Source organism: Opacimonas viscosa (assembly GCF_024199005.1).
Taxonomy (GTDB): domain Bacteria; phylum Pseudomonadota; class Gammaproteobacteria; order Enterobacterales; family Alteromonadaceae; genus Opacimonas; species Opacimonas viscosa.
The window spans coordinates 1-57,671 of sequence record NZ_JANATA010000011.1; the positions used below are offsets into that span (position 1 = coordinate 1).

Genomic DNA, 57,671 nt, shown 5'->3' on the forward strand with positions numbered 1-57,671 from the left:
GAAACTATACGACGATATATCCAAGAACAAGGATAGCGATTCATCCCCGCGACATCGCTGTCACTCTGATCACGGGGTTTTCTCGCAAATTTTTGATAAAAAAGGGGCTTATACAATGCCCCTTTTTGTAGAATCTGGCTTGTCTTAAATAACGTTGATAAATTTGGTAGCTAAATCATGTCAAAAGACCTTTTGCAAGGTCCTGTTTAAAGACTAGCGTGTTTAGTCTTTTTTGGTAGGAGTAAACTGTCCCACAATGTCTTCACCTGCAGCTTGTTTATCAGCATGGTAACTGGAACGAACCATAGGGCCACATGCGGCATGTGAGAAGCCAATTTCTTTAGCATATTCACCTAACTCATCAAACTCTGCTGGTGTAACATAACGTTTAACAGGGTAGTGATGACGCGAAGGCTGTAGATACTGTCCAAGGGTTAACATATCCACGTCATGAGCTCGCAAATCGTCTAAGACAGTTTGGATTTCAGCGTTTTCTTCACCCATTCCCATCATTAATCCGGATTTAGTAGGAATATGTGGATGTTGTGCTTTGAATTTTTTCAATAAGTCTAATGACCATTGGTAATTGGCACCTGGACGACATTCTCTATAGAGTCTAGGAATAGTCTCTAAGTTATGATTAAACACATCAGGTAAACCATGCTGAAGAATATCTAAAGCACGATCCATTCTACCTCTGAAATCAGGTACTAATATCTCTATTTTAGTATTCGGCGAATGTTCACGAATAGCATTGATACAATCAACAAAGTGTTGGGCGCCACCATCGCGCAAATCATCACGGTCGACAGAAGTAATAACAACGTATTTCAAATCCATTTGGGCAATCGTTTTTGCCAGTTTTAATGGCTCTTCCGCGCTAGGAGGAAGTGGCTTACCATGCCCAACATCACAGAATGGACAACGACGTGTACAAATGTCGCCAAGGATCATAAATGTAGCCGTGCCGTGATTAAAACATTCAGCGAGATTCGGGCAACTGGCTTCTTCACAAACCGAATGAAGGTTATTTTCTCTGAGTACCTTTTTAATATTATCAATTCGCTCAGTTGTGCTAGGTAACCTAATTTTTATCCATTCAGGTTTGCGTAACATGTCCTCTTTTTCGGTTGGTATAATCGTTACGGGGATATGTTTTACTTTTTCATCATCACGCAGTTTAACACCTGCTGCAGAGCGAGAATTACTCATCAAAACCTTCTTTATATTCTAGTTCATTAATGCCTGTCAGTTGACAGAAAATAGACACAATCGATGGGCCAGTTTCAGCTATTGTAGCACAGCCACCCAAGCGGGCACTATCGGTCATTTGTAGTCCGGCGTAGCCACAAGGGTTAATATTTAAAAATGGCTGTAAATCCATTTTGACATTTAGGGCCAAGCCATGAAAGGAGCAGCCTTTGCGGATCCGCAAACCGACAGAACAGATTTTTTGTTCATCGACATACACGCCAGGCGCATCAGCTTTTGGGTAGGCTTTAATATGGCTTTTGGCTAAGTGATTAACAATACAGGTTTCTAACGCAGTGACTAAATCTCTCACGCCTAATTTGTGGCGTTTAATATTCAGCAAAACGTACATCATTTGCTGACCTGGACCATGGTAGGTGACTTGGCCTCCACGGTCGACTTGGACCACAGGGATGTCAGATGGGTTTAGAATATGCTCCGCTTTACCCGCTTGCCCTTGAGTATATACAGGGTCGTGTTCAACCAACCATATTTCATCCGGTGTTTCTGGTCCACGTTCATCAGTAAACGTTTTCATCTTTTCCCATATCGGGAGGTAAGGTTGACGACCTAACTGCCGTACTAAGGTTTTCATTAGATGACTACACGAACCAGTTCGAGCGCTGAAATTTCAGTATAAATCGTTTCCATATGTTCTTTTGAAGTGACTTTTACACTGATTGAGAGTGAATGATAGTTACCTTTTGTGCTGGGTTTTACTTTGGGTGAATAGTCACCAGGGGCTAATGTTTGTAAACGACTGACAACATCAGTTGGTAATTTGGGATCAGCTAAGCCTAGGACTTTAAAAGTCTGTAAACAAGGAAACTCTAACAATTCATCAAATTTAGTATCCACAACTTCTCTCTTAAGCAGGTCAAAAAAAACGGCCTAAGTATACACTTAGGCCGTTCGTATTGCATCTATGTACTGACAAATAGATTAAACTTCTATTTGGAAGTTGTGTCTTCACCACTGAATTGAAGTTTTATATAGTCCATTGCTTTATCAAAGATACCACCTTCAGCAACATCTTGTAAGGCTACAAGGGGATAATCAGCGATGGTTTCGTCTTCAAGTTGGATAAATAACGTACCCACAACTTCTCCTTTGCTTAAAGGAGCTTCAAGCTGTTTATCTAAAACAAAGTTTGCTTTTAGGTTTTTTACTTGACCACGTGGTATCGTAATTGCGACATCCTGAGTGATCCCTAAATCTACAGTGTCACGGTCTCCCATGTAGATACGTTGGGCAGCAAAACTGTCACCAGCAGAGTATGGAGTGACACTTTCAAAAAAGCGAAAACCATAGCGCAATAATTTTTTGTTTTCTGTTTTACGAGCTCGCTCAGAAGCAGTACCCATCACTACAGAAACCAAACGCATGTCACCTTGGGTAGCCGATGTAATTAAACTATATCCCGCATCGGAGGTATGCCCGGTTTTAATGCCATCGACATTGAGTGCTTTGTCCCACAATAAACTGTTGCGATTAAACTGTTTTATATTGTTATAAGTAAACTCTTTTTTGCTATATAACTGATATTCTTCTGGGTTATCAGTGATTAAAGCTCGCGATAATAAAGCCATATCTCGAGGAGTGGTATAATGGTCAGCATCGTGTAAACCATGCGCGTTCACAAAGTTTGTGCTATTCATCCCTAGTTTTGCTGCATAGGCATTCATCATACTAGCAAAGGCATCATGGCTCCCAGCTATATGCTCAGCCATAGCCACACAAGCATCATTACCTGATTGAATCACAATACCATGCATTAAGTCTGATACTGAAACTCGAGTACCAACTTCGATAAACATTTTTGACGAATCAGGGAAGTTTTTTGCCCAAGCATTTTCAGAGATGAGTACTTCGTCATTCACGCTGATATTGCCCGCTTGTAATTCTTGTCCAATGACATACATCGTCATGATTTTAGTCAGACTTGCTGGGGCTAATTGCATGTCAGCATTCTTTTCGGCAATCACATGCCCAGTATTTGCATCTAGCAAAATAAAACCTTCAGCTGCGACGGTTGGAGCAGGTGGAATGACAACCACTGCGTGTGCCTTGAAGGCCAAAGATAGTGCAATAATCAAACCCGTTGCGATAATCTGTTTAAACATAAAAATTCCTGACATCCTTTAATTTTTATTAGTGATGAAGACTGACTAATTGATTGTAGCAATAATAGCTCGAGATTAAGACCCGTACTTTAAAAAAAAGTTGCATAAAGCGATTGCTTGACCCACTTATCGGTGCAATAAAAAAGCATTTGGATAGCCATTTTCGCGTAAATCAGCGAGGGCGAGTGCCGCCATCGAATCCAAGTGAAAAGGCCCCAACAAGATCTTGTGTAGCTCTTCAGTTGATGCAATTGTTGTTTGCTGTTGATACAGGGCACCCAGGCCATCCGCTTTTTGCTCAGCCGACGCCTTATTGCTTAATGCAATGACCTGAATATAAGTTTGTTTTTGTTGAGTGTTTGTAACAGAAGCTGGTTGATGAGGGGGATTTTTTTGCTTTTCATCAAGTAACTGTTTATCTGATTCATTTACAGCCAGCAAATGTTGATTCACCATCAAGGGTGATGCCGGTAAAAACTCGCTTAAAGGGACGGGTTTATGGCTGCCAACACTCACCCAATTATCTTCACTGACATGGATCACTTCCACCCTTACAGGCGCAGTTCCGGTTTTTAGATAGTCGAGTTCTTTGGCTGCAGCAAAGGATAAATCAATAATTCTATTTGGGTGAAACGGCCCTCGATCGTTTATTTTGACGATTAATGACTTACCATTTTGCGTATTGGTGACTTTTGCATAAGAGGGTAGCGGGAGCGTTTTATGTGCTGCGGTGAATTCATACATATCGAAAATCTCACCATTGGAGGTCAAATGCCCATGAAATTTTTGCCCATACCATGAGGCATTGCCCGTCTCGCTATAACCTTTGCCAGTGACAATAGGCTGATAATCTATACCATTGATAGTGTAAGGGCGCATATTGGCTAACCGATACGGTTCATATTTCGGAATGACAGGGGTCGGTTCATGGTCAGGAATTAGTGTGATGGGAGCTGAGTCGACCTTCATGCTGTAGCGACTAGGCGTACTAGTACAAGCAGTCAACAAAAAACAACACAATAAAAAAGTCAGAAAACTCCGTAATGTCATCGTGATACCATTTTCTTTTGGGTCGCTATCGCCATTAAAATACCAAAACCAGCCATCAAGGTCACCATGGATGTCCCTCCATAACTGATGAGTGGGAGAGGGACACCCACCACTGGTAAAATACCAGATACCATGCCCATATTGACAAAAACGTAAACAAAAAAGGTCAGCGTAATACTCCCGCCTAATAATTTGTTAAAAATAAACTGTGAGCGCATAGAAATCAGCAAACCACGGATGATAATAAATCCATACAAACTCAATAATCCTAATACGCCTAGTAAACCAAATTCTTCACTGAAGACTGAAAATATAAAATCGGTGTGGCGTTCAGGTAAAAATTCGAGTTGTGATTGGCTACCTTGTAACCATCCTTTGCCGGTTAAACCGCCTGAGCCGATAGCAATTTTCGATTGAATAATATGATAACCTGCGCCAAGTGGGTCACTTTCTGGGTTTAAAAAAGTAATGACGCGTTGCTTCTGGTAAGCCTTCATTAAATAAAACCACATGATAGGCATAAAACTACCTGCTGAAATCAATCCAATAAAGATTAAACGCCAACTCATACCCGCTAGGAATAAGACAAATAATCCAGAGCTAGCAATTAGCAATGATGTGCCTAAGTCTGGTTGTTTTGCTATTAGCAGAGTAGGGAGTAACACTAAAATAAACCCGACCATGATGTGTGGGGTTTTTGCTGGAAGGTTATAACGGCTGATATACCAGGCGATGGTCATAGGGACAAATAGTTTCAGTATTTCTGATGGCTGAAATCTCACCACACCTAAATCTAACCAACGTTGTGCCCCCTTGCCCATCACGCCAAATAGCAATACAGCGAGCAGTAACAATATCCCTAAGGTATACACAAAAGGAGCAATATTTTGATATAAACGCAATGGTACTTGAGCGAGAACAAGCATTGTGGCTAAACCTAGACCTAAACGCACGAGTTGACGCTTGATCAATTCTGGATCCTCGCCCCCTGCAGAATAAATAGTAAAGAGTCCTACACTCATTAACAACAAAAGTCCTAGTAACAACCAGCCATCAATATGTAATGTGGTGAGTAATGTTTTGGCATTGTCTTTTGGCGCTGGCGCTCTGAGCATTATTGACCACCTGCACTGAGTGTTACATTTGAGGGTGACAAGACATAGTCCATCACTTGACGTGCAATTGGGGCTGCGTTACTGCCGCCACCACCAGCGTTTTCTAATGCAACCATCACTGATATTTGTGGGTTGTCGCTAGGTGCATAGCCAAAATACATCGCATTATCCTTGAGATAATCGGCAATGATCAAGTCGTCGTATTCTTCGTCTTGAGCAACCGTAAACAACTGAGCTGTCCCTGTTTTTCCTGCGGATTCATAAGCCGTGTTTTGATAAGCTTTGTAGGCGGTACCATGTGGCTTGTTTACGGTATTGTACAATGATTCTTTAATAATACGCCAATTATCATTGTCCAAGACCTCTATCGGTCGCATCATGGATGGCGGTTCGATGACGGCTTGGCTGGCAACATTCACACCCAAATAAATACGGGGTTGGATCCGCTGACCTTCGTTGATGATAGTATTGAGAGAGTCGAGTAACTGGACGGGGGTGGCCGTCCAATAACCTTGCCCAATACCCACGGAAATGGTATCGCCAATATACCAAGGCTGATTATAACGTGCTTTTTTCCAGCCTCGGCTAGGCATGTTCCCATCAGACTCCTCAAGCAAATCAATACCAGTATATTCACCAAAACCAAATTTATGCATATAGTCATGAATAGAATCTATCCCAAGGCGATAAGCCAAATCATAAAAAAACGTATCGCAAGATACCTCTACTGAACGTTTCACATCTACATTGCCGTGCCCGCGACGTAACCAATCTCGCCAAACATGATCGACATTATCTAATTGATAAAACCCTTCATCTTTAATCGTCGTATTTTCATCAATTTTGCCGTATTCCAGCCCCAACAAAGCAAGGTGAGGTTTCACTAAAGACGCAGGTGGATATTGTCCCTGCACTGCACGATTAAGTAAGGGGCGGTCTCTGTTTTCAATCAGTTTGCTATATTCTCTTTGAGAAATACCATTAACAAAGAGATTCGGGTCATAGCTAGGGTTGGAGTACATAGCGAGTACTTGACCGTTGTTCGGATCCGTTACCACAACCGAACCTTTTTTATCTTTTAGAATATCTTGTATGTAAAGTTGGAGATCGATATCAATACTCAGAATGATATCTTCTCCTGGGATGGGTAATTCTTCCTCCAAAGTACGCAAAGCTCGTCCTTTGCTATCAACTTCGATGTGTTCATAGCCAACTTTACCGTGCAATCTTTCTTCGTAAAAACGCTCAATACCTTGTTTGCCGATATGCCGAGTGGCGGCATAGTTTGATTGGGCTCCCCAAGACGCCACTAAATTTAAATCCTGAGAGTTAATTTTTGCCACATAACCCAGGACATGCGTCAACGCCTTCCCGTATGGATAATAACGCGATAGGCGAGCCTGTACCGATACGCCAGGAAACTCATGTTGTCGAGCCGAAAATTTTGCCACGCGTTCTTTACTGATATCAAACAGAACTTCAACAGGTTGAAAACGACGACGTTTCGCTAAGTTATCTGTAAACCGAGTGAGTTCATTCTCGGTTAACTGTAACAGTTCAGCAAGTTGTTGGATGGTCTGTTCGCGATCTTCAATCTCCGCCACATTCAGTTCAAGATTAAAAATAGGACGGTTTTCCGCAATAATGCGCATGTTTCTGTCGTAAATTAAACCACGGTTAGGAGCAACTGGATTAACTTTAATGCGATTACCATCAGCTCTTATTTGGTATTCGTTAAACTGAGTGACTTGTAAGGAATATAGGTTACTCAAGACAAAAGAAATAAGTACCATAGTGAAAATGACAGCGATAACACAGCGCCTGGCAAACAAATTTCCTTCTGCGCTGTGATCACGCATTGCAATCCGTTTTTTTGCCATATCATTCTCTGTGATAAGGATGGTTTTGGGTAACAGACCAAGCGCGATATAAGCTCTCAGCGACAATTATGCGGACCAAAGGGTGGGGCAGTGTCAAGGCAGATAAAGACCACTTTTGTTCTGAACGAGCCAAACAACTTGGCGCTAAACCTTCTGGCCCACCAATTAAAAGGCTAATATCACGCCCATCCATTTTCCATTGGTCAAGGTTTTTTGCTAGCTTAGGTGTGTCCCACGCTTGCCCGAGTACTTCTAATGTCACGACCTTATCATTTTTGCCAATAGCTTGCAGGGTGGCTTCGCCTTCTTTTTCTAAGATCCGTTTTACGTCCGCGTTTTTACCTCGTTTGCCTGCAGGTATTTCAATAAACTTGACCGGTAAATCAGGTGGAAAACGGCGCAAAAATTCTTGGCAACCGTGTTCTACCCATTGTGGCATTTTCGTTCCGACAGCAATGATATTAATGCGCACGAAAAGTCCTTAAAAAAATTAAGCCCAGAGTTTTTCTAGTTGATAAAAGTCTCGGGTTTCATCTTGCATGACATGCACGACGATATCTCCAAGATCAACTAATACCCATTCTCCGGTATCAGCGCCTTCAATACTCAGTGGAGGCATGCCTGCTTGCTTCATTTCTACCACTAGATTTTCCGCGATGGAACGAACATGGCGTTTTGAATTACCCGAACAGATGAGCATTGTATCAGTAATGGTCGAACGACCTGTGACGTCGATATCAACTAAATCACGGCCCTTCATGTCATCTAATTTATCAATGACGAATTGTTTAATGTTACTTTGGTCCAAAGTTACCTCAGAGAGTTATGCATATAAATGATGTTTATGGATATAGTTTAACACGCTTGGGTCAATATACTTAATCTGCGTATTGCCTTTTTTTATGTCAGCTCTGATTTGCGATGATGAAATCGGCAGCAACGGGGTTTCTACAATATAGATTTTACCCACTGCATACGCATTATTGATATCAAAATCATAGGCTAAACGGTGCTTCAAATCTTCTGGAAGTAAAGGGAAAGTTGTATGATGTTGGTCTGGCCTTGGTAGCACAACCAGACTACAGTTGTTTAAAATTTGACCTGATTCTTTCCATTTATTGAAACTCAATAAACTATCCATCCCCATAATAAAAAATAACTCTTCAGTATGCTCCTTAAGTGCAAGAATAGTTTCATAGGTATAAGAAATTCCAGTCGCTTTGATTTCATGAGTGTTAATACTCAATCCCTGTGTGTTATGTATTGCAATCTCTAGCATGGCTAGACGGTGTTCATCGGCGATAGACTTTTGGTCGATTTTGAATGGAGAAACCGCATTGGGTAATAGCTCTATGTTCGGGATTTGGTATCTTTGTTGTAACGCAAGTAATGGTTCGATATGACCTAGGTGAACCGGATTAAAACTACCACCAAAGATAAATGTGGCCATTTTAGAATGGCTCCAACTCTGGCACTGACTGACCAGTTAACAACAGACAAAGATGTGCCAATAACACATAAGGTTTGGCAATGGTTTGATTCTTGAAAATAAAATCAGCATGCGCCAAGTGTTTTTGAGCTTCGAGTAACTGAGCTTCACTGATCCGTCTTGCAGCACTTTCATATTGTCCTTGTTGGTTACCCCATACTCCTAAAGCACGCCAATTTACATTATGAGGTGCTAATTTTACCTGGTATAAGGTTTGCCATTCTTTGATCAACTGCCAAATAATTGCATTGGGTTCTACCCCTTCGCTTTCCAAGCGATAGAGCATTTTGACTGCCGCTTGTCCTTGCCCTTGGATAACAAGGTCAGTCAGTTGAAACATGGTAAATCTAGACTGTTCGACTACCGCATCTTTACATATATCCAAGGTGATTTGCGTTTGTGGGTATAGTAACTGGAGTTTTTGAACTTCTTGATAACCAGCAAGCATATTCCCTTCACAAGCATTGGCAATAAAGGGGGGGACGTCAGGGGTGAAATGTAAGCCCTGTTCTTGCATAATTTGACTCACCCATTGGACTAATTGTTGACCAGAATAGGCATAAAAGGGAATGAAAATGCCAGCTTGGCTGAGTGTTTTAAACCATTTGGTATTTTGAATATCACGCCCAGCTTTGGGGCCAGTTAGTACGAGTAAAATATCTGCCGATGCGTTCTCAATCACAGTCAGCAAAGTTTGACCGCCCACTTTTCCAGGTTTTCCAGTAGGTAAATGTAACTCAATGAGCTGTTTATCGCTAAACAACGACATAGTTTGCGTTGCTTCAATTAACGTTTCCCAAGCAAACTCACTATCAGCAGTAAAGGTTTGTCTTTCTGCAAAACCGGCTTGTAGTGCTATTTTTCTAATCGTATCAATCGCTTGTACATTTTGAAATGGCTCATCACCAAATAGTAAAATACAAGGCGGAAAACCTTTTTGAAGCTGTTGTTTTAACTGCTGTGGTTTAATTTGCATGGTCACATTCCGTCCGCGATTGCTTAATTATTTTGCTGTTGTTTTATTCGTGCACCAAGGTTTTTAAGTCATTGTAGTGTCGGGGTAGCCTTTGCCAGATAGTCGCAGCGGCTTCTTCTCTGAGTTCGTTTAAGATTAAATTTAACTCACGTGATTTTGCTAATACTTGCTTGGGATCGTCTTGATATTCTCGTGTGAGGTTCAAGGTATAGCTCTGAGGAGGTATATCGTTAATCCGCAGTGTATACCGTACCACAAAATTTAATTCGTACTCAGCGACTTGGCCAGTCGAAAATACCGAAAGCAAACGTCTTTCGATTTTTTCTGGCGCCAATACCAAAAGTGCTCTAGGGCTAGAGATATCATCCGGTTCTGAGGCAAAGGAGAGCTTAGTCACTGGCGTAGCACGATTGTCAAAACGCACATTTCGTTGGGCAAAATACTTTGCTGTGACATTTTGTAGCTCACTCACACTTTCCAAACTGGACACTTGGATCCCTTGCAGCGCAAGTGGTAACGGTGTGCTCTGACGCAGGGCAAAACCGCAACTCATAAGAGTACTTAGCAGACATGTGTAAACTAGTACTCTTAATCTTTGTTGGGCTGTGCTAGTTAAACGCAATGACATTAATTAGCAACAATATTTAAAAGTTTACCCGGCACATAAATGACTTTGCGAATCGTCTTGTCAGCTATAAAATTCTGAACGTTTTCATCAGCCATACCTAATGCCTCAACAGTATCTTGTGCAGCATCCGCAGCCACTGTTATTTTGCCGCGTAATTTGCCATTTACTTGGACAATAATGAGTTTCTCTGCTTCAACAAGTGCGGCTGGCTCGGCAACCGGCCATGCTGCTGTATGAATATCCGTTTCACCCAGAGCTTCCCATAGAACATGGCAAATATGTGGTGTAATTGGGTTTAACATTAGAATAATGGCGCGAATACCTTCATCTAATACCGCTCTGTCTTGGGCTTCAGCCGTAGACGCTTTTTGCAACGCATTACACAGTTCCATAATAGCCGCTATCGCGGTATTAAATGTTTGTCTGCGCTCAATATCATCACTGATTTTGGCAATTGCTTTATGGATCACTCTACGTAAATCCGTTTGCTTTTTATTAAGAGAGTTCGGTTCAAGCGGGACCGTCGCTCCTAACGCTATGTGCTCATGCACTAATTTGTGCACGCGCTTCAAGAAGCGATTAGCACCTTCGACACCTGAATCAACCCATTCTAGAGTTTGCTCTGGTGGCGCAGCGAACATCGTGAATAAACGAACGGTATCAGCACCATACTGCTCAATGACTGATTGTGGGTCAATACCATTGTTTTTGGATTTTGACATTTTAGTCATGCCACCGTGAATCACTGTTTCACCATCAGAATTTAAAACAGCAGAGACAATCCTGCCTTTTTCATCTTTTTGAGTCGTGACTTCAGCTGGAGAGAACCAGGTCTTTTTGCCAGCATTATCTTCGCGGTAAAAAGAATCAGCCAGTACCATACCTTGGCAAAGTAGACGTTTATATGGTTCATCAGAATCTACTAATCCCTCGTCACGCAAGAGTTTGTGGAAAAAACGTGAATATAAAAGGTGTAAAATAGCATGTTCAATACCACCGACATATTGGTCTACTGGCAGCCAGTAATTGGCCTCGGCAGGATCCAACATGGCATCTGCATGAGTGGAAGTGTAACGGGCATAATACCAAGAAGATTCCATAAACGTATCAAAGGTATCGGTTTCTCGTGTCGCAGGTTGCCCTGCATAGGTCGTTTTAGCCCAATTTGGATCCGCTTTAATAGGAGATGTTACACCATCCATCACCACATCTTCTGGCAGTACTACTGGTAAGTCTTCAGCTGGTACCGGAACTGATTCACCGTTGTCAAGATTTAGCATAGGAATAGGGGAGCCCCAATATCTTTGCCGTGAAACACCCCAGTCGCGGAGACGATAATTAATGGTTTTCTGACCTTTGCCCAATGCAGTCAGTTTATCAATGATACCAGCAAAAGCGTCTGCAAAATTCAGTCCCGTGAAACCCTGTGAGTTAATCAAGTGGCCTTTTTCGGTATAAGCGGCGACAGTTAAGTCATACTCTTCGCCTTCTGCTGGGGCGATGACAGGAATGACTGGCAGGTTGTAGGCGTTGGCAAATTCCCAATCCCTTTGGTCGTGCGCTGGAACGGCCATTACGGCACCTGAACCATACTCCATAAGCACAAAATTTGCGATCCAGATAGGTACTGCTTCACCCGTTAATGGATGAATGGCTGTAAAGCCCGTATCAACCCCTTTTTTCTCCATAGTGGCCATGTCTGCTTCGGCAACTTTAGTGTTTTTACATTCATCAATAAAAGCTTGCAAAGCTGGATTTTGTTCTGCTGCAGCAAGTGCAATAGGATGTTGTGCTGCCACCGAAACATAAGTCACTCCGTACAGCGTGTCTGGACGTGTGGTATACACTTCTAGCGTATCTAATCCCGCAATGCTTTGCGCGAGGTCAAATGTCACGTCAGCGCCTTCGGAACGACCAATCCAGTTTTTTTGCATGGCTTTAACTTGTTCCGGCCATTGGTCTAATTTTTCTAGGTCGTCAAGTAAATCTTGGGCGTACGCAGTGATTTTAATGAACCACTGTGGGATCTCTTTGCGTTCAACCAACGCGCCAGAGCGCCAACCACGACCATCAACCACTTGCTCATTGGCTAAAACGGTTTGATCAATGGGGTCCCAATTAACCGTTGATAATTTTTTATAGACTAAGCCTTTTTCAAACAGACGTGTGAAAAACCATTGTTCCCAACGATAATACTCAGGCTGGCAAGTCGCAAACTCACGGTCCCAGTCATACCCAAAACCTAGAGAGTTTAACTGGGTTTTCATGTACTCAATGTTTTCGTAAGTCCATTTCGCTGGCGCTGTTTTGTGGTTTATTGCCGCATTTTCTGCAGGTAGACCGAATGCATCCCAGCCCATAGGCTGTAAAACATTTTTACCCAACATGCGTTGATGTCTGCTTATAACATCACCAATTGTATAGTTACGAACATGCCCCATATGCAACTTTCCACTTGGATAAGGGAACATAGACAAACAGTAAAATTTTTCTTTATCACTATCAGGTTGAGCTGCAAAACATTGATTATCCTGCCAATATTTTTGAACCTGCTGTTCTATTTCAGTTGGAGAGTATACAGATTGAGACATAAAAGTAGTTCTATTTAACGCAAATTAATATGGGCTATAGAATACATCAGAGCAGCATTTAAGGCTATGATTAGCGATGATTTTTTATTTTTTCTACTGTACCATTGTGAAAAAACTATATTGAAGTATTAGCGATGGATTTAAGCTCTGCCAAGCCAAACTGTAATTCCCAACCGAAAAGCGTGCAAAACACAATTGCTAAAACTGCATTAAGCGCCGCTGATTGTGCCTGTATCATTGATCTCAATGAATTATCAGATACCTTAAACAAACTTGATAATACATCGACCAATCCGGCCGATGAGGTGCGTGTGTTTATCGGTCAGGAAAGAGCTAAGTCGGCACTTGAATTTGGTTTGGGAATGCCTGCCAAAGGGTATAATTTATATGTAATGGGCGAGCAAGCTACTGGACGAGCTACCTTGGTCAAAAGTTACATTCAAAAAAACATAGCCGAATATCCAGCGCCTTTAGATTGGTTGTATCTACACAATGTGAAGGATGAGAGAAACCCTTGGTCATTAGCGTTGGTAGGTGGTGCCAGTGAGCAGTTATTACAAGATATGCAACAACTTATCAATGCATTACTTGACTCATTTCCTGCTGCGTTCGATAACCCTGGTTACCAACGTAAAAAGGGGCTGGTGCAAAAACAATACAAAGGCAAATATGAGGCTGCATTAGAGAAAGTGGAATGTGCCGCAGTAGCATTTGATATTGCACTGTTTGAAGAAGATGGCACGGTTTCTTTTTTACCTGTAGTCGATAATAAACCAATGGAAGAAGAGGCATTTGTTCAATTACCCAATGCAGTACAAGAGACGTTTATTGCTCATATTGCTGAACTTGAAGAATTACTTGAAGAAGAATTACTGGAATTACCTTTATGGAAAAGGCAACAAGCTAAAGCGTTACGAGAACTGAAAACTGAAACTGCAGAACAAAGCATCGAACCACTGCTGGCGGACCTTCGTAAAAAATACGCGCAGCAGCCACAGCTAGACAGTTATTTTGTGTCGATTAAACCGCATATTGTTGATTCTGTATTGTGGCTGGATGAACTTGAAGAAAAAGAAGAAAAGTTTGATATTGCTCAGGCTCGAGAGTATCTCGAAAGTCAGTATTTACCCAATGTATTGGTACAACATACTGCTAACGCCGCCGCGCCGGTTGTGTATGAATCTAATCCTACGTACCAAAATCTTTTTGGGCGTATAGAATACTCGACTGCGCAGGGGAGTGTGATGACCGATTATCGCATGATTAGCCCAGGGGCATTACACGAAGCAAACGGTGGTTTTTTGTTGTTGGATGCCGATAAAATGGTCGAACAACCGCATGTGTGGGAATCCTTGAAACGCGCCTTAAAGCAAGCACAATTACGTATCGACCTGCCACAACAAGACGCTGGTATGGTTAACTCAGTTACGCTTGCACCTGAACCGATTTCTCTCAATGTCAAAATCATCCTAATTGGTTCTCGAGAGTTATTCTATTTATTACAAGAGCATGATGAAGAATTTTCGCATTTATTTAGAGTGTTGGTGGATTTTGCTTATGAGCTACCCGCTACCGAACACAATGTATTAGATTTTGTTACTCAGGCTTCTGCGCATGCGCGTAAGCTGGCCTTTACCCATGTTGAACCTTTGGCAATGCAAACACTATTGATGGAAAGTATGCGCAATGCGGAGCATCAACAAAAGATATCTGCACAATTTGCCGATATTTTGGAACTCATGAACGAAGCTGCTTTTTATGCCAAATCTGACTTACCATGTCCGTTGTTGAATACCTATTTAGAAGAAGCGAAAACAGCACGCGAGTTCCGTAGCGGTAGAGTTGCAGAAACCTTACTTGATGATATCAAAGAAGGGCAAATTTTGATTCGCACTACTGGTGCAGCCGTTGGCACGATCAATGGTTTGACCGTCATGGATATCGGCTCTAGTACTTTCGGGACGCCAGCCCGGATATCAGCGACAGTACATGCAGGTTCTAATGGTGTCGTTGATATCGAGAGGGAAGTTGAACTAGGACAATCTATTCACTCTAAAGGTGTTATGCTTTTAACTGGGTATTTAGGGCATAAATATGCACAAGATTTCCCGCTTACCTTATCTGCGAATATCGCCTTGGAGCAGTCTTATGGGTATATTGATGGTGACAGTGCATCACTTGGTGAGCTGATTGCTTTGTTGTCCGCACTGACCCATGAACCCTGTAAACAAAGTATTGCCATTACGGGCTCAATTAATCAATACGGTGAAGTACAGTCTGTTGGCGGGATCAACGAAAAAATTGAAGGCTTTTTTGCCATTTGTGAACATCGAGGATTAACCGGGGAGCAGGGCGTCATCATTCCTTTTGCCAATACCGTACATTTGATGTTAAATGCGGCGGTTCGCGAGGCAGTGTCTGCGGGCACCTTTCATATTTATGCGGTGAAGACCGTCGATGAAGCGTTGACGATCTTGATGGAAAAAGACGCAGGGGAACAAAATAGTAAAGGAAGGTATCCAAAACATACTATTAACTTCAAGGCTTTGCAGCAACTTGCAAAAATAGCCACGATAGTTAACGGTGGCGATGAGGAATAGTAAGTATACCAGGGTCCTATCTTGGACCCATGCGTAAAGCGCCATCGAGGCGAATGGTTTCCCCATTTAAATACTGGTTTTCACAGATATGTTGAGCTAATTTGGCAAACTCGGCGGGGCTACCTAACCTTTTAGGGTAAACGACTGTGTCGGCAAGGCTCTCTTGGACGGATTCGGGCATGTTTAGTAACAAAGGCGTGCCCATAATTCCAGGGGCGATAGTGTTGACTCTAATTCTATTTTGGGCTAAATCTCTAGCCATCGCTAAGCCAAGAGCAACGATGCCACCTTTAGATGCTGCATATGCCGTTTGTCCCATTTGCCCTTCGAATGCCGCAATAGAAGCTGTGTTTATGATTACGCCATTATCTTCACTGGTTTCTTTTGGCACATTTTTATCATTCTTGAGCATATATTGTGCAGCTATACGAGACACGTTAAAGGTCCCAATAAGATTAATTTGAATGACGTGGTTAAAATGCGCTAAGGGTTGGGCCGAACCAGATTTATCCAATACCTTGAGAGCGGGAGCAATACCTGCACAATTTAAGCAAACGTCAACTGTTTGAAAATTGTTGTGAATTTGTGCAAATGCATTTTCCACTGCATCTGCCGACGTCACATCTGTTTGATAAAAAATTGCATTAGGACTGGCGATTTCAGTCAATACAGTCCTCGCTTCAGCTTCATTTATATCAAGCAGTGCAACTTTGGCATTTAGGCTGATGAAGTGTTTCGCCGCAGCTAATCCTAAGCCTGAGCACGCCCCAGTAATGACGACGGTTTTATCGGTCCATTGTTGAGTAGAATATGACATAACACAAATATCCTTTTATTCATATTTATCTTGCCTTGACTGCGATGTATGTAGCCCAACGAACTAGGTCACAAGCAACGTTACCCCAAAAGCTTCAGTAATATGGTTCAGTACTTGGTTTTAGGGGGAACATTAAGAATGAGCAAAATATTATTTACGCGGGATTTCTATTTTTTTCTCTTCGGATTGTTTGAACATGATCAGAGTGTGTCCTATTACCTGTAATTTTACTGCACCCGTTTCGCGAATGATGGCATCCATGATCAATGTTTTTTCTTCACGGTCATCGGTAGGCACTTTAATCTTAATCAACTCGTGATGCCCTAGTGCATTTTCAATTTCTGCTAGAACGCCTTCGGTCAGACCGTTGCCACCTAATTGCAGAATTGGCTTGATAGAATGGGCTAGGCCTTTGAGGTATTGTTTCTGTTTGTTTGATAAATTCATATAATTTATTCTTTAATCTGTCGCTTGCTACTTGAAAAACGTTATTCTACCTCTATCTATACTATAAGACCAATATTGTTGTAACGATTCACATTTGAAACGTTACAGGTTGGACTCGAGAACACATTTAATATTACTCACTGAGAACTTTCACAATGAATAATGAACACAATGTAAGCTCTTTCCGTATGAATATAGGTAACTCATTAAAATTGGTTTTAGTACCTTCATGTTGTGTATGTAGTGGCATCTAGATACATTTTATTGTAGTCTAGAATTTTACTCTCACAAACTGATATAACAAGAGGTTGACAGCGTTGAGTGATATGGCAAAAAATTTAATCTTATGGTTAGTCATAGCCGTTGTGCTAATGGCCGTTTTCGAAAGCTTTTCGCCTGGCGAAAATACTCGAGCACAAACGGATTACACAACATTTCTTAAAGAAGCTAATCAAGGAATGATCCGTGAAGTACGCATCGATAGCAGCAAAAATGAAATCCGCGGCGTAAAACGTTCTGGCGACAATTTTGTTACTTATATTCCTTATTTTGATGACCAATTAGTTTCTGACTTGGTTAAGCAAGATGTTCGTGTAATAGGCGAACCGCCTGCCGAACAATCTTTCTTAGCTTCAATTTTCATCTCCTGGTTTCCTATGTTACTGCTTATCGGTGTGTGGATATTTTTCATGCGTCAAATGCAAGGCGGTGGTGGTAAGGGCGCAATGTCTTTTGGCAAGTCAAAAGCAAAATTATTGGGCGAAGACCAAATTAAAACAACATTTGCTGATGTTGCAGGCTGTGATGAGGCTAAAGAAGATGTTTCTGAATTGGTCGATTTCTTACGCGATCCTTCTAAATTCCAAAAGCTTGGTGGTAAAATCCCCAAAGGTGTATTGATGGTGGGTCCACCTGGGACAGGTAAAACTTTACTAGCAAAAGCGATAGCGGGTGAAGCAAAAGTCCCTTTCTTTGCTATATCTGGTTCGGATTTTGTTGAAATGTTTGTGGGTGTAGGTGCATCCCGTGTTCGTGATATGTTCGAACAAGCCAAGAAAAGCGCTCCTTGTATTATCTTTATTGATGAAATCGATGCAGTGGGTCGTCAACGTGGTGCTGGTCTAGGTGGTGGTCACGACGAACGTGAGCAAACTTTGAACCAAATGTTAGTTGAGATGGATGGTTTCGAAGGTCATGAAGGTATCATTGTCATCGCGGCAACTAACCGTCCAGACGTTCTCGATCCTGCGTTATTGCGTCCAGGCCGTTTTGACCGTCAGGTTGTGGTAGGTCTGCCTGATATCCGCGGTCGTGAGCAAATATTAAAAGTTCACATGCGTAAAGTCCCCATTGCTGACAATGTAGAGCCGGCGGTTATTGCTCGAGGAACACCTGGTTTTTCTGGTGCAGACTTGGCTAACCTAGTAAACGAAGCTGCTTTATTCGCTGCGCGTTCAAACCAGCGTCTAGTCTCTATGGATGAATTTGAAAAAGCCAAAGACAAGATCATGATGGGCTCTGAACGTAAATCGATGGTGATGTCCGAAGAAGAAAAAGCCATGACTGCTTATCATGAAGCTGGCCATGCGATTGTTGGGCGTTTAGTACCCGAGCATGATCCAGTGTATAAAGTATCAATCATACCGCGTGGTCGAGCGTTAGGTGTGACGATGTATTTACCGGAACAAGACAGAGTCAGTCATTCTAAGCAGCACCTAGAAAGTATGATTTCTAGTTTGTATGGTGGTCGTTTAGCTGAAGACATCATTTATGGTTCTGATAAAGTTACCACTGGTGCTTCCAACGACATTGAGCGAGCAACGGAAATAGCGCGAAAAATGGTCACCCAATGGGGACTATCTGAAAAAATGGGACCTCAACTTTACGCTGAAGAAGAGGGAGAAGTGTTCTTGGGTCGTACTAGTGCTAAATCTAGTAGTATGTCTGACGAAACTGCACGTGCCATTGATGCAGAAATAAAAGAGTTACTAGATCGCAATTACAAGCGCGCAGAAAACATTCTCAAGGAAAACCTAGATGTACTTCACTCCATGAAAGATGCGCTGATGAAGTATGAAACAATCGATGCAAAACAGATCGATGACCTCATGGCTCGTACGGATGTCAGACCGCCAGCCGACTGGGAAAAGCGTGATAAAAAGAAAGATGATAACGCAACCGGTGGTTCTACATCGACAGGTGATGATAAAGGCGCACCTAATGTAGGTGAGCCAGGTGACTTGCCACATTAAGTCTATTTAAACGTTTAAAACGCTGGATTATCCGGCGTTTTTTTTTGATGATTATTATTGGAGTACCTGATGCAATTTAAGGATAAATCACTGAGTTTTAATCAACCTCAGGTAATGGGAATTCTAAACGTTACCCCTAATTCTTTTTCGGATGGTGGACTGTTTGCAGATACTGAAGCGGCTCTTGCTCAAGCACAAAAAATGCTTGCAGCAGGTGCCACAATTATCGATGTGGGTGGAGAATCAACCAAGCCTGGAGCTGAACCGGTCGATGAGGCCACAGAGATCGCACGTGTGGTTCCTGTAATAGAGGCGATTGTTGCCCAGCATGACTGTATTGTTTCTATTGATACGAGCAAACCGATGGTAATGAAAGAGGCGGTCAATGCTGGTGCACGAATGATCAACGATGTCTGCGCACTCTCTGCCGAGGGTGCTTTAGCAACAGCTGCTAGTTTGGACGTTCCAGTATGTCTTATGCACATGCAAGGGACCCCTCGTAGTATGCAAGAAGCACCCGCTTATGAATCTGTAGTGGGTGAAGTTTACGATTTTCTCGCCCAACGTATTCAAGAGTGTATAGCTGCAGGCATACCTTCAGATCAAATTATTGTCGATCCTGGTTTTGGCTTTGGTAAAACCCTTGAGCATAATTATCAGTTGTTGAAACACTTCAATAAATTTCAATATTTGAATGTACCAGTACTTGCTGGGATGTCGCGAAAATCGATGATTGGTCAATTATTGGAGAAACCGGTAGCAGAAAGACTACCGGGCTCCCTGGCATGTGGATTATTAGCTTTGACAAAGGGAGCGAGTATATTGCGCGTCCATGATGTTGCAGAAACAGTAGATATTGTACGTGTTTTTAACCAAATGAATGCGGTACAATAAAAGAATAAGCAGTAACGTACGTAAGGAATGTACAAATGAGTGAAAGAAAGTATTTTGGAACAGATGGTATCCGTGGACGTGTTGGCGCATCAGCGATCAATCCTGAATTTGTCACTAAACTTGGTTGGGCAGCCGGTAAAGTACTTGCTGGTAAGGGCACCAATAAAGTATTAATTGGGAAAGACACCCGCATTTCAGGCTACATGCTCGAATCTGCATTGGAAGCAGGTCTTTCAGCCGCAGGTATCAATGTTGGCTTACTCGGGCCAATGCCAACGCCTGCCATCGCGTACTTAACCAAAACCTTTCGCTCTGAAGCTGGGATAGTTATTAGTGCATCACACAATCCTTATTACGATAATGGTATTAAATTCTTTTCTGCACAAGGCACAAAACTAGATGACGAAGTCGAACTAGCGATTGAGAGTCTGCTAGAAGCGCCAATGGATTGTGTGGAATCGGATAAATTAGGTAAAGCTATGCGCATTGACGATGCTGCTGGCCGCTATATTGAGTTTTGTAAAGGCACATTCCCTTCTGGTTTATCGCTTTCAGGTTTGAAAATCGTGGTTGATTGTGCGCATGGTGCGACTTACCACATTGCTCCGAATGTTCTTCAAGAATTAGGGGCAGAGGTCATTCCTATTGGGACGAAACCAGACGGATTAAATATTAATTACAAGGTCGGTGCGACATCTATGCAAGCATGTCGAGCTGCTGTCTTAGAGCATTCTGCGGATCTGGGTTTTGCACTTGATGGTGATGGCGATCGAATCATCATGGTCGATCACAAGGGAAATATTATCGACGGTGACCAAATTCTATTTATCATTGCCAGAGATGCATTAAAATCAAGCCGTTTGCATGGTGGGGTTGTAGGGACCCAAATGAGTAATTTAGGTCTTGAATTAGCATTACAAAACTTAGGTATTCCATTTAAGCGCAGTAAAGTTGGCGATCGTTACGTCATGGAATTACTGAAAGAAAATGATTGGCGAATTGGTGGGGAAGGTTCCGGACATATCTTGAATTTGACTGCGACTTCAACAGGTGATGGTATTATCGCGGGCTTACAAGTAATCACTGCTATGTTACAAAGTGACTTGTCGTTACACGATCTGGCTCAAGGAATGAAAAAATATCCGCAAGTTCTCATCAATGTGAAGTATGAGCCGAGTGATGAAGATTACTTACAACACGAACAAGTCCTTGCTGCAGTAGCTGCGGCTGAATTAGAAATGGGTAAATCAGGTCGCGTATTGTTGCGTAAAAGTGGCACAGAGCCTTTAATTCGAGTAATGGTGGAAGCTGAAGATGCAGAATTGGCGCAAAAATCAGCAGATGCTATTGCAGATACCGTTAAATCAATTACAACACAGTAATAATTAGATAAAACCCTTGTATATTAAAGCTTGGTTGGGTAATATCCTCGGCCATTATTAGGAATGGAAGTTGTCAAAATGGATAGAAAGATGATCGTCGCTGGAAATTGGAAGCTAAATGGTGACCGTTTTTTAGTTCAGGATTTTCTTACTGGTTTTGCAGACACCTCATTCACTAAGGTTAGTCCTATTTTATGCTTACCTAGTGTTTATTTAGCAACAGTACAAGATGCTAACTTTGCGTTAGGTGCACAAAATGTTTCAGAGCACACATCTGGAGCGTTTACTGGAGAGTCTTCAGTAGCCATGCTCAAAGATGTGAATGCTGAATATGTGATTATAGGGCACTCTGAAAGAAGAGAGTTGTATAAAGAGTCTAACCAAGTCATTGCTAAAAAGTTGTCAGCGGCTATTGATGCTGGTCTAACACCCATTTTTTGTGTTGGGGAAAGCCTTGAAACTCGTGAATCTGGTGCAATGTTTGACTTTTTGACAGACCAATTGTTATCAGCTATTACTGAGATCGGGATTGCTGGCATTGATAAATGCATCATAGCTTATGAGCCGATTTGGGCTATAGGTACGGGTTTGACTGCTACACCGGCACAAGCCCAAGAAGTACATTCGTTTATTCGTGAGTTTTTAGCAGAGTATGATACTGACATAGCAACGAACACTACTATCCTATATGGTGGCAGTGTGAATGCAGCATCGGCCCCTGAGTTGTTTGCTCAACAAGATATTGATGGTGGGCTTGTTGGCGGTGCTAGCTTGAAGTTGAAAGAATTTTTAGAAATCTGCCAAGCGGCAGAGCAAAGAGGTTAATATGTTACAAGAAGTTTTAATTGTTGCTTATTTGGTGGTAGCTTTATTGTTGATCGGTTTAGTACTAATCCAACAAGGTAAAGGGGCTGACATGGGGGCTTCTTTAGGTGGTGGTGGCTCCAACACGGTATTTGGTTCTTCTGGTTCAGGTAACTTTTTAACTCGCTCTACAGCTATTCTTGCGACCTTATTTTTTGTTATTTCTTTACTACTGGGTAACCTAACTGCATCCAACGAAAAAGCCGTTGATGAGTGGGAAAATCTTGAAATCCCAGTAACTGCACCTGTAGAATTACCGGCTGCCGATGTGCCAGTAAACACAGCGCCAGTGCAAAACTCTGTACCTGCTTCTGATGTTCCTGCAACATCAGATACTACTGAGAAAGAAGAAGGTAAGCCAGGTACGAACTAAAACCAAATTTGCGGATGTGGTGGAATTGGTAGACACGCCATCTTGAGGGGGTGGTGAGCTAACGCTCGTGGGGGTTCAAGTCCCCCCATCCGCACCATTTTAAAAAAACCGGAATCTTTATTGATTTCGGTTTTTTGTTTTGAGGGATATTATTCAGCGTCAGTGTCATTGGGTTGTTGTTTGTTTTTACGCTGTAGAAACTTTTCGATATTGAGTTTTTTTCTACCAGATAAATATGTCTTATCGTAGAAATAAATGCCGTAAAGCACAATGATCACTAAGATGCTGATAGTCAGAAAACTCATCATTTTATCCCCGCCTCAATTTTGTCTTTGTAACAATCACAACTGTTCCTATACACATGTGCTAATAATTTTATTGGTATTTGCAAAAGTAATGGTGGGATTATTCAGACAGTACCCGTCATTACTTTACTATTTCGAAGACACTCAATCGTCGGTAACTGGTGTAACTATGCAACGCTACCCATGTCATTTTGTTGATCACTTCCATTATTGCGGTTTGCAATCGCATCTTTTAAGTCAAAGCTATCCAGCAGTAATAACAAATCAGCTATTGCTCCACGCAAAGCAACACATTGCTTTTCTGAGTATTTTTGTTTTTTTAACGTACAACGCGTTTCAAACCGATAAATTCTTTCAAGCAATAAACATAAGCGTTTTTCGGAAATATCACTTAATGCTGGTAATTTCATTTCTTCTTCAAGTTCACTGTGGAGTGTTCTTACTAATTGTTCAGCTTTTTTATATCTAGACATACATCCTCACAAAAAAATCTAGTGCTACATGAATAACCAAACAGGTCAGAGTCATTCGTTTTAGCCATGGTGATTGCAAATATTCGTCATCACCATAACTTACGCCTGTCTATTTAATAAAAGCAAAGATTAGTCCAACCTCGCAAGGTCAATGAAAATAAAGGTTCCACTGAAATGAGTTGATTAAATAATGAGATTTGTAAAAAAATTGGACAGATACCACTTGAGGGGTAATCATAAAACTTAGCTAAGTATGTGAACTTAGTGAACTTTATTCTCTAATTCCTAGCATTATTTATCTTATACACCTATAATATGCGCGCGATTAATAGCAAACAAAAATATATTTTAAAGGATAAATAGTGACTCCTATTACTAAAACATTTCAGTATGGTCAGCATACTGTCACATTGGAAACGGGCGTAATTGCTCGTCAAGCAACTGCTGCTGTATTAGCAAGCATGGATGATACTTCAGTTCTAGTAACTGTTGTTGGCAAAAAAGAAGCAAAACCAGACCAAAGCTTCTTCCCATTAACGGTAAATTACCAAGAAAAAGCCTATGCAGCTGGTAAAATTCCAGGTGGTTTCTTCAAACGTGAAGGCCGTCCATCAGAAAGTGAAACGTTAATTGCCCGTCTTATTGACCGTCCAATTCGTCCATTATTCCCAGAAGGTTTCAAAAACGAAGTACAAGTAGTTATTACAGTCGTATCTGCTAACCCAGAAATCCCAACTGATATCATTGCAATGATTGGTACTTCTGCTGCGCTATCTATTTCAGGTATCCCATTTAATGGTCCAATCGGTGCTGCACGTGTCGGTTATAAAAATGGCGAATATATCTTAAATACGTCTACGTCTGAGTTAGAAAACAGCGATTTAGACTTAGTGGTTGCTGGTACAGATTCAGCCGTTCTAATGGTTGAGTCAGAAGCTAAAGTATTATCTGAAGAAGTGATGCTTGGTGCTGTTGTTTATGGTCACACCGAGTCACAAGCGGTAGTCAATGCCATTTCTGAATTCGCTGCTGAAGTTAACACGCCTAAATGGGAATGGTCAGCACCCGCTGAAAACACAGAATTAAAAGATAAGTTAGCGGCTTTAGCCACAGAAGGCATGACTGCGGCTTACCAAATTTCGGACAAATTAGAGCGTAAAGTAGCTGTTGAAGCGGTTACAGCAAAAGCACTTGAAGCGGTGCTTGCAGACAATGCAGAACAAGATGCCAAAGAAGTATTGGATATCTTACATGACTTAGAATCTGATATTGTGCGTTCACGCATCTTAGCCGGCGAGCCGCGTATTGACGGTCGTGATCCTGCGATGATTCGTGCGCTTGATGTGGCGACGGGTTTATTACCAAGAACTCACGGTTCAGCGGTATTTACGCGTGGTGAAACCCAAGCATTAGTTGCTGCTACACTAGGTACGGAGCGTGATGCACAGATGATTGATGAGTTAGGTGGCATGACGAGCTCTCGCTTCATGTTGCACTATAACTTCCCTCCATACAGTGTTGGTGAAACAGGGATGATTGGTTCACCTAAGCGTCGTGAGATTGGTCACGGTCGCCTTGCTAAACGTGGGATGCAAGCAGTAATGCCTTCCATGGAAGAATTCCCATATGTGGTTCGCGTTGTTTCAGAAATTACGGAATCAAATGGTTCTTCATCAATGGCTTCTGTGTGTGGTACTTCTTTAGCATTGATGGATGCTGGTGTACCGATTAAAGCATCGGTTGCAGGTATTGCGATGGGTCTAGTTAAATCTGACGATAACTTTGTTGTTCTATCTGACATCTTAGGTGATGAAGATCACTTAGGTGATATGGACTTTAAAGTAGCAGGTACGACGAATGGTATTACTGCATTACAGATGGATATCAAAATTGAAGGTATCACTCAAGAAATCATGCAGATTGCACTTAAACAAGCCAAAGATGCTCGTATCCACATTCTTGGTGTCATGGACCAAGCAATCAATGGCCACCGTGAAGAGTTATCAGAATTTGCTCCGCGTATTTATACGCTTAAAGTGGAGTCTGACAAGATCCGTGACGTTATTGGTAAAGGTGGTGCGACGATTCGTGCGATCACTGAAGCTTCTGATACCAATATCGAAATCGAAGATGATGGTACTATCAAAATTTTTGCAACAGAAAAAGCGAAAGCGGATATTGCTATCGAGCGTATTAAGCAAGTAACTGCAGAGATTGAAGTAGGTAAGGTTTACAAAGGTAAAGTTTCGCGCATTGCTGACTTTGGTGCATTCGTTGAAGTCCTTCCTGGTAAAGACGGCCTAGTGCACATCTCACAAATCGCCCATGAGCGTGTTGCGAAGGTAACAGACTACTTGACTGAAGGCCAAGAGGTTGATGTAAAAGTCATGGAAATTGACCGTCAGAATCGTGTTCGTTTGAGTATGAAAGAGTTGATTGAAAAGCCGGCTGCACCCGTTGCAGATGACGCTGAATAAGCTTTTCTAAACACAATTTAAGTGTCATAAAATGCCACGTTTAACGTGGCATTTTTGTATCTGATTTATGTTACTATATTGTTTGACGGTAATGTTGTTGTTTGGTAAAACCTTTTATATTCATGGTGACTAACGTTTATGAGATTATTTTTAATAACGGTTTTGTGTGGTTTAACCTTTGCGTGTGCCCAAACGACAGAGATGCAAAATACCCCCAACATTACACCAACACCAGATAATAATGCGATTGCTAATTTAGTGATTGCAGAGCCGTTAGTAAATTCTTTTCAGTCACAAAGAGCCATAGCTCAACTAAACCAAATTGTATTGAATACCAAATTAAGCGAAGAGGAACGCGCACAAATGTTCTTTCGCAGGGGGTTACTCTACGATAGTGTCGGTTTACATGCCTTGGCTTTTTATGATTTCACCCAAGCTATCCGACTACAACCTGACATCCCAGGAGTGTATAATTCTCTTGGGATCCAGCACACATTACGCGGAGATTTTATAGAAGCATATGAAGCGTTTGACTCTACTTTAGAGATTGATCCGAGCTATCACTTTGCTTATCTGAATCGAGCACTTGCTTCTTATTATGATAAACGCTACGAATTATCATTGAGTGATATTAATGCATTTTACGCGACGGATACGAGTGATACTTATCGTATATTATGGCGTTATTTGATCCATTACCGAATAGATCCCAAAGCCGCGCTTCATTCTCTAGAAAACGCCAAATCTGGCGTTAGTACCGGCGCTTGGACCATCAGACTGATTGATTTTTATTTGGGGGAAATAACGCAAAGTGATTTGTTAGGTGATTTACTTTTGGGCTTGGAAAATCAAAAGCAGCTTAGCGAGCGTTTATGTGAGGTCTATTTTTATTTGGGTAAATATTATGCGGATAGAGACCAGCCGGCAGTGGCTAAAAACTTCTTCAAATTAGCATTAGCCACTAATGTTTTTGAGTTTGTTGAACACCGCTATGCGAGATTAGAACTCGAGCTGTTGCATCAACGTAATCCCTCAGATACGAAAATAGCTGAAAATGAGTAAGCAATGCACGTTTTTATGAGGGGTTTTAGCTTGCTCTTATCCTACAAAGTACTTTTTGTTTTCATTTTTATCTTTTTTGTGCATTCTGCACACGCCAGTGTGAAACGCCTAATCCATCCATCATTTCAGCAGGTTGCACAGGATTGCCAAATTACTCCGCAGGTACACGTAAACTCTCTATCAGGTTATATCAGGGCTTTGGAGCTTTCGAATTGGTATCGTCATGACAACAACATGTCTTTTTTACCGTTGTGTATTGATTTACCGATAAAAATTTCTTCATATGAATGTGCTATACCCGTTCAAGCAGTACCAGAAAACGAAAGATTTACGGTACATAAAACTCATAAAGCGAGTCAACGCAGAGCGCACTGTCACAATTTGACACTGAGTCCTGGGTCTCAAAATATTATTATGACGGAACAAACGAAGGCCTATGTGAGGGGAGCACTAATGTTTTTATCTGAAAATGTTGCCTATAGTACGTTTATTCATGAATTGGCGCATTTTGCTTTTTTCGCCGAAGAGTATCCAATGCGCGATGAGCTGAAAACCAGTCAATGTCGTTTTCCCCAGGACCGTTTTTCTGCGCCGAATATGTGGGCATCACCCAAGGGGCAGGTGCCAACCCAATATGCATCAAAACATCCGTTTACAGATTTATACAAAAGGTGGTTAAAAGACGAGCCTCAACTAGCCAAATATGTACACCAAGCATGTAGCTCGACCACGCATAATTGGTATACGTTGGTGCCAGATAAGTTTACTTTTCTGCGCTACAACGATATTACCTACATACCTAGCGTGTATAAATATATGTGGCAAGCCCAAATTAGAGGCGGTCGAGTTGCCACATATCATTGATTAGCTTTGTTTTAATGCTTCTGCTTTGTGTTCATTTACCCACATGGCGGTCGCACCACAAATAGCAACTGGCATAACAAGAAAGTTCACAATCGGAATTAACGCGCAAATATTTACCATAATACCAAAACTAAACGTGAGAGATTTATCAGTTAAAAGCTGTGTTTTCATTTTATTAAATGGGACTTTGTGGTTATCAAAAGGATAATCTGCGTACTGTACTGACATCATCCAAGCACTAAATAAAAACCACAAAACTTGACCTATAATTGGCAATAAAAAAAACAAAATTAAAAAACCAATGGCTCGAGGTAAATAATACGCTAATTTGGTAAATTCTCGGCCTATAGTACGTGGGACATCTTTAATGATATCCATTACAGAAAAGTCACTGATGACTTGTCCTGTAAGGTGTGCTTCTACTTTCTCAGCTAATAAGCCATTAAACGGTGCGGCTATCCAATTTGCTAAAGTGCCAAAGATAAGCGCGAATATTAATAAAACACTGATGACGGCAATGGGCCATAATAGGTAAACCAAAGCTTCTTTGAGCCAACCCAACCAGTCAGGAATAAGTGCGATAGTGTAGGTTATATAATATGCAATTTCGCCAAACAAAAAATAGAAAGCACCAACAAATAAGAGAATATTAATAGTGAGAGGCACCAGGACAAAACTACGTAACCCTTTGGTGTTTATGAGGCGGAAACCTTGCAAAAAATAATCAATACCAGATGCTTGAGACATACTTACTCCTTTGTGAACTTAGTATTATAATTATATCGCGATAAAACGCAGTGTTAATTTGTTACTGAGTTTGTCAAATATGGTCTTCTAACAAAGCATAATCCGCTTCCACTGTTATTTTTGTCCAAGGATATTGCACAATATGCGCTCGACGTTTGGGCGCGAAAGATAGTACAATAAAAATGATTGGGTTGTACGCAGCACTTATTTTTCTCTTGGTGTTTTGGCAGTTACGTTACCAGTATAATAAAAAAGGTTAATTTCCATGGATTTGCAGTCAATACTCATTATCGCCGGAATCATCACTATTTTGGGTGTATGTATTCACGGTATCTACGTTAGTCGTAAATCATCTAAACCACAAAAACACTGGAGTAAAGATGATGATCTTTCTGCTCCAACCATTAATTTAGACGCAGCAGACATTGCTACAGAAAAATCCGTTGATGACGACAACGATTTTGATGAATTTGGTTTGAGCAAAGCAAGAACGGTGACGACAACAAACGAAGCGAGTATGCATCCACTAACAGCCGAGGAAAATACGCCATCGGCAAACGTTGCTGCAAACTCAGGTGATAGTGATTTAGACAATAACGAATTACCAGCAGCGCTTAACCCAGACATTCCCTCAGTAAGTGACATAACTGATGTCGTGTCATCATCTGCTCAGAATGAACAAGAAAGCCCTGATGATTCAGCACCCTTGTATGCTTCAGTTGTCTCTAATCCAAAACCCCAAGCCAAACCCCTATTTAGTTCAGATACAATTACTTCAGATACGCTGGAAAGTGGTGCGGTAAATTCTAATGAAGAACAAGCTAAACCAAGAACGGCAAACCAAGTAAAAGCAGAAGAGGAATTGGGCTATACCATTCCAGAGTTACCAGCTGAATTTAAGGCAAGTCCACCCACTGAAAAATTAACAGAGAGTGGTTCTGTGACTGACTCAGATGCAGTACAACAAGTGACTGAAAGTGTCGATGCCACGCAGCCGTCTGCACTCGATGTACCTCAGTATTTGACGCCTGAACAAGTTGCCGCAGAAGCTGCAAGACAAACTGCTGCAGAAGAAACACAGAAAACATCAATTGCTCAGGCGGCAATGAACTTAGTTACGGGGCGTAAAAAACGTACCGTGCGAAAAAGAGAGCCCGTGGTAGATGCTAACCAAATTGGGATAGATTTTGATTCGATTGATCCCGTAATCAATGAAGCCAAAGCGATGGCTGATACACAAAAACAGCGGACTGAACCACAACTCAAACGTGATATTGAGCCAGAATTTTTAGCCATTAGCTTGAAAGTGCCAAAAGATAACCCTATCTCAGGGGCACAGTTATTACCGGCTTTAATCACACTGGGTATGAAATATGGTGAGAATAATATTTTTCATCGACATGTGAATAACAATGGGAAAGGTCCAATCGTATTTAGTTTAGCAAACCTATTTAAGCCGGGTATTTTCGATGTGGATAATATGGAAAAAGAATCCATTCGGGGATTATCTTTGTTTATGACATTACCCACAGAAAGTGATGCACATCAGGTCTTTAATATGATGCACAATGCGGCGCGTAAATTAGCAGAAGAGTTTAACGCAGAAATTCTCGATGATAGTCGCAGTACACTCACCAAACAAGGTCTACAACAATACGTAGAACGTATCCGAGATTTTGAACGCCGACGTTTATTAGGATAGAACACACATGTCAGATTTACTTGATTTAGCTAGAATCGAGGAACTGAGGGAACAGTTAAACGAATACAATTATCAGTACTATGTTCAGGACGAACCCACAATTCCTGATGTTGAGTACGACCGTTTACTCAGGGAGCTACAAGCATTAGAAACGCAATACCCGGAAAGCTTCTCTGCATTATCTCCTACACAAAAGGTCGGTGGTGCAGCTTTATCTGCCTTTAGCCAAGTCACTCATGAAGTGCCTATGTTATCACTAGACAACGCATTTTCTGCTGAAGAAATGACGGCGTTTAATAAGCGGATTTGTGAGCGTTTAACTCATGCCTCAGATATAGACTATTGTTGTGAACCAAAACTAGATGGTTTAGCCGTTTCTATAGTTTATGAAAACGGTCAGCTAGTGCGAGCAGCAACACGAGGAGACGGCAAGGTAGGAGAAGATATTACGCAAAATGTACGGACGATTGCGAATGTTCCTTTGGCTTTGCGCGGTAGTGATTTTCCACAATGGCTTGAAGTACGTGGTGAGGTTTTTATGCCAAAATCTGGCTTTAACCTCTTGAATGAGCAGCAAGCCGAGAAAAAACTCAAGACATTTGCCAACCCTAGAAATGCCGCCGCCGGTAGTTTACGCCAATTAGATTCAAAGATTACCGCTAGTCGCCCTCTGGCATTTTATGCATACTCTATGGGGCTCGTTAAAGCGCCCGTGGAACCTTTACCTAACTCACATTATGCACGTTTACAGACACTTGCTGAATGGGGCTTGCCAATTTGTCGGGATACTCAAAAAGTTACTAACATTGATGCCTGTTTAGGTTATTTTACTGATTTGGGGGCACGTCGGGATGCGCTTAGCTATGATATTGATGGGATCGTCTTTAAAGTTGATGATATCGAATTACAACAAAAGCTAGGGTTTGTAGCCAAGGCTCCACGTTGGGCTATTGCGCATAAGTTTCCTGCCCAAGAAGAACTGACCCAATTATTAGATGTTGAGTTCCAAGTAGGTCGAACTGGTGCAATTACCCCAGTAGCACGCTTACAGCCTGTCTTTGTCGGCGGAGTAACCGTAGCTAATGCAACACTACACAACGCAGATGAAATACAGCGATTAGGTGTAAAAATACATGACACTGTCATTATTCGTCGTGCTGGAGATGTCATTCCGCAGATTGTTTCCGTCGTATTAGCGCAGCGTCCTGAACATGCCGAGCCCATTGTGTTTCCTACGCACTGCCCAGTGTGTTCTAGTCGTGTTGAAAAAGTGGCAGGAGAGGCCGTAGCGAAGTGTACGGGTGGGTTAATTTGTGCTGCGCAACGCAAACAATCATTAATTCATTTTGCATCACGTAAAGCATTTGACATCGATGGTTTAGGCGATAAGTTAGTCGAGTTGCTAGTCGATGCCAAGTTAGTACAAACCCCCGTCGACTTGTTTAACTTGTCATTAGTTGAATTGATCAGCTTAGAGCGCGTCGGTGAAAAATCAGCACTGAATCTTCTATCTTCCTTAGAGAAGGCAAAAACCACCACATTGGCAAAGTTTCTTTATGCTTTGGGTATTAAAGAGGTCGGTGAAACGACGGCTGCAAATCTCGCTTTGCATTTTCGCACAATCGAAGCGCTGAAAATAGCTTCTGTTGCTGAGTTAATGGAAGTAGATGATGTGGGTGAAGTCGTTGCTCAGCATGTACACGACTTTATGCAAACGCCAGAAAATTTAGCGATCATTGATGGGTTAAGAGACGTTGGTGTCAACTGGCCCAATATTGAAATCCGAAATCCGGATTCGTTGCCACTTAATGGTCAAACCATAGTGTTGACAGGTTCGCTATCAAGTATGGGGCGCAACGATGCCAAAGCCATTTTTATGGAACTTGGTGCCAAGGTGGCTGGCTCGGTCTCCGCAAAAACGGATTTCTTAGTAGCAGGAGAGAAAGCGGGGTCTAAACTGACAAAAGCGACCAGCTTAGGAGTGGCCGTGTGGGATGAAGATAAAATGCTAGCGTACTTTGCGGAGCAGGGGCGTTAACGCCTCTGTGTTTTTCTCTTCTGCTTGATTAATTTTTGTTTTATCAAAACTTAGTGAGAAAACCTCTTGCTCGGAACGGCAGTAATGTCGCGCGTTAGTTCATTTTTTCTTGAGTTTGGCGCGTCTCGCTCGCCAAGCTCTAAACACAGATACCCGCCATAAAATATTCATACTGACATAGCCTAGTGTGCCAAAAAATACTGAACATATGGCACAGCCTAAAAGAAATGCAGGGCCGATCGTGCTTAAACTCTCCACCAGCCATGTCCAAGAAAGCTCAAAAGTAAAATCCTGCATATTCGTCCCAAGTATCCAAGAACCGATTTTATAAGCCAAAAAGAAGATAGGAGGCATCGTCAGTGGATTAGTTATCCAGACCGTAGCGACTGATAACGGTAGATTAACACGCATGGGAATGGCTGCCATTGCGGCTAACCACATTTGAAATGGTACTGGCCAAAAGGCGAAAAATAGACCTACACCAAAAGCGCCAGAGGCCGAATGTCTATTGAGATGCCATAAATTTGGGTCGTGTAACAAACTTCCGAACAGTTTCAGGAATTTTTGCTCTTTGATAGTGTTGTGGTCTGGCAAATACTTTCTAATAGTCTTTTTAGGCATGTTTAAACAACTTATATCCACCAAACAAAGGAAAAGGTATCAATTAATTCAAGGTGGATGCGGGTTTATCTTGGTTTTACTTAGTTTTACGATATGGCGAGAGTTTCCGTCCACAACACACCTTGCTATTATATGTGTGATACTTGGGTTAATCTACTGGAAATTACGTCAGACTTTATACTTAGGTGCTATTTTAGGCTTTGTCTACCTTTTTTATCTGGCTTCTCCTTGGTTATTGTTACAAGAATATGTGGAAACCAACAGAGTACAGCAACTGTCGGTAGATATATTATCTGTGGTTATTCAAGCAACGGGAACACGTCGCCACACGACAACAACCTTGCCAGTAGTATCGCCAATCCGACATGAAAAAGTGGCTTTTACGGCAAAAGTAAATGATCCATCATCTGCTTTGTATCATCAAACCGTTAAACTGTCATGGTACTACAAACAGGATGACCATAAGACACCATCGTTACAAGTTGGTGACACCTGGTCACTTAATGTCAAATTGAAACCTTTGCATAGTTTTCGCAATGCTGGCGGGTTCGATTATGTAAGGTACTTGCTGGGACATAAAATGGTTGCAACCGGTTACGTGCGCCAAGGGGATAATCATCTCGTACGGCGTTCAGTAGCATTACGAGCTGACGTTATCGCTTTTGTCGAACAACATTATGGCCACTACCCTTGGGTCAATGCATTGCTGTTTGGACAAAAAGTCACATATGACGAAAATATACGAAAACAAATACTCATTGCAACAGGTACTGCCCATTTATTTGTCATATCAGGTTTGCATGTTGCGATTGTTTTTGGGAGTTTTCTGGCCGTATGGAAATGTTGTCTATTGACCTTATCTCGATTTACGTCCTCGCCAAACAAGGTTAGGTGGCACAATCACTTTTGTTTAATCACCAGTTTTTTAGGCGTCTTAGGTTATGCCTACATGGCAGGCGGAACCGTCCCCGTTTTCAGAGCGACTTCGGTTTGTGCACTGTGGGTCATTGTGCAAATACTTCATATCCGCATAGTGAGTTCTCAGTTCCTAGTGTTAACCATATTGATTATATTGATGGTATCTCCTTGGGCATCATACCAAGTTGGTTTCTGGCTCAGTTTTGGCTCAGTGGGTTGTATTATGTTAATTGCTTGGTTTTTGCCTTCTACCCCTAAAGGCTTCATAAAAAAAGCAATTTACACGCTCAAATTACAATGTTTATTGAGTGTTCTGTTGATCCCTATGACGTGGTGGTTTTTTGGGCAGGTAAGCATGGTGAGTATGGTTGCAAATTTACTCATGATACCTATTTTTGCAGTATTTGTAGTTCCTTTACACCTGGTGACTTTGGGAGTTATTTTAGTCGATTTCACTCTCATGACGGTTTTTTCCTCATCGTTAATGGATGCCTTTGCCCTCAATTTAATAGCAGGCTGTAATGCTGTGCTAAATTGGAATTTTTATTTGTTGGAGTGGCTTTACTTACCCCAGCTAGTTTTTACAGAAGTGAGACCTGTCTTGGTGGCTTGGTTAATTGGAGGCTTTTTTGTAGTGGCACTTATGTATATTCGATATTGGCGGCTAGCAGGTGGGGGAGTGTGTATCCTTGGACTGGTGTCATGGCACGGGGTGTACCAGCAAAATATTACTACATTTACTGTGTTAGATGTTGGTCAGGGCAGTGCCGCTATTTTACATCAAAACAACGCGGCTGTTATTTTTGATGTAGGTGATGCGTTTTCATCTCGTTTCAATACCTGGAACAATGTCCTTTATCCCTACATAAAAAGCCATCAAATAACTGAAATTATAGCCGTTTATATTAGTCATGCAGATCGTGATCATGTGGGTAGCCTAGCTTATTTGAGAGAGGCGTTCCCGAATACGCCCATCTATCGTCCTTTGCCCAAAGCAGCAGAAATTCACGATGATAAAATCTACGATTGTAGTACAGCACAACCCTCATCCACGTTATTTACAAATAGCCAACGTGCCGGTGTTACGCTAGATATTTTATGGCCTAAAGATGAAAATCACTTATCGAATTTGAGTAAAAATAATACCTCTTGTGTGCTTTCTGTGACGGTAGGTAAACATAAAATTCTCTTACCTGGTGATATAGAATTCATAGCTGAAAATGCGTTGTTGATGAATTATCCCGTTGAGTCTTCCACGGAACTAAAACACCATGTTTTACTCGCACCACATCATGGGAGTCGGACATCATCTCAGCGAAACTTTGTTACAGCAGTGAATCCAGAGCACGTCATTATTTCATCAGGGTATCTCAATCGTTGGCAGTTTCCTCATCCTGGACCTTTAGCTAATTATCGCCATGTTAATGCTCTTATTAGCAATACCGCACAGGTAGGGTCCGTATCATTGTCTTGGGACGGTGCAGATAACTTTCTGGGGACTCAGTATTTTATTCGTGATGTTCAGCCTCGTTGGTATCGCCCGTATGAGTAAATATCTGCTTTTTATTTCGTTATATTGGCCCTTAGGTTACAATAAACAAACAATTTCAATTAATTACAAAACTGACATAAGATCATGACACCCGTTCCCGTATCAAGTAATTCTCAAAAAACGGTTGATAAACATCTAGTGCGTCGTTTCCTGACGTATTTGACTGGTTTCAAATTGTATTTCGGTATAGCCGTTATTGGCATGATTGGCTACTCTACGGTTGACGCTTTTGTAATAGCCCAATTACAACCCATAATTGATGAAAGTTTAGGTAAAGGTGAGTATGAATTTTTACGTATGGCTGCCTATCTGATTATTCCCTTGTTTATCCTGCGGGGAATTTTTAATTTTATGGGGACTTATACGCTAGATTGGATCAGTGGCCGAGTTGTGATGCGCATGCGTCAAGAACTGTTTTCTCGCTACATCCACTTACCGGTGAGTTTTCACGATCAACACTCCAGCGGTACGCTCATTTCTAAAGTAACGTTTGATACTGAGCAAGTCGCTAAAGCAGCTGGTAAAGCACTCCTGACATTAGTTAGGGAAGGGGCCTTGGTCGTCGGTTTATTGTTTGTCATGTTTTATTACTCCTGGCAGTTATCCCTGATATTTCTTTTGATAGGGCCGGTCGTAGCCTTGATAGTTGCCGTGGTGAGTAAACGTTTTCGTCGCGTCTCAAAAAATATCCAACAAGCCATGGGGAATTTAACAACTGCGGTAGAACAAGTTGTCAAAGGTCATAAAGTGGTCTTAATGTTTGGTGGACAACAACGCGAACTTGAGCGATTTCAAGCTAAGAATAATTTTAATCGTCAACAAACATTAAAGTTAACGGTGGCAAAAATCCTCAGTGTATCGAGTATTCAAATTATTGCCTCCATCGCACTGGCCGTGGTTTTATTTATTGCGAGTACGCCAGGTCTAGTTGAGTTATCAGCGGGTGTATTTACAAATGTTGTAGTGTGTATGACGATGTTACTTAAACCATTAAAACAAATTACAACCGTTAACACAGAATTTCAAAGAGGGATGGCTGCCTGTGCGAGTATCTTTGCGATATTAGATGAGGCCGAAGAGAAAAACACAGGGCAACAACACTTCACTAAAGCACAAGGTGCTATCTCATTCACCGGGGTAAATTTTTGTTATCCAATGAAGACCACCAACGCACTGACGGATATTTCATTTACAGTAGCGCCGGGTCAAACCATTGCCTTAGTGGGAAGATCAGGCAGTGGTAAATCGACTATTTCCAATTTATTAACGCGTTTTTATGATCCGCAGTCTGGCGTCATTAAAATTGATGATGTGCCACTACCGGATATTGAACTCACAAGTTTACGTCGGCAGTTTGCCTTGGTCTCACAACATGTCACATTATTCAACGATACCATTGCGAATAATATTGCTTATGGGACTGATGTGGCGGTTAGTCGTGAGAAAATTATGGATGCGGCTGAACGTGCGCATGTGCTTGAGTTTGTAAACGCACTTCCTGAGGGCATGGATACATTAGTAGGAGAGAATGGCTTGATGCTTTCTGGTGGACAACGTCAGCGTATAGCCATTGCCAGAGCGCTGTTACTAGATGCACCTATTCTTATCCTAGATGAAGCAACTTCAGCACTTGATACTGAGTCCGAACGCCTTATCCAAGACGCACTAGATACCTTACAACAACGTTGTACCAGCTTTGTTGTTGCCCATCGTCTTTCCACGATAGAAAATGCTGACTGCATTTTAGTGATTGAACAAGGTGCTATTGTAGAACAGGGTAAACATAGTGAGCTACTCGCACTCGATGGTGTGTATGCTAATCTGCATAAAATGCAGTTCTCTGATGCGTAGCGATAAAGGAGTTTTCGCTTGAGTTTTATCGAAAAAGCGTGGCAAAACAATTCGACATGGTTGTGGCTTTTATGGCCTTTATCAGTGATTTTTCGTTTGCTCTCAGGACTTAGACGCTGGTTATTTAACGTTGGTTTATTAGCTTCAGAGCGCTTATCGATTCCTGTAATTATTGTTGGCAATATTTCTGTTGGAGGCAATGGTAAAACACCGGTGGTCATCGCCATTGCAGAGTATTTGCAAGCACAAGGGTATCAACCAGGGGTTTTATCACGAGGTTATGGCGGTACTTGTACTGATTTTCCACATTTGCTCACACCTGCTTGCTCAGCTGATTTAGTGGGCGATGAGCCCGCTTTAATGCAAGGTCGCTTGGGTATTCCCGTTGTGATTGACCCAGATAGGGTTCGTGGTGGAAAGCTTTTGGCGCAAACGTGTGACGTTATTATTTGTGATGATGGGTTACAACACTATCGTTTACAAAGAGACATTGAAATCGTCGTTATGGATGAACGGCGGCTGGGGAACGGTCAATTACTCCCAATGGGGCCTCTGCGAGAGGGGGCATGGCGCTTATCCTCTATAGATTATCTCATTGTGAATAACAGCATAGCGCGTACAGAGCAAGAAGTAGAAATGCAATTGATACCCGGTAAGGTTTGTTCCTTTGCGTCTAGCGAAACAACTTCTGTACCTGATTCTTTCTCCACGGCCATAGCTGCAATTGGCAATCCGAAACGTTTTTTCCAATATTTATCAGATAATGGGTTTACTATAGAGTCAACTCAGGCTTTTCCAGATCATCATCGATATCAGCCTGAGGACCTTGATACTCAAGCCACCATCATAATGACTGAAAAGGACGCAGTTAAATGTAAAGCATTCGCCTCAGAAAATTGGTTTTACTTACCTGTAAGCGCTCGGTTTAACAAAGATTTTCTGGTTCGTTTGGAACGTTCCCTGCTTGCCTTAATAAGAAATAATAATTAAATGAGAACATTTGACAAAAGACTATTACAAGTATTAGCGTGCCCGGTTTGTAAAGGGCAAGTTATTTTATACACCAATGATAATATTCAAGAATTGGTTTGCCGTTTTGACCGACTTGCATTTCCTATTCGAGATGCAATACCCGTTATGCTAGAAGAGCAAGCACGCACTCTGAGTCTAGAAGAACTTGATAAGGTAAATTAATATGCAATTTGTGGTGGTGATCCCAGCTCGTTTTGGTTCTACCCGTTTTCCTGGTAAGCCTTTGGCAATGTTGGGGGATAAACCAATGATCCAACATGTTGTCGAACGAGCAAATAAGGCTCAGGCCTCACAGGTTATTGTCGCAACGGATGATCAGCGAATCGCTGATGTGGTAACAGGCTTCTCTGGAGATGTGGTGATGACTCGTGATGACCATGAGTCGGGAACCGAACGTCTGGCCGAAGTCGTCAATATTTTAGGTCTGCCAGATGATACGATTGTGGTGAATGTGCAAGGTGATGAACCTCATATTCCAGTATCTATCATTACCCAAGTCGCACAAAACTTAGCGGCTAACCCTCAAGCAGATATGGCGACCTTGGCATGTAAAATTAAATCCACTGAAGAGTTGTTTAATCCGAATATTGTTAAAGTTGTCACAGACCGTTTTGGGTTGGCATTATATTTTTCTCGCTCAGTCTTACCATTTTCACGTAAGGATATGCTGGCGGGAGAGTCGGTCGCTCCGACCGAAGCAATTCACTTTGCTGACTTACCAGATACTTATTTGCGTCACATTGGGATTTATGCATACACAGCGGGCTTTATCAAACAGTATGTCGCCATGGAAGCAAGCCCTTTAGAGCATATTGAATCACTCGAACAGTTACGTGTGTTATATCATGGTGGGCGTATTCATGTCGATGTAGCCCTTGCGACACCTCCTCCTGGGATTGATACCCCCGAGGATTTGGTCAAAGCACAACAACATTAAGTACATATTGTTTAAAGCTTTTCTTATACAGGCTAAAGGCTAACAGACTTAGTGCTAATTCGGGATGTCGCAAACGCCATTAGGAGTTGGCTTCATCCTCTTCACCTTCGTCATCCTCGGGGATAACAACACCCCAGATATCGTGTTCATTAGCATGTATGATTTCAGCCCAAACTCGGTCGCCAGGCTCAGCCGCAAAGAAATTATTCAAATGTACGACGCCATCTACCTCGGGAGCGTCAGCATAACAACGTCCTACAGCTCCTTCGGCATTTACTTCATCAATTACAACTAAATATTCTTGGCCAATACGCTGTTGTAACCTAGCAGCACTAATTTCACTTTGCACTGCCATAAAGCGTTGCAGTCGCTCCTCTTTGACACTTTCAGGAATATGGTCAGGTAAATCATTGGCTGTGGCACCAGCAACAGGAGAATAGGTAAAACAACCCACACGATCTAATTGTGCCGCTTTTATGAATGTTAGCAACTCTTCGAATTCTTCTTCTGTCTCGCCAGGAAACCCGACAATAAAAGTAGAACGAATGATAAGTTCAGGACAGATGGTCCGCCATTTTTGGATACGCTCTAATGTCCTATCTGCACTACCTGGGCGTTTCATTAACTTTAAGATACGTTTAGATGCATGTTGTAAAGGAACATCAAGATAAGGCAGTATTTTACCTTCAGCCATTAACGGGATTAAATCATCCACATGAGGGTAAGGGTAAACATAGTGCAACCTCACCCACATGCCTAGTTTGCCTAGTTCAGCACACAAATTATTCATGTGCGTTTTCACTGGCATACCATCCCAAAAATCCGTCTTATGCTTCACGTCCACACCATAGGCACTAGTATCTTGTGAGATGACTAACAACTCATTGACCCCTGCCGCCTGCAAACGCTTAGCTTCGTTGAGGATGTCCCCGACAGGTCTGGAATCCAATTTCCCACGCATTGAAGGAATAATACAAAAAGTACATTTGTGATTACAGCCTTCAGAAATTTTTAGATAAGCATAATGACGAGGTGTTAATTTAATGCCATGGTCTGGCACTAAATGTAAATAGGGATTGTGTTCAGGTTTTGGTAAATGCTCATGGACTTGGGCAACGACAGATTCGTAAGCATGAGGACCTGTGATAGACAGTACATTTGGATGAACTTCGCGGATTTCATCTTCTTTGATCCCCAAACACCCTGTTACAATAACTTTACCGTTTTCTTTTAATGCTTCACCAATCGTGTCTAGTGACTCTTCTACAGCGGAATCGATAAAACCACAAGTATTCACAATGACCAAATCAGCATCGTTATAAGTAGGGACTACATCGTAACCTTCGGTACGCAGTTGAGTTAGAATACGCTCAGAGTCGACTAGGTTTTTGGGACAGCCTAGAGAAACAAAACCAATTTTAGCATTCAGTTTTACGGGTTTAGAAGTATCATTAGAGAGTTCTTGAATATGAATGGATTGAGCTTCAGCTTGTTCTGATAAAACCTTTGGAGGATTACTCAAGGTAGTTGTTTGTTTGGGTGTAAACTTTTCAACAGTCATAGATAACTCAATATTAAACAAGGAACATAATGTTCTAAACGGATAGAAATTTGATGTCATTCCAAATATACAAATTCATATATTTGGAGGTCTCAAACGATGGTCGTATTATACAGGAAGGGGAGGTGCTAAGTAAGGGTTGTTGTAACCTGAATCGGTAATAAAGAGAGGTTATCTTCAAGCCATTGCGCCATTGTCTCAGTATCTTGAATACAAATTGCCCCATAAGAAGTTGAGATCAAATCCAAGGAAATGAGTTTTTTGATTGCTTTATGAGCAGATAATACGGTTACACCGAGCCTTTCAGCGCAATCACTTTGCCGCATCTTTATCACATTATTACTGTGCATTAAGCTGGCTTGGTAGAGTATTTTGGCTAACTGTACATGTGTGGGTAGCCTTAGTACGTCGTCTAACCGTTCTAATGTTACATGCAATTTAACTGCTAATGAGCCCAATAAAAAAGACAGTATCTCGGGATGTTCAGTACTCAATTTGTGAAAGTTCGTTTCAGAGATATGGTATATCTCACAGTCGGTTAAGGCCTGGGCATTATGCGTTCTAGGTAAATCTGCAAATAGCGTGAACTCACCAAATGTATCGCCTTTTTGTAATACAGTAGCAAGTTGATACTGTCCATCCACACCGTAATTACCAATTTTGACTTCACCACGAACCACAATTGATAAACCTGGTTTATAGTCACCACGGTCGTGTATTTGGGTACCTTTGTTAACAAATCTTAACACTGAATATTCACGGCAAATATCGAGAAAATCCTGATTAAGTAAGGTTTTGGATTTTGCTATAGAGGTGGATTTAAACATAAATTTAACAAAAATATAGAAGTATATATTTAAGTATCATAGAGATTTGCTAACCTCATTGCAACAAATAAAGAGGTCCATATGAATTATCAATTTGCTATTTTAGGTGTATTTATTACCTTTGCCTTAATCGAAGCATATCGTTACGGTTTTTTTAAAAAAGGGGAAGAAGTCAGTGATGATAGTAAGGTTGAGCTGATTGGTTCAACTGTCTTACTAGTCATTACACAACCTCTAGTATTATTTATGGGGGCAGCAGTCGCTGGATTGCTTGCCCCTGAATACCAAAATATTTTAGCGGGTTCTTCCATTCTCATTCATATTGCATTGTTGCTGGTTTTCGATGACATGATGCAATATTGGTGGCATCGATTATCTCATACCACGCGGTTTATGTATAACCTACACCGCGCACATCACAACGGCAAATACATGAGTGTGAGAATCGTGTTCCGCAACAACATTTTTTACTATTTGTTTATGCCATCTATTTGGTTTTCAGGAGCTTTGATTTACCTGGGGTTGGGCTGGACTTATGCCGTTTATGTGGTGGTTAAACTAACGGTAATTATGGGGGCTCACTCAGAGTGGAAATGGGATCGTGCACTCTACTCAACACCAGCCTTGCATCCTATTGCTTGGGTAGTGGAACGTGTTATTTCAACACCATCTACTCACAGTGCGCACCATGGTTTAAAGATGGAAGACGGTGTGACAAACTACAAAGGCAATTATGGGAATTTATTATTCTTTTGGGATGTGCTATTTGGTACAGCTAAAATTACTCGTAAATACCCTGAACAATACGGTATTGAAGGGATGTTTAGGGCGAATTGGATTGAGCAGCTCATTTGGCCGCTGTACAAAACTCCCCGTAAGAAGAAAGCAATAGTCAATGACTCGGAACAATCTGTTTCACAAAGTTAGTTACACGGTAAATATATAACTGGCCAACGTATTTAGTAAAACATATTGGTGTATGCTAGAAGCCTCATGATTTTGTCTTGGGGCTTTTTTTATAAACTGTTAAAATAAACTACCAAGACAATAAAGCGGTATCCAATGTTAGCGTTACCTTTACGATATTATGATGAAGCTGGCCGTATTCTTCCCCCAAAAGCGTTGTATATCTTACAACTATGGTTGTTACAATCTATTTTGATTTTTCTTGGGTCAGCTATTATTAGGAATAACGGGGCAGAGATTTTGTCGCTTTGGTATCCATCCAAGACAAAATTATACTTAGCTATGGCAGCAAGTTTTCCTGCATTTATCTCATTCTTATTAGTGTCTTACCGTAATAAAATGTGGGAGAGGGGGGTATTCTGGGTTTTTTATTTCATCAAACCTTGTTTATATCTGTCCTTAGGTCTGCAAACAATGTTGTTGCTCAACACCATTGTTGAGCTCCAGTTTCACTTTTCATATACCTTGGGATTGACGGCTCTCATGAATATGACTGCTGTGTTATATGTATATAAAAGTCGACATTTAGAGGTTATGTGTACCGATTGGCGCTTACGAGTCAGTAATTAATCGGTTACTGCTTCGCATTTTCCATAGCGATAGCAAAATATTTCATAATGCTTGTGTTTGAGTCATTTACTAGGCGTTCGTAACAAATACCTGAAAACGTGTAGGTATGTTGATGCAAGCTGACAAAAACAAAATCTGCGTTATCTTTTTGTTCATGGACCCAATCGCCCCCAACATTGCGTCGAAAGACTTCTCCAACATAAGCACCGTATAAATTACACAAGGTGAATACTGCTTGTTCTTCGAGAGCTTGTTCATTGTATCTATCGAGAAAACTCAATAAAATATCATCAACGAGTGCCACGCTTTGCACACTAAAATCCAATGTCATATTGAATTCTTCAGCAGTGACTTTCACTGCATCCAATGAGCTAGACTCCATTAACTCAGTAATTTCAGAAGCAGACATAATCATGGTTTTAATCCTTTTATAAACACAAATTCCTATGCGCAAGGATGATATCTTTTAACATACTTGCACCTGGGCCAATATTATCAGGTTGTGGAGTAATTAGATAGGTGGTAAGTCGTTTATGTGAGGAACCATTGATATTCAATAATTTCAACTTATCTTCGTTAATATAATGGCGAACTTTGTGTTCTGGGAGCCAACAAAAGCCAATTCCTTGTGTTAATAATTGGATTGCCGTATCAAAATGAGAAACTGTCCAACGGTTTTCAGATTTGAGCCAGCCAGAGTTTTCTTTGGGTAATTTTCCAGAATCTTTTATCACAATTTGTAAATGTTTGGCTAGGGCACTTGGGTCAATTGGGTTGGGTAGGGAAGTGATCGCATGGTTTGGAGCTGTAACTGCCACAAAATTAATTTCATCAATGGGTTCACCCAGGTAGCCTTTGGGTACGTTACCCGCAATGACTAAATCAGCGGCATGTTCTAAAATAGTTTCCTCAGTGCCAGTTAATACACTGTCCAAAATATTTAAGCGCGACCCTCTAGATTCGGGTAAAAAATCTTTTAAAGCTGGCGTCAGTTTCGTTCTATCATAGGCTAAGTCTACTACTAGAGTGATTTCCGGTTCCCAATGTTGAAAGATGTTACCGGCAAGTTCTTCTAAGTTTTGTACACTATCAGTCAACTCTCTTGAACGGCGTAACATAACTTCACCCGCTTCGGTCAGAAATGCTTTTCTACCTCTCACTTCAAGTAATTGAATCCCTAGTAGGGTTTGTAGTTTTGCGACAGCATGATTTAATGATGATTGACTTTTATTTAGATAAGCTACAGCCCTTGCGTAGCCACCATGGTCTACTACAGCTTGTAATATACGCCATTGTTCGATTGTGGTCTTTGGTCTATACATAATGTCTCATCATTACCTTTCCTTATGTAGGGTTATACTTACGTATAAAGGTCAAATGGTCAATTCTATTTATTTGATCCCTTAAAAAATAAAATCGTATAAATTTACGTTTAACAGGCTTAATCATGAAATATAATTCTACATTGCCACTGAGCGCAATTTTAGCACTTAGTCTATTACAACTGTTGATCATTCTGAATATCCTGCCACCAGGTGCGGCAATATTAGATGCGTTAAATGGTTTAATGAATGATTGGTTTTTTGCCCTTGTTTTCTTTGTAATTCTATTAGAATCAATTGTTTATGTCGGTTTTTATTTTCCAGGTCAATTCTTTGCAGTGGTCTTGGTTGTTGGGGCGAACCCATCGTTTTCTGACATTATTTACATGACTATAGCGATGGTGCTAGCGGCTACACTCGGTTCATTAATTAATTTTGAATTGGGTAGAAAATCACGTTCGAAAATTTCGATAGATACCACTCACTTAAATTTCAAAAAATTATTTCTGGCTATGATACATATTAACTCATTGGCCTTTTTCATGTTTCATCAAGGAGCGCAACATAAAAGCAGAAAGATAATTATGTTTGCTGGTTTATTGAATCTTCCATATTATTTATTACTGATTGCTGGAACGGCTGTTCTGAGTAAAGAAGTAATGGGGTTGGCCGAGAATACTTTGTTTTTGTTTTGTGCAATTGGTCTATGGTTAGTAGTGGCATTGTATTTAGATATAAAAAATAAATACAATACTGAAACAAATAAGTAAACCTTGCTGTAAAATTATTACTCAACACGCTTAATGTGAAATACACTATCAATCATTATTCTTCGTATGATGTATTTATTAGTTATTAAAATAAATGTCCGCGTTTTACTCCGTTGTATATTTTTTTAAAATTTTATCAAGTATTTTACTCACAGCGACAAAGCCAAATGTCGCTGTAACGGCAACGCTAGCCCCAAATCCAGTTTCACAGTCAAGCTTAGTACCACTGTTATGTTGTATTTTATTGCGACTGACTGTGCCATCCCCTTGTGGATACCGCAGTTGCTCGGAGGAAAACACACAATCAACACCAAATTTACGTTTTGGGTTTTTAGAAAAGTGATATTTGCGGCGCAGTTCATTGCGTAATTTGGTGGCTAACGGGTCTTGAATTGTCTTTGTCAGATCGGCCACCGAAATCTGGGTTGGGTCAATTTGACCACCTGCACCACCGATCGTAATAACAGGGATCTTATGCCTTTTACAATGCGCAATGATAGCGCATTTTGCAGCTACACTATCAGTGGCATCAACGACATATGAATAGATATTAGTAATATGCTCAGCGACATTTTCAGGTAATACAAAATCTTCTATTGTGTTGATTTTACAATCTGGGTTAATTAACGTTAAACGTTCAGACATTGCATCAACTTTAGCTTCACCAATAGTGTTTTGTAATGCATGGATTTGTCGATTGGTGTTGGTGATGCAAATATCATCTAGATCAATCAGGGTAATCTCCCCAATACCAGAGCGAACTAGACCTTCTGCTACCCAAGTTCCGACCCCACCAATACCCACAACACATACATGAGCTTGCGTAAAAGCGTCTAAACCAGCTTTGCCATAAAGGCGTTCTATACCACCAAATCTTTGTTTTGCCATGCTATTATTCATCGTAATGAGTGAAGGGGAGTTATTCTTCGTTCACTGAAAGTTAATGTCGGTATAATACCATAGGGGTCCTTATAACAAACAGCATCGGTAAAATATTACTCCTGCGACGTCTATTTATATGAGTTATAGGTGAATTAATTACTCCAATTGCCGATATAATGAAGATGTGGCATAGCTGGGGACTTATATCGTTCTCAAACCGTATTTTTCTATAAGTGAGAAAAACTAACGAATACGACGCTTGACTTTGCAACTCCTTACAATGTCCACTATATTTAATATGCACAAACTAATATTGAGTAACATCTAGTAAAGGAATACTGATTATGATCCCCGTTATTCTTGCCGGAGGCAACGGAAGTAGACTTTGGCCTAAGTCGCGTGTGGCTTATCCAAAACAGTTTTTAGCACTGACGACAGATGAAAGCATGTTGCAAAACACGCTTTCCCGCTTGCCTAAAGAGGGTATGCAAGCCCCCATCATTATCTGTAACGAAGCACACCGATTTTTAGTTGCAGAGCAATTGCGACAAGTAGCTACCCATCATAATGGCATTATTTTAGAACCTGTTGGCCGCAATACCGCCCCCGCAATTACTTTAGCGGCGTTAAATGCGTTAGCTAACGACCCTGAAGCGACTTTATTAGTCCTGGCTGCAGATCATGTAATACAAGATGAATCAGCGTTTGCTACTGCCATAAAAGATGCTGAAATTTTAGCCGCACAAGATAAATTAGTGACGTTTGGCATAGTGCCTCAACAACCTCATACAGGTTATGGCTATATACAGAGCGGTACATCGATTCAACACCAACAAAACACTATCGGTTTTACGGTTTCTAGTTTTAAAGAAAAGCCGGATATGCGCACTGCTCAGGATTATGTTGGCAGTGGTCAATATTTTTGGAATTCAGGTATGTTTATGTTTAAAGCTAAGACTTATATTGCAGCATTAGAACAATTTGCTCCTGAAATTCTCCAGTATTGTAAAGCTGCGGTTGCTGAACAAAGCTTAGATTTAGATTTTATTCGAATACCTGAAACTATCTTTGCCCAATGCCCAGATGACTCGATTGATTACGCTATCATGGAGCATACCGATGCGGCTGTCATGGTCCCCTTAGATGCGGGATGGTCTGATGTCGGTAGTTGGACGTCACTGTGGGATTTAGCTGAAAAAGATGCACATGGGAATGCCGTTAGCGGTGACGTTATGTTACATAATGCCAAGAATAATTATGTAAATAGTGAAGGGCGTTTAGTCACGTTAATCGGATGTGAAGATCTCGTTGTGGTAGAAACAAAAGATGCTGTCATGGTTGCTAAACAAAATGCAGTACAAGATATTAAACATATTGTTAATCAACTAAAAGCTACTGAGCGTCCCGAATTTGAATTTCATAGAGAAGTTTTCCGACCTTGGGGGAGTTATGACTCGATTGATCATGGACAACGCTTTCAAGTAAAAAGAATATCCGTTAAACCCAATGAGAAACTTTCTGTACAAATGCATCACCATCGTGCTGAGCATTGGATTGTTGTTTCAGGCACTGCCAAAGTAACGATTGGGGATAAAACGGTACTGATTTCAGAAAATGAATCTACCTATATTCCGATAGGAGAAGTACATGCACTGGAAAACCCTGGAAAAATTCCATTAGAACTGATTGAGGTACAATCAGGTTCTTATTTGGGGGAAGATGATATTGTGCGATTTTCTGATCGGTATGGCCGCTCGGAGTAAAAAACTAGCAGAGTAAATACCGCGATGCCCTTGTTAAAAGCGACTCAATCTTTTCCAAGGGCATTGTTAATTTAAGCGTGTCACAGAAAAATGAGTAAATGTATCTCGTTTTAATCCACTAATGTCATTATAAAATGTGCTCCGGTAACAACGATGGTTAAAAACCAGCGTAAACGAGTATATTCTTCGACCAAAGACTCTGGCATTAATAAAAATTTTTGTTCGTAGAAGATTAAACCAACAAAACACACACTCAAAATCGGTATCGAAAAAGATATCGGCAGCAATATAAGAGCCAACCAAGCCATAATGGAAGGTAGCATCGCTACGTAAATCATATGCTGAGTATTTTTTTCTATCAAGCTACTAAACCACAATACCCCACCTAAAAAAGACAAAATGATAGCACTGTAGAGTGTGAAGTAGTGTGCTGCTAAGCTATATGATAGTAGGTCTAATACCACGCTAAGAGGCAGGCTGATAAAGGGAATGAGGCCTGCACAACCGAGATACCAAGCTTCTTTGGGCAGTGCATTAGATGATGATTGAGTCACGGATTTCCTTAGTACTGAGTGATACCTATATTGTACACAAAAAAAAACCTGAGAATATACTCAGGTTTCGTATGTCATCAAATCAGAACTTAGTCTTTCTTGATAGGTGTGTATGGGCGTTGTGTTTCACCCGTGTATAACTGACGAGGACGACCAATTTTTTGGCCTGGCTGGCTCATCATTTCATGCCAATGAGAAATCCAACCTACGGTTCTCGCAAGTGCAAAAATACAGGTGAACATATTGGTTGGAATGCCGATTGCTTTTAATACAATACCTGAATAGAAGTCTACGTTAGGGAAGAGTTTCTTCTCTGCAAAGTATGGGTCAGAAAGGGCAATACGTTCTAATTCCATAGCGACGTCTAACAATGGATCGTCAAGTTTCAATTCAGCAAGTACTTCGTGACAGCTTTCACGCATAACTTTTGCACGTGGATCGATGTTTTTGTATACACGGTGACCAAAGCCCATCAAACGGAAAGGATCAGACTTGTCTTTAGCACGAGCAATAAATTCTGGTATACGGTCAACAGTACCAATTTCTTCTAGCATATTGAGACATGCTTCGTTAGCACCACCGTGAGCAGGTCCCCACAAGGAAGCAACACCAGCAGCAATACACGCGTATGGATTGGCACCAGAAGAGCCGGCTAAACGTACAGTTGACGTAGACGCATTTTGCTCATGGTCAGCATGTAAGATAAAAATTCGGTCCATAGCGCGTTCAACAGCTTCACTTATGACATAATCTTCAGTAGGGACAGAGAACATCATATTTAGGAAGTTACCTGCATATGATAAATCATTTTTTGGATAAACAAATGGTTGTCCAACGCTGTATTTGTAAGCCATTGCGATTAGAGTAGGCATTTTCGCGATAAGACGGTGTGCTGAACGAATGCGTGCTGATGGGTCTGTGACATCTAAGTCACTGTGGTAAAATGATGATAAAGCACCAACAGTACCGCATAACATTGCCATTGGGTGAGAATCATTGCGGAAACCATGGAAAAACATGTTAATTTGTTCATGTACCATTGTGTGGTTTGTGATGGTTTCCTTGAATTCTTTATATTGCTCTGAAGTTGGCGCGTCGCCATGTAAAAGCATGTAACATACTTCTAAGTAATCAGAGTTTTGAGCTAATTCACCAATTGGAAAACCGCGGTGTAAAAGGACACCCTCAGCACCGTCGATAAAAGTGATAGATGAATCACATGAGCCTGTAGCCATAAAGCCAGGGTCATAAGTAAAGTAACCAGTTGCGCCTAATGAACGAACATCAATCACGTCTTGGCCTGCAGTTCCCTGTAAAATAGGAAGCTCAACTTCCTTATCACCGATTGTTAAAATGGCTTTGTTGTCTGCCATGTTGTTTTCTCCTCAGTTGTCCTGATTTCATATTTTGTGCAGTATGTATTGTTCTACACGTTTTGAAAAGGGGGCACATTTATACTGCTAAACGGTATTTAAATCAATTTTTTCAATAAAAACCTTAAAAATTAACGTAAACGGCCGTTTATATCTATTGATGCGTTGTTTTTAGTTTACTACCAATGTCTTAGCTAGACACAAATAGTTGTAAATGTATAATGCTCTCGATATACTCGCGTGTGCTTTATATCGGCGTTTGTGAAGAATATTGAAGGTTAATTTTCATCACAAAATGTTAACAAATCAGTAACGATGTTTGATTTTGTGACTAAAGCATTATTTATCACACTTTACGGTTTGTTTACAATTGTAAACTTAATGTGTAAGTAACCCTACGAATGAGAGATAGGCAAAATATTGTGAAAAAGCAAAGACCAGTAAATTTAGATTTAAATACGATTAAATTTCCCCCTTCTGCAATTTCCTCAATTTTACACCGTGTAACCGGCGTGGCTATGTTCTTTGCATTGTTATTTGTGATTTGGGCCTGGGCAGTATCCCTTGGCTCAGCTCAAGGCTTTGCAGATGTACAGGTCATTATGGACGGCTTTATTGGGAAATTTGTAGCTATCGGTACAGTATCCGCCTTAACCTATCATATTCTTGGTGGCATCCGTCACGGAATCATGGATATGGGATATTGGGAAGAACTTGAATCAGGAAACACCAGTGCTAATGTAGTCATCGGTATTTGGATTGTTCTAACATTAGTAGTAGGGGTTGCATTATGGTAACAAATCAAGCCACTTTTAAACGCGATGGGATCCAAGACTGGGTTTCACTTCGTGCTACCGCAATTATCATTGCACTTTATTCTTTTTATATGACTTACATTTTCGTAAGTACTCCCGAAATTACTTATGTAGTATGGCAGGACATATTCTCTTCAATTGCTATGAAAGTATTTACGTTTGCTGCATTAGTGTCAATTATGCTCCACGTGCGCATCGGTTTATGGCAGGTTCTAACCGACTATGTTAAACCAGCTGCTCTTCGCGCAGGTATACAGTACGTGTTAAACCTTATCGCCTTTGCATACGTTGCAGTAGGCTTATTCGTATTATGGGGAGTGTAAGATGAGTATTCCAGTTCATGAGTTTGATGCCGTAGTTATCGGCGCAGGTGGCGCAGGTATGCGTGCCGCATTACAAATTTCTGAATCAGGTAAAAGCTGTGCGCTTTTATCAAAAGTTTTTCCAACCCGTTCACACACTGTATCAGCACAGGGTGGGATTACGGTTGCTTTAGGTAATTCCCATGAAGATAACTGGGAATGGCACATGTACGATACGGTCAAAGGTTCTGACTATATTGGTGACCAAGATGCTATCGAATACATGTGTAAAACGGGTCCTGAAGCGATCATCGAAATGGAAAATATGGGTTTACCTTTTTCTCGTACAGATGAAGGTAAAGTTTACCAGCGCCCATTTGGTGGTCAGTCGAAAAATTTTGGCGGTGAACAAGCAGCTCGAACTGCAGCCGCAGCAGATAGAACAGGTCACGCGTTATTGCACTTGTTGTATCAGCAAAACGTTAAAAACAAAACAAAAGTATTCTCTGAGTGGTATGCACTAGATTTAGTGAAAAACCAAGACGGTGATGTCGTCGGTTGTACCGCTATCGATATCGAAACTGGCGAAGTCGTTTACTTTAAGTCTAAAGCAGTTGTACTTGCTACTGGTGGTGCAGGACGTATTTACGCCTCTACTACTAATGCACACATTAACACTGGTGACGGTGTTGGTATGGCATTGCGTGCTGGCGTTCCTATGCAAGACATGGAAATGTGGCAGTTCCACCCAACGGGGATCGCAGGTGCGGGAACACTCGTTACCGAGGGTTGTCGTGGTGAAGGTGGTTACCTTCTAAATAAAGACGGGGAACGCTTCATGGAGCGTTATGCTCCGAACGCTAAAGACTTAGCAGGTCGTGATGTTGTTGCTCGTTCAATGATGACAGAAATCCGTGAAGGTCGAGGCTGTGATGGTCCTTGGGGTCCACATATTAAATTAAAACTTGATCATCTAGGTAAAGAAGTTCTTGAATCGCGCTTACCAGGTATTCTTGAACTATCACGTACCTTTGCTCACGTTGACCCAGTGAAAGAGCCAATCCCAGTGATTCCAACTTGTCACTACATGATGGGTGGTATTCCTACTAATGTAGATGGTCAAGCGATTGCGATTGATGAAAATGGCAATGAAAAACCAATTACCGGTTTATTCGCTTGTGGTGAAATTGCTTGTGTATCAGTACACGGTGCAAACCGCTTAGGTGGTAATTCACTATTAGATTTAGTGGTATTTGGCCGAGCGACTGGTTTACACCTTGGTGCAAAACTGGATGAGATCAGTAATGTTCGTGATGCCTCTGATTCAGATTTAGACGCCGCTATGGCTCGCTTCAACCGTTGGGAATCTAGCCCAGTAGGTAAAGGCGAATGCCCAGTACAAATTAAGAAAGACATGCAACAATGCATGCAATTAAACTTCTCTGTATTCCGTGAAGGTGATGCGATGGCAGAAGGCTTGAAAGAGCTTGCTGAAATCCGTGAACGTCTCCAGCATGCAAGACTGGATGACAAATCATCTGACTTTAATACTCAGCGTATCGAGTGTTTAGAGCTAGATAACCTAATGGAAACCGCGTACAGCACAGCAGTTGCAGCAAACTTCAGAACAGAAAGCCGTGGTGCACATAGCCGCTTCGACTTCCCTGAGCGTGATGATGATAATTGGTTATGCCACTCTATCTATCGCCCAGAATCTGAATCAATGATTAAACGTGAAGTTAATATGACGCCGAAATTGCGTGAAGCATTCCCGCCTAAAGCGCGTACGTATTAAGGAGAACTATGATGCAACTTAATTTTTCAATTTATCGTTATAACCCAGATATTGATGATGCTCCTCGTATGCAAGAGTATTCATTAGAAGTAGAAGAAGGCCAAGACATGATGGTGCTAGATGCACTGATTGCCTTAAAAGAGCAAGATGCTACTTTATCTTTCCGTCGCTCATGTCGTGAAGGCGTATGTGGTTCTGACGGTATGAACATGAATGGTAAAAATGGTTTAGCGTGTATTACACCTTTATCAGCCCTAGGCAAGGGTACTATTGTTGTGCGTCCTTTACCTGGTCTCCCTGTAGTACGTGACCTAGTCGTTGATATGACGCAGTTCTATACACAATATGAAAAAATCAAACCATTCTTGATTAACGATGATAAACAGCCACCATCTCGCGAGCACATTCAGATGCCTGAAGACCGTGCAAAACTAGATGGTTTATACGAATGTATCTTATGTGCTTGTTGTTCAACATCATGTCCATCATTCTGGTGGAATCCTGATAAGTTCATCGGTCCTGCAGGTTTACTTCATGCGTATCGCTTTTTAATCGATTCTCGTGATACTGCGACTGAAGAACGATTGAATGATCTTGACGATGCGTTTAGTGTATTCAGATGCCATGGAATAATGAACTGCGTAAGCGTTTGTCCAAAAGGCTTGAATCCAACTAAAGCTATCGGCCAAATTAAGTCGATGCTCTTACAACGAGCTGTTTAGTTGTATTAAGGACAAGATGCGTACCTTGTCCTTGTAATTTTCTAAATGGCTGTCCGAGGATTGGACGGCTATTTTTTTGACTGTGATATACGTTTGGACTTGTAGTCGGTCCAATACCATGACATTGTAAACAGGACACAATAATGCAAGAAAGCGCGATGAAAGCATGGTGGGAATCATCCCATATGGCTGGTGCGAATGCAGCATACATTGAGGAATTGTATGAAGCATATTTAGAAGATCCACAAAGCGTACCTTCTACTTGGCAACAAGTTTTCGAAAGCCTCCCTAAAGTGGACGGCGTAGAATTAGATTCTAACCATACCTTGATACGTGACCAGTATCGTAAGATGGCTGCATTAGGCCCAATAGCTCGTGCAGCAGGCTCTACACCACAACAAGTTGGTGTGGCAGGTGATGAAAAACAGGTTAAAGTTCTACAATTAATCAATGCATTCCGTTTCCGTGGACACCAACACGCAAACCTAGATCCTCTGGGTTTATGGCGTCAAGAGCGTGTTCGTGATTTAGAGTTATCGCATCACAATTTAACCGAAAAAGATTTTGATACCCAATTTAACTTGGGTTCATATGCAATTGGTAAAGACAAAATGTCTTTGGGCGAATTGTATAAGTCACTGAACCGAACTTATTGTGGTTCTATCGGTGCAGAGTACATGCACATTACTGATACCGAACAAAAACGTTGGTTACAACAACGCATTGAGTCTGTTGAAGCAAAGCCAGCTATTACGCGTGAAGAAAAGATTAAAATTCTTAAGGGGCTAATTGCTGCAGATGGTATGGAAAAATACCTGGGTGCAAAGTTCCCAGGAGCTAAACGTTTTTCTCTTGAAGGTGGTGATAGCCTGATTCCAATGCTTAAGAGTCTTATTAATGAAGCGGGTGCTTCAGGCTCTAAAGAAGTCGTGGTTGGTATGGCGCACCGTGGTCGTCTAAATGTCCTAGTCAATGTATTAGGTAAAAATCCTTCTGTTTTATTCGATGAGTTTGCTGGTAAGCATGACGATTCATTAGGTGCAGGCGATGTAAAATATCACGCAGGTTTTTCTTCAGATTATGCAACGCCAGGCGGTAATGTTCACTTAGCACTTGCCTTTAACCCGTCGCATCTAGAAATTGTTAACCCTGTAGTTATGGGGTCGGTACGTGCTCGTTTATCACGCCGTGGTTCCGAAGGTGCTAAAGTACTACCAATCACTATCCATGGTGATTCAGCAATTGCTGGTCAGGGTGTTGTACAAGAAACTTTCAATATGTCGCAAACCCGCGCGTATGCAGTAGGTGGAACAGTACGAATTGTTATCAACAACCAAGTAGGTTTTACCACATCTAAAACTGAAGATACGCGTTCAACACAATACTGTACTGATATTGCGAAAATGGTCCAAGCACCAATTTTACACGTGAATGGTGACGATCCAGAAGCTGTCGTATTTGTTACCAAATTAGCGTTAGATTACCGCAATAAATTTAAACGAGATGTTGTTATCGATTTGGTGTGTTATCGCCGTCATGGTCACAATGAAGCGGATGAGCCGAATGCAACTCAACCGCTCATGTATCAAAAAGTTAAAAAGCATCCTGTACCTCGTGAATTGTATGCACAACAACTTACTGCTGAGGGTTCAGTTGAACAACATGAAATCGATAAGCTGATAGCAGAATATCGAGCTGCACTGGATCACGGTGCTTGCGTCGTAGAAGAGTGGCGTCCTATGACTGAACACTCTGTTGATTGGACTCCTTTCTTGGGTCATGACTGGGATGTTGCTTATGATCCTAGTTTACCAGTAGAAAAAATCAAAGAGTTGGGTGCACGTTTAATCGATTACCCTGCAGAACATAAACTACAATCTCGAGTTAATAAACTTTATCTTGACCGCAAAGCAATGGTTGAAGGTGAAAGGTTAGTAGACTGGGGTATGGCTGAGAATATGGCGTATGCCTCAATCTTGTCGGAAAATACGGATATCCGTATTACAGGTCAGGACTCAGGTCGTGGTACTTTCTTCCACCGTCATGCTGTGTTACACAACCAAGCTGATGGTTCTACTTATATGCCATTACAAAACCTGTATTCAGAACAAGGCAATATTGAAATTCATGATTCAGTCCTTTCTGAAGAAGCAGTTATGGCATTCGAATATGGTTTTGCAACGGCAGAGCCTAGAACCTTAACTATTTGGGAAGCTCAGTTTGGTGATTTTGCAAATGGTGCTCAAGTTGTGTTTGACCAGTTCTTAAGTTCTGGTGAGGCGAAATGGGGACGTTTATGTGGTTTGACCGTATTGTTACCACATGGTTACGAAGGCCAAGGCCCAGAGCATAGTTCAGCTCGTCTTGAACGATTCCTACAGTTATGCGCTGATCACAACTGGCAAGTTTGTGTGCCTTCTACGCCTGCCCAGGTATATGGCATGATCCGTCGTCAATCTGTGCGTCCAATGCGTCGCCCTTTAATTGTGATGTCACCTAAGTCTTTACTTAGACATCCGCTTGCTGTTTCTTCTCTAGATGAATTAGCAGAAGGGACATTCCAAAATGTCATTGGCGAGATTGATGAGATCCCAGCTAAGAAAGTAAAACGCGTCGTGTTGTGTTCAGGTAAGGTTTATTACGACTTACTGGAAAAACGTCGTGAAAATGAGCAAACCGATGTTGCTATTATTCGTGTTGAGCAATTATACCCATTCCCATCTGATGAAATGGCTAAAGTACTAGCTGATTATCAACATGTTAAAGATTGGGTATGGTGTCAAGAAGAGCCGAAGAATCAAGGCGCTTGGTATTGTTCACAACATCACTTCAATGAGTCTATTCCAGCGGGACAGACAATTAAATATGCCGGTAGAGAAGCATCAGCCTCTCCAGCGGTTGGCTATATTGCAGTTCACAATCAACAACAAAAAGCGTTGGTTGACGAAGCACTTAACACTAAATAAGGACCTAAAATGACCACTGAAATTAAAGTTCCGGTGCTACCTGAATCAGTAGCAGACGCAACTATCGCCACTTGGCACGTTAAAGCAGGAGATGCTGTTACACGTGACCAAAACTTAGTTGAAATCGAAACCGATAAAGTCGTTTTAGAAGTAGTTGCTCCAGCTGATGGTGTGATTTCTGAAATTTTACATGAAGAAGGCGCAACAGTATTAGGTGAGCAATTAATTGCTCACCTAAGCGCAGGTGCTGCGGCTGCAGCACCTGCAGCAAAAGCTGCGCCAGCTGCCGCGGCTCCTGCAGCTGATGCTCCTGCACAAGACATTAAAGTGCCGGTACTGCCAGAGTCAGTTGCAGATGCCAACATTGCGACATGGCATGTTAAAGTCGGTGAGCCGGTAACACGTGATCAAAACTTAGTTGATATCGAAACGGATAAAGTAGTGCTAGAAGTTGTGGCACCTGCTGATGGTGCATTAGTATCTATCTCTGCTGAAGAAGGTGCTACCGTAACCGCAGAAGAAGTGATTGCTCAATTCGTTGCTGGTGCTAGTGCCGGTGCGGCGCCTGCAGCTGCAGAAGCTAACGCAGCTGAAGAGACTGATGCGTTAAGCCCATCTGTACGTCGTTTGCTTGCTGAAAAAGGTATTGATGCCTCAGCGGTAAAAGGCACAGGTAAAGGTGGCCGAATTACTAAAGAAGATGTTGAAAAACACCTTAAAGGTGGCTCTGCTCCTGTACCAGCAGCTAAAGCAGAAGTTTCTGTGCCAGCAGTTCCTGCCGGTGAGCGTAGTGAAAAACGTGTACCAATGACACGTCTGCGTAAAACAATTGCCAACCGTTTATTAGAGGCTAAAAATTCTACTGCAATGTTAACTACATTCAACGAAGTGAACATGAAACCTATCATGGACTTGCGTAAGCAGTATCAAGAAAGCTTTGAAAAGCGTCATGGCATTCGTTTAGGTTTCATGTCTTTCTACGTGAAAGCTGTTACAGAAGCCTTAAAGCGTTACCCAGAGGTCAATGCATCTATCGATGGTGATGACATTGTTTATCACAACTATTTTGATATTTCGATTGCTGTATCTACGCCGCGTGGTCTTGTGACTCCAGTATTAAAAGATACAGACACATTAGGTATGGCAGGTATTGAAGGTGGCATCAAGTCATT

General features: G+C 41.5%; 52 protein-coding genes and 1 tRNA gene (1 of these 53 running past the window's edge). 27 read left to right on the plus strand and 26 right to left on the minus strand.

What is annotated here, in order from left to right; genetic code table 11:
- Positions 1-222: 222 nt before the first annotated feature.
- The 13 genes from lipA to leuS form a co-directional block, all read right to left on the minus strand.
- Positions 223-1,212 carry a lipoyl synthase gene (gene lipA / locus NLF92_RS07340; protein ID WP_254100343.1) on the minus strand — a complete coding sequence of 330 codons (990 nt, stop codon included), beginning with the start codon at positions 1,210-1,212 and terminating at the stop codon, positions 223-225.
- Positions 1,205-1,846: a lipoyl(octanoyl) transferase LipB gene (lipB, locus tag NLF92_RS07345; protein ID WP_254100345.1), complete on the minus strand. Its 642-nt coding sequence runs from the start codon at positions 1,844-1,846 to the stop codon at positions 1,205-1,207. Before lipB ends, lipA begins: the two co-directional genes overlap by 8 nt.
- Entirely contained in the window at positions 1,846-2,109 is a 264-nt protein-coding gene (gene ybeD, locus NLF92_RS07350; RefSeq protein ID WP_254100347.1) for a DUF493 family protein YbeD, read from the minus strand. Before ybeD ends, lipB begins: the two co-directional genes overlap by 1 nt.
- A 92-nt stretch (positions 2,110-2,201) precedes the next feature.
- Positions 2,202-3,374: a serine hydrolase gene (locus tag NLF92_RS07355; protein WP_254100349.1), complete on the minus strand. Its 1,173-nt coding sequence runs from the start codon at positions 3,372-3,374 to the stop codon at positions 2,202-2,204.
- A gap of 126 nt (positions 3,375-3,500) precedes the next feature.
- On the minus strand, positions 3,501-4,424 hold the full coding sequence (locus NLF92_RS07360; RefSeq protein WP_254100351.1) for a septal ring lytic transglycosylase RlpA family protein: 924 nt from the start codon (positions 4,422-4,424) through the stop codon (positions 3,501-3,503).
- Positions 4,421-5,539: a rod shape-determining protein RodA gene (gene rodA, locus NLF92_RS07365; protein WP_254100353.1), complete on the minus strand. Its 1,119-nt coding sequence runs from the start codon at positions 5,537-5,539 to the stop codon at positions 4,421-4,423. Before rodA ends, NLF92_RS07360 begins: the two co-directional genes overlap by 4 nt.
- Positions 5,539-7,419, minus strand: a complete 1,881-nt coding sequence (gene mrdA / locus NLF92_RS07370; protein ID WP_254100355.1) for a penicillin-binding protein 2 — start codon at positions 7,417-7,419, stop codon at positions 5,539-5,541. The genes rodA and mrdA overlap by 1 nt, the downstream gene beginning before the upstream one ends.
- A gap of 1 nt (position 7,420) precedes the next feature.
- On the minus strand, positions 7,421-7,891 hold the full coding sequence (rlmH, locus tag NLF92_RS07375) for a 23S rRNA (pseudouridine(1915)-N(3))-methyltransferase RlmH (RefSeq protein ID WP_254100357.1): 471 nt from the start codon (positions 7,889-7,891) through the stop codon (positions 7,421-7,423).
- An 18-nt stretch (positions 7,892-7,909) separates the two neighbouring features.
- Positions 7,910-8,227 (minus strand): ribosome silencing factor, encoded by a 318-nt coding sequence (gene rsfS / locus NLF92_RS07380; protein WP_254100359.1) that lies wholly within the window; start codon positions 8,225-8,227, stop codon positions 7,910-7,912.
- A 15-nt stretch (positions 8,228-8,242) separates the two neighbouring features.
- On the minus strand, positions 8,243-8,869 hold the full coding sequence (gene nadD, locus NLF92_RS07385) for a nicotinate (nicotinamide) nucleotide adenylyltransferase (RefSeq protein ID WP_254100361.1): 627 nt from the start codon (positions 8,867-8,869) through the stop codon (positions 8,243-8,245).
- A gap of 1 nt (position 8,870) precedes the next feature.
- The gene (gene holA / locus NLF92_RS07390) at positions 8,871-9,884 is read right to left on the minus strand and encodes a DNA polymerase III subunit delta (RefSeq protein ID WP_254100363.1); all 1,014 of its coding nucleotides are present in this window, start codon (positions 9,882-9,884) and stop codon (positions 8,871-8,873) included.
- 43 nt (positions 9,885-9,927) lie between these two features.
- On the minus strand, positions 9,928-10,437 hold the full coding sequence (locus NLF92_RS07395; protein WP_254100365.1) for an LPS-assembly lipoprotein LptE: 510 nt from the start codon (positions 10,435-10,437) through the stop codon (positions 9,928-9,930).
- Positions 10,438-10,511: 74 nt separating this feature from the next.
- A complete protein-coding gene (gene leuS, locus NLF92_RS07400) occupies positions 10,512-13,103 on the minus strand; it encodes a leucine--tRNA ligase (protein WP_254100367.1) in 2,592 nt (863 codons plus the stop codon).
- 134 nt (positions 13,104-13,237) lie between these two features.
- Here leuS and NLF92_RS07405 point away from each other — a divergent pair, with 134 nt between their 5' ends.
- A complete protein-coding gene (locus NLF92_RS07405; RefSeq protein ID WP_254100369.1) occupies positions 13,238-15,703 on the plus strand; it encodes a Lon protease family protein in 2,466 nt (821 codons plus the stop codon).
- Between the two features lie 16 nt (positions 15,704-15,719).
- On the opposite strand, the gene NLF92_RS07410 is transcribed toward NLF92_RS07405, so the two are convergent.
- Positions 15,720-16,520, minus strand: a complete 801-nt coding sequence (locus tag NLF92_RS07410) for an SDR family NAD(P)-dependent oxidoreductase (RefSeq protein WP_254100371.1) — start codon at positions 16,518-16,520, stop codon at positions 15,720-15,722.
- Positions 16,521-16,670: 150 nt separating this feature from the next.
- Complete coding sequence (gene yhbY / locus NLF92_RS07415) at positions 16,671-16,967, minus strand: ribosome assembly RNA-binding protein YhbY (RefSeq protein WP_254100373.1); 297 nt, start codon at positions 16,965-16,967, stop codon at positions 16,671-16,673.
- A gap of 317 nt (positions 16,968-17,284) precedes the next feature.
- Here yhbY and ftsH point away from each other — a divergent pair, with 317 nt between their 5' ends.
- From ftsH to NLF92_RS07445, 6 genes are all read left to right on the plus strand, one after another.
- Positions 17,285-19,219 (plus strand): ATP-dependent zinc metalloprotease FtsH, encoded by a 1,935-nt coding sequence (gene ftsH, locus NLF92_RS07420; RefSeq protein WP_254100375.1) that lies wholly within the window; start codon positions 17,285-17,287, stop codon positions 19,217-19,219.
- A gap of 69 nt (positions 19,220-19,288) precedes the next feature.
- Positions 19,289-20,113 (plus strand): dihydropteroate synthase, encoded by an 825-nt coding sequence (gene folP, locus NLF92_RS07425; RefSeq protein WP_254100377.1) that lies wholly within the window; start codon positions 19,289-19,291, stop codon positions 20,111-20,113.
- Between the two features lie 35 nt (positions 20,114-20,148).
- On the plus strand, positions 20,149-21,495 hold the full coding sequence (glmM, locus tag NLF92_RS07430; protein WP_254100379.1) for a phosphoglucosamine mutase: 1,347 nt from the start codon (positions 20,149-20,151) through the stop codon (positions 21,493-21,495).
- Between the two features lie 78 nt (positions 21,496-21,573).
- The gene (tpiA, locus tag NLF92_RS07435) at positions 21,574-22,320 is read left to right on the plus strand and encodes a triose-phosphate isomerase (protein WP_254100381.1); all 747 of its coding nucleotides are present in this window, start codon (positions 21,574-21,576) and stop codon (positions 22,318-22,320) included.
- A 1-nt stretch (position 22,321) separates the two neighbouring features.
- Positions 22,322-22,732, plus strand: a complete 411-nt coding sequence (secG, locus tag NLF92_RS07440) for a preprotein translocase subunit SecG (RefSeq protein ID WP_254100383.1) — start codon at positions 22,322-22,324, stop codon at positions 22,730-22,732.
- Between the two features lie 10 nt (positions 22,733-22,742).
- Positions 22,743-22,829 (plus strand) — tRNA-Leu (locus tag NLF92_RS07445).
- A gap of 52 nt (positions 22,830-22,881) precedes the next feature.
- Here NLF92_RS07445 and NLF92_RS07450 read toward each other — a convergent pair.
- Positions 22,882-23,037, minus strand: a complete 156-nt coding sequence (locus tag NLF92_RS07450) for a hypothetical protein (protein WP_254100385.1) — start codon at positions 23,035-23,037, stop codon at positions 22,882-22,884.
- A 167-nt stretch (positions 23,038-23,204) separates the two neighbouring features.
- On the minus strand, positions 23,205-23,510 hold the full coding sequence (locus NLF92_RS07455) for a hypothetical protein (RefSeq protein WP_254100387.1): 306 nt from the start codon (positions 23,508-23,510) through the stop codon (positions 23,205-23,207).
- 362 nt (positions 23,511-23,872) lie between these two features.
- On the opposite strand from NLF92_RS07455, the gene pnp reads away from it, so the two are divergent.
- The 3 genes from pnp (at position 23,873) to NLF92_RS07470 (ending at position 27,913) form a co-directional block, all read left to right on the plus strand.
- The gene (gene pnp / locus NLF92_RS07460; RefSeq protein ID WP_254100389.1) at positions 23,873-25,987 is read left to right on the plus strand and encodes a polyribonucleotide nucleotidyltransferase; all 2,115 of its coding nucleotides are present in this window, start codon (positions 23,873-23,875) and stop codon (positions 25,985-25,987) included.
- Between the two features lie 138 nt (positions 25,988-26,125).
- Positions 26,126-27,049, plus strand: coding sequence for a lipoprotein NlpI (nlpI, locus tag NLF92_RS07465; protein WP_254100391.1), 924 nt, complete (start codon positions 26,126-26,128; stop codon positions 27,047-27,049).
- A gap of 30 nt (positions 27,050-27,079) precedes the next feature.
- Positions 27,080-27,913 (plus strand): hypothetical protein, encoded by an 834-nt coding sequence (locus NLF92_RS07470; RefSeq protein WP_254100393.1) that lies wholly within the window; start codon positions 27,080-27,082, stop codon positions 27,911-27,913.
- On the opposite strand, the gene cysZ is transcribed toward NLF92_RS07470, so the two are convergent.
- Positions 27,914-28,660 (minus strand): sulfate transporter CysZ, encoded by a 747-nt coding sequence (cysZ, locus tag NLF92_RS07475; protein WP_254100395.1) that lies wholly within the window; start codon positions 28,658-28,660, stop codon positions 27,914-27,916.
- 265 nt (positions 28,661-28,925) lie between these two features.
- Between cysZ and zipA the strand changes: the two genes are divergently transcribed.
- Both zipA and ligA read left to right on the plus strand, forming a co-directional pair.
- Positions 28,926-30,362 (plus strand): cell division protein ZipA, encoded by a 1,437-nt coding sequence (zipA, locus tag NLF92_RS07480; protein WP_254100397.1) that lies wholly within the window; start codon positions 28,926-28,928, stop codon positions 30,360-30,362.
- Between the two features lie 7 nt (positions 30,363-30,369).
- Positions 30,370-32,400 (plus strand): NAD-dependent DNA ligase LigA, encoded by a 2,031-nt coding sequence (ligA, locus tag NLF92_RS07485; RefSeq protein WP_254100399.1) that lies wholly within the window; start codon positions 30,370-30,372, stop codon positions 32,398-32,400.
- Between the two features lie 99 nt (positions 32,401-32,499).
- On the opposite strand, the gene NLF92_RS07490 is transcribed toward ligA, so the two are convergent.
- On the minus strand, positions 32,500-33,021 hold the full coding sequence (locus tag NLF92_RS07490) for a DUF2062 domain-containing protein (RefSeq protein WP_254100401.1): 522 nt from the start codon (positions 33,019-33,021) through the stop codon (positions 32,500-32,502).
- Between NLF92_RS07490 and NLF92_RS07495 the strand changes: the two genes are divergently transcribed.
- The 5 genes from NLF92_RS07495 to kdsB all read left to right on the plus strand — a co-directional run bounded on the left by NLF92_RS07495 (position 33,020) and on the right by kdsB (position 39,311).
- Positions 33,020-35,491, plus strand: coding sequence for a DNA internalization-related competence protein ComEC/Rec2 (locus tag NLF92_RS07495; protein ID WP_254100403.1), 2,472 nt, complete (start codon positions 33,020-33,022; stop codon positions 35,489-35,491). The two genes, NLF92_RS07490 and NLF92_RS07495, sit on opposite strands and share 2 nt — an antisense overlap.
- Before the next feature lie 84 nt (positions 35,492-35,575).
- Positions 35,576-37,342, plus strand: coding sequence for a lipid A export permease/ATP-binding protein MsbA (gene msbA, locus NLF92_RS07500; protein WP_254100405.1), 1,767 nt, complete (start codon positions 35,576-35,578; stop codon positions 37,340-37,342).
- An 18-nt stretch (positions 37,343-37,360) separates the two neighbouring features.
- The gene (gene lpxK, locus NLF92_RS07505; RefSeq protein ID WP_254100407.1) at positions 37,361-38,332 is read left to right on the plus strand and encodes a tetraacyldisaccharide 4'-kinase; all 972 of its coding nucleotides are present in this window, start codon (positions 37,361-37,363) and stop codon (positions 38,330-38,332) included.
- Entirely contained in the window at positions 38,333-38,536 is a 204-nt protein-coding gene (locus NLF92_RS07510; protein WP_254100408.1) for a Trm112 family protein, read from the plus strand.
- Position 38,537: 1 nt separating this feature from the next.
- Complete coding sequence (gene kdsB, locus NLF92_RS07515) at positions 38,538-39,311, plus strand: 3-deoxy-manno-octulosonate cytidylyltransferase (RefSeq protein ID WP_254100410.1); 774 nt, start codon at positions 38,538-38,540, stop codon at positions 39,309-39,311.
- Positions 39,312-39,390: 79 nt separating this feature from the next.
- Here kdsB and rimO read toward each other — a convergent pair whose 3' ends face one another.
- On the minus strand, positions 39,391-40,872 hold the full coding sequence (gene rimO / locus NLF92_RS07520; RefSeq protein ID WP_254100412.1) for a 30S ribosomal protein S12 methylthiotransferase RimO: 1,482 nt from the start codon (positions 40,870-40,872) through the stop codon (positions 39,391-39,393).
- 128 nt (positions 40,873-41,000) lie between these two features.
- The gene (locus NLF92_RS07525; protein WP_254100414.1) at positions 41,001-41,699 is read right to left on the minus strand and encodes a Crp/Fnr family transcriptional regulator; all 699 of its coding nucleotides are present in this window, start codon (positions 41,697-41,699) and stop codon (positions 41,001-41,003) included.
- An 81-nt stretch (positions 41,700-41,780) separates the two neighbouring features.
- On the opposite strand from NLF92_RS07525, the gene NLF92_RS07530 reads away from it, so the two are divergent.
- Complete coding sequence (locus NLF92_RS07530) at positions 41,781-42,626, plus strand: sterol desaturase family protein (RefSeq protein WP_254100416.1); 846 nt, start codon at positions 41,781-41,783, stop codon at positions 42,624-42,626.
- A 135-nt stretch (positions 42,627-42,761) separates the two neighbouring features.
- Positions 42,762-43,235, plus strand: coding sequence for a DUF2919 family protein (locus NLF92_RS07535; protein WP_254100418.1), 474 nt, complete (start codon positions 42,762-42,764; stop codon positions 43,233-43,235).
- Positions 43,236-43,239: 4 nt separating this feature from the next.
- Here NLF92_RS07535 and NLF92_RS07540 read toward each other — a convergent pair whose 3' ends face one another.
- The gene (locus tag NLF92_RS07540; RefSeq protein WP_254100420.1) at positions 43,240-43,650 is read right to left on the minus strand and encodes a hypothetical protein; all 411 of its coding nucleotides are present in this window, start codon (positions 43,648-43,650) and stop codon (positions 43,240-43,242) included.
- Positions 43,651-43,663: 13 nt separating this feature from the next.
- A complete protein-coding gene (locus tag NLF92_RS07545; protein ID WP_254100422.1) occupies positions 43,664-44,557 on the minus strand; it encodes a LysR family transcriptional regulator in 894 nt (297 codons plus the stop codon).
- Between the two features lie 125 nt (positions 44,558-44,682).
- Between NLF92_RS07545 and NLF92_RS07550 the strand changes: the two genes are divergently transcribed.
- Positions 44,683-45,327 carry a hypothetical protein gene (locus tag NLF92_RS07550; protein WP_254100424.1) on the plus strand — a complete coding sequence of 215 codons (645 nt, stop codon included), beginning with the start codon at positions 44,683-44,685 and terminating at the stop codon, positions 45,325-45,327.
- Between the two features lie 105 nt (positions 45,328-45,432).
- Here the strand turns inward: NLF92_RS07550 and tcdA are convergent, their stop codons facing one another.
- Positions 45,433-46,215, minus strand: a complete 783-nt coding sequence (gene tcdA, locus NLF92_RS07555; protein WP_254100426.1) for a tRNA cyclic N6-threonylcarbamoyladenosine(37) synthase TcdA — start codon at positions 46,213-46,215, stop codon at positions 45,433-45,435.
- A 338-nt stretch (positions 46,216-46,553) separates the two neighbouring features.
- Between tcdA and NLF92_RS07560 the strand changes: the two genes are divergently transcribed.
- The gene (locus NLF92_RS07560; RefSeq protein WP_254100428.1) at positions 46,554-47,972 is read left to right on the plus strand and encodes a mannose-1-phosphate guanylyltransferase/mannose-6-phosphate isomerase; all 1,419 of its coding nucleotides are present in this window, start codon (positions 46,554-46,556) and stop codon (positions 47,970-47,972) included.
- 110 nt (positions 47,973-48,082) lie between these two features.
- Here the strand turns inward: NLF92_RS07560 and NLF92_RS07565 are convergent, their stop codons facing one another.
- Entirely contained in the window at positions 48,083-48,526 is a 444-nt protein-coding gene (locus NLF92_RS07565) for a DUF3429 domain-containing protein (RefSeq protein WP_254100430.1), read from the minus strand.
- Positions 48,527-48,615: 89 nt separating this feature from the next.
- Positions 48,616-49,899 carry a citrate synthase gene (locus NLF92_RS07570; protein ID WP_254100432.1) on the minus strand — a complete coding sequence of 428 codons (1,284 nt, stop codon included), beginning with the start codon at positions 49,897-49,899 and terminating at the stop codon, positions 48,616-48,618.
- Positions 49,900-50,321: 422 nt separating this feature from the next.
- Here NLF92_RS07570 and sdhC point away from each other — a divergent pair, with 422 nt between their 5' ends.
- The 6 genes from sdhC to odhB all read left to right on the plus strand — a co-directional run.
- A complete protein-coding gene (sdhC, locus tag NLF92_RS07575) occupies positions 50,322-50,696 on the plus strand; it encodes a succinate dehydrogenase, cytochrome b556 subunit (protein WP_254100434.1) in 375 nt (124 codons plus the stop codon).
- A complete protein-coding gene (sdhD, locus tag NLF92_RS07580) occupies positions 50,690-51,037 on the plus strand; it encodes a succinate dehydrogenase, hydrophobic membrane anchor protein (RefSeq protein ID WP_254100436.1) in 348 nt (115 codons plus the stop codon). Before sdhC ends, sdhD begins: the two co-directional genes overlap by 7 nt.
- A gap of 1 nt (position 51,038) precedes the next feature.
- The gene (gene sdhA, locus NLF92_RS07585) at positions 51,039-52,811 is read left to right on the plus strand and encodes a succinate dehydrogenase flavoprotein subunit (RefSeq protein WP_254100438.1); all 1,773 of its coding nucleotides are present in this window, start codon (positions 51,039-51,041) and stop codon (positions 52,809-52,811) included.
- A gap of 11 nt (positions 52,812-52,822) precedes the next feature.
- Positions 52,823-53,533 carry a succinate dehydrogenase iron-sulfur subunit gene (locus NLF92_RS07590; RefSeq protein WP_254100496.1) on the plus strand — a complete coding sequence of 237 codons (711 nt, stop codon included), beginning with the start codon at positions 52,823-52,825 and terminating at the stop codon, positions 53,531-53,533.
- Positions 53,534-53,676: 143 nt separating this feature from the next.
- Positions 53,677-56,499: a 2-oxoglutarate dehydrogenase E1 component gene (locus tag NLF92_RS07595; protein WP_254100440.1), complete on the plus strand. Its 2,823-nt coding sequence runs from the start codon at positions 53,677-53,679 to the stop codon at positions 56,497-56,499.
- A gap of 9 nt (positions 56,500-56,508) precedes the next feature.
- Positions 56,509-57,671, plus strand: partial view of a 2-oxoglutarate dehydrogenase complex dihydrolipoyllysine-residue succinyltransferase gene (odhB, locus tag NLF92_RS07600; protein ID WP_254100442.1) — the 5' portion only. 313 nt of this gene lie beyond the right edge of the window; only the first 1,163 of its 1,476 coding nucleotides appear in the window; its start codon is at positions 56,509-56,511; its stop codon lies beyond the right edge, outside the window.

Bases quoted from the DNA above. Each gene is read 5' to 3' on its own strand.
- lipA (WP_254100343.1), bottom strand. From the start codon at position 1,212: ATGAGTAATTCTCGCTCTGCAGCAGGTGTTAAACTGCGTGATGATGAA.
- lipB (WP_254100345.1), bottom strand. From the start codon at position 1,846: ATGAAAACCTTAGTACGGCAGTTAGGTCGTCAACCTTACCTCCCGATA.
- NLF92_RS07355 (WP_254100349.1), bottom strand. From the start codon at position 3,374: ATGTTTAAACAGATTATCGCAACGGGTTTGATTATTGCACTATCTTTG.
- NLF92_RS07360 (WP_254100351.1), bottom strand. From the start codon at position 4,424: ATGACATTACGGAGTTTTCTGACTTTTTTATTGTGTTGTTTTTTGTTG.
- rodA (WP_254100353.1), bottom strand. From the start codon at position 5,539: ATGCTCAGAGCGCCAGCGCCAAAAGACAATGCCAAAACATTACTCACC.
- mrdA (WP_254100355.1), bottom strand. From the start codon at position 7,419: ATGGCAAAAAAACGGATTGCAATGCGTGATCACAGCGCAGAAGGAAAT.
- nadD (WP_254100361.1), bottom strand. From the start codon at position 8,869: ATGGCCACATTTATCTTTGGTGGTAGTTTTAATCCGGTTCACCTAGGT.
- holA (WP_254100363.1), bottom strand. From the start codon at position 9,884: ATGCAAATTAAACCACAGCAGTTAAAACAACAGCTTCAAAAAGGTTTT.
- NLF92_RS07395 (WP_254100365.1), bottom strand. From the start codon at position 10,437: ATGAGTTGCGGTTTTGCCCTGCGTCAGAGCACACCGTTACCACTTGCG.
- leuS (WP_254100367.1), bottom strand. From the start codon at position 13,103: ATGTCTCAATCTGTATACTCTCCAACTGAAATAGAACAGCAGGTTCAA.
- NLF92_RS07405 (WP_254100369.1), top strand. From the start codon at position 13,238: ATGGATTTAAGCTCTGCCAAGCCAAACTGTAATTCCCAACCGAAAAGC.
- NLF92_RS07410 (WP_254100371.1), bottom strand. From the start codon at position 16,520: ATGTCATATTCTACTCAACAATGGACCGATAAAACCGTCGTCATTACT.
- yhbY (WP_254100373.1), bottom strand. From the start codon at position 16,967: ATGAATTTATCAAACAAACAGAAACAATACCTCAAAGGCCTAGCCCAT.
- folP (WP_254100377.1), top strand. From the start codon at position 19,289: ATGCAATTTAAGGATAAATCACTGAGTTTTAATCAACCTCAGGTAATG.
- glmM (WP_254100379.1), top strand. From the start codon at position 20,149: ATGAGTGAAAGAAAGTATTTTGGAACAGATGGTATCCGTGGACGTGTT.
- tpiA (WP_254100381.1), top strand. From the start codon at position 21,574: ATGGATAGAAAGATGATCGTCGCTGGAAATTGGAAGCTAAATGGTGAC.
- secG (WP_254100383.1), top strand. From the start codon at position 22,322: ATGTTACAAGAAGTTTTAATTGTTGCTTATTTGGTGGTAGCTTTATTG.
- NLF92_RS07450 (WP_254100385.1), bottom strand. From the start codon at position 23,037: ATGAGTTTTCTGACTATCAGCATCTTAGTGATCATTGTGCTTTACGGC.
- NLF92_RS07455 (WP_254100387.1), bottom strand. From the start codon at position 23,510: ATGTCTAGATATAAAAAAGCTGAACAATTAGTAAGAACACTCCACAGT.
- nlpI (WP_254100391.1), top strand. From the start codon at position 26,126: ATGAGATTATTTTTAATAACGGTTTTGTGTGGTTTAACCTTTGCGTGT.
- cysZ (WP_254100395.1), bottom strand. From the start codon at position 28,660: ATGTCTCAAGCATCTGGTATTGATTATTTTTTGCAAGGTTTCCGCCTC.
- zipA (WP_254100397.1), top strand. From the start codon at position 28,926: ATGGATTTGCAGTCAATACTCATTATCGCCGGAATCATCACTATTTTG.
- ligA (WP_254100399.1), top strand. From the start codon at position 30,370: ATGTCAGATTTACTTGATTTAGCTAGAATCGAGGAACTGAGGGAACAG.
- NLF92_RS07495 (WP_254100403.1), top strand. From the start codon at position 33,020: ATGTTTAAACAACTTATATCCACCAAACAAAGGAAAAGGTATCAATTA.
- NLF92_RS07490 (WP_254100401.1), bottom strand. From the start codon at position 33,021: ATGCCTAAAAAGACTATTAGAAAGTATTTGCCAGACCACAACACTATC.
- msbA (WP_254100405.1), top strand. From the start codon at position 35,576: ATGACACCCGTTCCCGTATCAAGTAATTCTCAAAAAACGGTTGATAAA.
- NLF92_RS07510 (WP_254100408.1), top strand. From the start codon at position 38,333: ATGAGAACATTTGACAAAAGACTATTACAAGTATTAGCGTGCCCGGTT.
- kdsB (WP_254100410.1), top strand. From the start codon at position 38,538: ATGCAATTTGTGGTGGTGATCCCAGCTCGTTTTGGTTCTACCCGTTTT.
- rimO (WP_254100412.1), bottom strand. From the start codon at position 40,872: ATGACTGTTGAAAAGTTTACACCCAAACAAACAACTACCTTGAGTAAT.
- NLF92_RS07525 (WP_254100414.1), bottom strand. From the start codon at position 41,699: ATGTTTAAATCCACCTCTATAGCAAAATCCAAAACCTTACTTAATCAG.
- NLF92_RS07530 (WP_254100416.1), top strand. From the start codon at position 41,781: ATGAATTATCAATTTGCTATTTTAGGTGTATTTATTACCTTTGCCTTA.
- NLF92_RS07535 (WP_254100418.1), top strand. From the start codon at position 42,762: ATGTTAGCGTTACCTTTACGATATTATGATGAAGCTGGCCGTATTCTT.
- NLF92_RS07540 (WP_254100420.1), bottom strand. From the start codon at position 43,650: ATGATTATGTCTGCTTCTGAAATTACTGAGTTAATGGAGTCTAGCTCA.
- NLF92_RS07545 (WP_254100422.1), bottom strand. From the start codon at position 44,557: ATGTATAGACCAAAGACCACAATCGAACAATGGCGTATATTACAAGCT.
- NLF92_RS07550 (WP_254100424.1), top strand. From the start codon at position 44,683: ATGAAATATAATTCTACATTGCCACTGAGCGCAATTTTAGCACTTAGT.
- tcdA (WP_254100426.1), bottom strand. From the start codon at position 46,215: ATGGCAAAACAAAGATTTGGTGGTATAGAACGCCTTTATGGCAAAGCT.
- NLF92_RS07560 (WP_254100428.1), top strand. From the start codon at position 46,554: ATGATCCCCGTTATTCTTGCCGGAGGCAACGGAAGTAGACTTTGGCCT.
- NLF92_RS07570 (WP_254100432.1), bottom strand. From the start codon at position 49,899: ATGGCAGACAACAAAGCCATTTTAACAATCGGTGATAAGGAAGTTGAG.
- sdhD (WP_254100436.1), top strand. From the start codon at position 50,690: ATGGTAACAAATCAAGCCACTTTTAAACGCGATGGGATCCAAGACTGG.
- sdhA (WP_254100438.1), top strand. From the start codon at position 51,039: ATGAGTATTCCAGTTCATGAGTTTGATGCCGTAGTTATCGGCGCAGGT.
- NLF92_RS07590 (WP_254100496.1), top strand. From the start codon at position 52,823: ATGCAACTTAATTTTTCAATTTATCGTTATAACCCAGATATTGATGAT.
- NLF92_RS07595 (WP_254100440.1), top strand. From the start codon at position 53,677: ATGCAAGAAAGCGCGATGAAAGCATGGTGGGAATCATCCCATATGGCT.